Here is a 41,005-nt window from a genome sequence, read left to right as displayed (position 1 = left end):
CCGTCTTATATAGGAAGAGCAGCTGTTCAAAATCTGATGTTCTCTCCATAAATTGTATGAATTTAAGTCGAGGACAAAAGTAACAGATTTTAAGGCTTTAAGCAATACGTCATTTTTGGACGCTTACTGTAGAATGCAAGGAAAACTAAATCCATACAAGAAATATGAGGTATTATATATGCCGTTAAAACTAATTTTGTATCTTTGCGGGCAAATACACACAACATTTTGAAATAGGAGACATTATTATGGCAACAAAAGACACAGTATTGGAGACCATGAAGCAGGCTGGCACGCCGCTCAACGCAGGAAAGATAGCAGAACTCTCCGGCCTTGACCGCAAGGAAGTAGATAAAGCTATGAAAGAGCTTAAAGCAGAGGGAGCTATCGTTTCACCTGTCCGCTGCAAATGGGAACCTGCGCAGAAGTAAGCCTCCATTTGACACTAACAAGACCTCATTGAATACATCTCAACGATGTATAAATGAGGTTTTGTTGTTTTATTGTTTGAGCCTCGGCAACGTCATGCAGATTCTCTTAGTCTATATTATCCCCTTGATAACAGCACAAGAATAAAGAAATGAAAGAAAAATTCAAGCCACTCTTTGAGGCATACACATTTAATAACGGTACCACCGCCAAAAACCGTCTGGCCATAGCACCACTCACCCATTGGTCGGCAGATAGTGATGGGCATGCCACTTCGGCAGAACTCGCCTATCTGAAAGCCCGCGCCCACGGCTTTGGACTGTTCATCAGCGCTGCCATGGCAGTGAGCCGGGAGGGTATCGCCTTCACCGGGCAGCCTGCTGCCTACCGCGACGTAGACGAGGACAGTATGGCCAAACGAGCAGCAGTGATGAAGCGTGAGGGTGCGCTGGCCATTGCACAGCTACAACACGGTGGTGCAGCAGCACTTACCACGCTCAACGGTGGTGTTGCCTTTGCACCAAGCCTCCTCGACGACCAGGAGATAGATACCTTGGGTACGAAACTGAAAGTGAAGACAGAGGCTCTGACAGAAGAAGGCATACAGAAGGTTATCCACGACTTCGCCTATGCCACCGAGCTCGCTATCCGTGCCGGCTTCGACGGCATCGAGCTGCACGGCGCCAACGGCTATCTGCTCCAACAGTTCTTCTCTGCCAAGACCAACAGACGCACCGACGACTGGGGCGGGACCCTTGAGAAGCGGATGCGACTGCCACTGGCTGTCACTGACGCTGTCATGGAGGTGAGGAAACGGATGAACCGTCCCGATTTCATCATCGGTTACCGTCTCACACCGGAGGAGCCCGGCGAGAACGGACTGACCATGGACGACACCCTTACCCTCATCGATGCCTTGGCAGACAAAGGCGTACAATATATCCACATGTCGCTTCATGGTTTTTACAACAAGGCTCGCCGTGGTGCCGGTACCGGAGTGCCACGTCTGCAACTGGCGAAGGAGCGGCTCGAAGGCCGGGGTGTGGCACTGATAGGCGTTGGTGGACTACGTACCCCGGACATGGCGTTGGAGGCTTACAACAGTCACATGGCTGATTTCGTGGCTATAGGCCTGGGCGTGCTCGTCAATCCCAACTTCGTGACGTTGATAGAGACTGGGAAAGAAAACAAAGCGCGGAAGATACCTAATATCTTCCGCGATGCCGCTTACCATCAGTTGCCCGAACCGATGTGGGATCAGATGATGACCTTCGTACCCAAAGGAGCACTACGCTTCGCCACTATCGTAGGAAAACTGTTGGGGTGGAAATGAGCCGAGAAGAAACAGCCTTCGTACCTCAGGCTTGCATCACAGCAAGAAAAACCTTGAAAACAGACGCATTGGTTAGGAGAAGTTAGCGGTGATGGTATTGATTTCCCCACCGTAGGGACGGGGTTTATCCCCGTCCTAACCCCGCAAATGAAATCAAAAATCATTGATGTGCGGAAATCCAACGGATGACACAATAGGGCAGGGATAAACCCCGCCCCAACGATGGGAATCCGCTGAATAGTTACGCATAAGTCGTGGAATGTAAAATATATTTAAATGAATGAGAAGCATGATTCTTTTCTTGATATTATTCGTATCTTTGCGAACAATATGAAGAAGGTATTGATTCTCTGTACAGGAAACAGTTGCCGGAGCAAGATGGCGCAAGCTTGCCTGCAACATTTGGATGCCGAGCTCTGCGTAAGGTCGGCCGGCACTTATCCTGCCCCGCAAGTTCATCCTTTGGCCATTGAAGTGATGAAGGAGGCCGGCATGCCGATTACTGATTTGCAGCCGCACAATGTCAAGGACTATCTCAACGATACGTGGGATGCCGTCATCACAGTCTGTGACCATGCCCGCGAGGCGTGTCCTGTATTCACCGGAAAGGTAAAGCGGCAGATGCATATCAGTTTTCCCGATCCCTCGTTAGCAACAGGCTCCACCGAAGAGCAACTCTCTGTGTTCCGGAAAGTGAGAGACCGTATCATTGAGACTTTTACCAATTTCCATCATACTTATTTAGACGACCATGGATACCAAGAAAGATTATAGCCTCAAGGCTGAGCAGATAGCCCGCTTCGCCAAAGCGTTGGCTCACCCCGCCAGGATTCAGATCCTCACCTTCCTCGCCAGCAGGCAGGAGTGCTATTTCGGTGACATTCACGATGAGCTGCCCATCGCCAAGGCAACCGTGAGCCAGCATCTGAAGGAGCTCAAAGATGCCGGACTCATACAAGGCACCATTGAAGCCCCAAAGGTGAGATATTGCATCAACCGCGACAACTGGCAGTATGCACATGAACTGTTCTGCAATTTCTTCTCAAAAGAAATCAAGAGCGGCCACTGCGGTTGTGAAGCTACCAAGTAATCTTGTAGGGCGGACCATAGAATGTACGCCTTAATTAAAAGGTTATATGTTCGTAATAATACAAACTTTATTATTTACTACAAATAATCATGGAAGAAAGAAAAATAGGATTCTTTGACAAGTACCTAACTTTATGGGTACTGTTATGTATTGTTGCTGGCATTGTGGTGGGCAAGTTTCTGCCCGTCATCCCACAGATGCTCTCGCGGTTTGAGTATGCCCACGTGAGTATTCCCGTGGCGATCCTTATCTGGGTGATGATCTACCCGATGATGATGAAGGTCGACTTCCAAAGTGTGAAGAACGTAGCCAAGCACCCGAAAGGCCTGCTTGTGACGTGTGTGGTCAACTGGCTCATCAAGCCGTTCACGATGTTTGCCATCGCGTGGTTCTTCCTTTTTATTGTATTCCAGAAGTGGATTCCCACTGGTTTGGCATACCAATATCTGGCTGGTGCGGTGCTCTTAGGTGCTGCTCCCTGCACGGCGATGGTGTTCATCTGGAGCTACCTCTCCGGCGGCAACCCCGCCTACACGCTCGTACAGGTGGCGGTCAACGACCTCATCATTCTCGTAGCCTTTGCACCCATCGTAGCACTTCTTTTAGGAGTGAGCGGTGTGCAGATCCCCTACGACACATTGCTGCTGAGCGTCGTGCTCTTTGTGGTCCTTCCGCTTATTGCAGGTATCATTACGCGCACGACCGTTGTCAAGCGGAAAGGGAAAGCGTATTTCGAGCAGGTGTTCGTACATAAGTTCGACCGCTATACCACTGCCGGCCTGCTGCTCACGCTCGTCATACTCTTTTCGTTCCAGGGTGAGACCATCCTCCGTAATCCGCTCCATATCGTACTCATTGCCGTGCCACTCATCCTCCAGACCTACTTCATCTTTGCCATCGCCTATGGTTGGGGCAAGGCGTGGCATCTGCCTTACGACATTGCCGCGCCGGCAGGAATGATAGGAGCGTCCAACTTCTTCGAACTTGCCGTGGCAGTAGCTATCAGTCTCTTTGGCCTTCAGAGCGGTGCGGCCCTCGCCACCACCGTCGGTGTGCTTACTGAAGTTCCCATCATGCTCTCGCTGGTAAGGATAGCCAAGGCGACCAGAGGAAGATTCTCATAATCAAGTCTCAGGCAAACACGGTCTGCACCAGAATCATATAGATGATGGTTCCGCCGGCTATCGACAGCATCATCTGACGACGCCAGACGTGCAGCAGTACTGTGGCAGTAATGGCTATCAGTTCCGGAAGGCCGTGATTGCCTGATGTGACATCGACGTTCTTCAAGCAATACACCACCAACAGTCCGAACACGGCCGCTGGAAGAACGGTCCCAAGATATTGTATCACCTTTGGAGTCTTACGGCCTTGAAACAATGCGAAGGGCAGGAAACGGGTCGTCATCACGGCAAGCGCCATGCAGACAACGGTGATGATTTGTTGTGTCAGTGTCATGCCTGGTCCTCCTTCCTCTCTGATAAATGTGTTTTTGAATCTCTGTGATCCGACATAACATCAGATTCTTTGTCGGCCGCCTTCGCCAACCTGGGGCGTAGCGTAAGGAGGACTAATAGCATGAGCATCATGGCAGGAATGACAAAGTGGTCGGAACCGAACAACAGCAGACTTATCACGGACAAGACGATACCAAGGATGGCACTCACATGACTACTGTCCTTCAGCCATTGCTCCACAAAGATAACGACAAACATGGCGGTCATGACGAAGTCGAGACCTTTTGTTGAGAACGTGATCAAGTTTCCGAATATTCCCCCTAACGTAGCACCGGTCAACCAATAGAGGAAGTCGAGCAGCGTGATCCAAAGCATGAACCACCCCTCGTCAACGTCTTTCGGGATCTTCGCTGTGTAGTTGACGGAGAACGTCTCATCACTCATGAAATAGATGAGCAGCGGTTTCTTCCAACCTTTGTGCTTGAACCGGTCGAGCATGGTGATGCCGTAGAACAGATGGCGGGCTCCTATCATAAACGCCATGACGAAAGCCTGCAGCGGATGAAAGGAAGAGAGAAGTACTTTCACTGCCACAAATTCTACGCTGCCGCTGTAGATGACTGCTGCCATGACCATGGGCCAGACAAACGAAAATCCCGATACGTTCATCAGTATGCCGTAGGTGAGGCCGAGAAACCAGTAACCTGCGAAGATGGGAATCGTATAGGGGAAAGCAGCTCTCAATGACGCCCCCCATTTGCTTGTATTTTGTTTTTCTTTCAATGAATATCTCTCCTTGAATTGATATTTTTCAATATTATTGTTAATTTCTTATCCCCACGTCGAATCCCGTGCCTTTGAACAGGTCGGCAACTTTCTGAATGTCAGCATCTGAGTAATGATACGGGAACAAAGCCTTTGGTTTGATGATAATACTCTACCACGATGCCGAATTCTCCAAAGTTGAGTCAAACGATGTTTTCCAATATCATGTTTTCTATTTTGGTTTCAAGTGATGAATATTTTTGTCTATAAAAGTTTGCTGCAAAGGTAATGAAAATCATTGAAAGCGAAAAATAGACAATCTAAATTTGCCAGTCTTTTTTGCCTTGATGTTATATTACCGTACCAACCAACATTCCCATGGCGATACCATAGGCGAGAATAATCTTCCTTTCCTTATTCTTTGAGGTATCGCTACCATTTTCTGCATGATGAAGTCTTGCTACCATAACGCTATTTCTTGTCTCGTTTACACAAAGATACGAAGAATTTGGTACCAGATAGCATAAGCCAACCAATTTTAGCTGTATTGTAATATACCATCGGCATGAACAGCCCTGCCGCGATTTCCGTGTTATCGGGTAAATAGTCTCGCGTGATCGATCGTACACCAACCCGGCAAGCACATACTACTAAGGAAATCACTGCGAAATTGAGAGAATATATCGATATAACTGCACAATCCATAAAAAAGCGGTGAATACAGACTTTCAAATATGCCTGCAAATCTTGAATGTAGACTTCTCGTCTGCCCTATGAGTTAACACAATACACTGATTATTTTCACTATCTTATCCCACCACTCCTTGTCAATATACCAGACCCTAATATTTTTTATCATAAAAAAGTTTAAAGCAAGGATATAATGAGCAATAATTGCGTAGCTTTGCAATAAGAAAATAATTTTAAAGGCATAAAGATTATGGATATTAACGCAAAAATGCAAAAGGCTTTCAGCGATCAGATTACCGCTGAACTCTACTCTTCCAATCTCTATCTTGAGATGGCATTCTGGTTCCGCAAAGAAGGTTGGAAAGGCTTCGCCAACTGGATGTTTAAGCAAAGCGACGAAGAGAAGCAGCATGCCATGGATATGGCCAATTTCGTGCTCAACCGTGGCGGTGCTGTCAAGATTGGTACGATAGAGGCTGTGCCCAACGATTATAAGGAGCCGCGCGAAGTCTTCGAGAAGACAATGGAACACGAGAAGCATGTCTCAGAGCTCATACATGCGCTCGCCGAGCTTGCCGAAGATGAGCATGACCGCGCCTCTGTAAACTTTGCTGATAAGTATATCGACGAGCAGGTTCAGGAAGAGACTTCTGTCCGCGACATACTCAATCTGTTCCGTCACCGCGATGGTCACACCGTGGCTACGATTGATGACATCGTAGGGCAAAGAGAGGCATAAAGATTTCTGCTTCCAATATAAGGAGGGCGCACCGTAGCGGTACGCCCTCCTTTTCTTAATTTATGAAAGTATACATCGTATCGATGACGGTTATAGAAAGATACAATACCGATACTATCTATTATTGTTTGATCATCTTCTTACCATTGCGGATGATGATACCATGAGCTTGGCCTGGGCGACAAAGTCGCTTTTGTGTCAATACATGAATGCCAATACGCTTACGATGATAACTAGAATTCAAATTTCTACTAAAGATGCCATTTATATCTCCGCTTAGCACGCTCCGGTACCGTAGAGACCCCCGAAGAGAAGCCTCCTTTGGCCACACCACGGTATTGATTCCATCTTTCACGGATGCGGCGGACATAATTGACAGTCTCTGATCCACGCATATATCCATGTTTCACAATCGGAAGCGTATAGTAAGCCGGTGAACTCAGTTTCAGGATATAGGGTTCTACGTCTCCCCAACGGCGCGGATCACGACCATCACGATGTGCCAGAGCCATGGCATCCCTCACATGGAAATGTCCGCCATTGTAGCTGGCCAGCACAAAATAGATTCGCTCTGACGCTGGCACCTCATTGAAGAATCCGCTGAGTTCCTGAATGTATTTAGCTGCACAGGCGATGTTAGCTTCGGGATCATAGAGGTTTTCACGCGGTAGCCCTACATGATCAGCCGTAGACGGCATAATCTGCATTAGTCCACAGGCACCTGCCCACGAATGCGCCTTTGGGTCAAAGGTTGATTCCTGATAGCACTGGGCTGCTAACAAACGCCAGTCCCATCTTGCCAAAGGTGCATATTGTTGGAATAGATGATCATATCGGGAAATGACGCCACCTGCACGATTGAGCATCGGCGCATAGACATGACGAGTGATGCTGGCTGTTGACAATAAGAACTGCTCCTCGCGTTTGATTTTTTCGATCATGCCGGGATGATACCAGTTATTGAGAGCCTGCGCCAAATCTTTTCCGTCCTTTCTGACAATCCACGAAGTATGAGACTTCGGGTCAGCTGTCCCCGCATACAACAGATTTTTCCACTTCTTGGGCAACAAGACGGCTGCAAGGTCACCCTCTCCTTTTTGCATTCGATGAACAAGTTCTGTAGTGTCTTGGCAAATCTCCACTCGCAAGGAAACACCTAACTTGTCAGCAAACTTCTGACAAAGGAGGTATTGAGCACCCATACCATGACCATGATAGTCATAGTAAGTTTCCGGTCCTGAGATCGTGAGCATGATCAACTCACCATTCGTCTGTATATCATCCAAGCTAAGAGAATTCTCTTTTGGCAAAGAATCTTCTCCTATCGTAGTGCCCCAAGGCGTCATCTCTGGTTTCTTGGATTGTTGCTGACAAGCAGACAGAAAAGCGAGCAGGCAACACGCATATATATAAATGTTTCTTACCGTCGTCATAAATTTCATCACAAAAGTAGTATTTTTATTGCACATTTGCTTGGAAATTGCTAAATTTGCACAATATTTTTAGGAAAATTAGAATTATTACATTCGAAATAGTAGAAACAGCATGTTAAGAATAGCAGTACAGTCAAAAGGTCGCCTCTATGAGGACACTATGAATTTGCTGAAAGAAGCCGATATCAAAGTCAGCGAAAGTAAACGGACACTTCTCGTTCAGAGCACCAATTTCCCCTTGGAGGTTCTTTTCCTTCGTGATGACGACATTCCACAGAGTGTAGCAAGTGGTGTGGCTGATATAGGTGTTGTAGGAGAGAATGAGTTTGAAGAGCGTCAGGAAGATGCCCATATCATTCGTCCGTTGGGCTTCTCCAAGTGCAGATTGTCGCTGGCTATTCCCAAGACCATTGACTATACAGGCATTTCTTGGTTCAACGGAAAGAAGATTGCCACCTCTTACCCAGGCATTCTTCGCCGATTCATGAATAAAAACAATATCCAGGCTGACATCCATGTTATCACCGGCTCTGTAGAAATCAGCCCGGGCATCGGTTTGGCAGACGCTATCTTTGATATTGTCAGTTCAGGCTCCACACTCATTCACAACAATCTGAAAGAAGTAGAAGTGGTCATGAAGAGCGAGGCTGTGCTTATCGGCAACTGGAAAATGGACGACGAAAAGCGCAAAATATTAAATGAGTTGCTTTTCCGATTTGAAGCTGTACAGATTGCCCGCGACAAGAAATATGTGATGATGAACGCACCGAAAGACAAGGTGGCTGACATTATCAAGGTACTCCCCGGTATCAAGAGCCCTACTATCATTCCTCTGTCCGATCCCGAGTGGTGTGCTATCCATACAGTATTGGATGAAGCTCGCTTTTGGGAAATCATCGGAAAGTTGAAAGAATTGGGTGCCCAGGGCATTCTGGTTTCTCCTATTGAGAAAATGATTCTATAGGTTCTGATTCTACAGAGCGAATCTGATCATGCAGAACAAAGTCTGATAATTCTGTAATATTAGAAAGGTCGAGACATGAATGTTATTAAATATCCTTCAAAAGTGACGTGGCCAGAACTGGTGAAGCGGCCCCACTTAGACGTATCACAGTTGAATGCCACAGTGCAGAGCGTACTCGATGATGTGAGACAACGAGGCGATGAGGCTGTAAAGAGCTATGAGGAAAAGTTTGACCATGCGGTTTTGAACTCGTTGGCAGTCAGCGAAGAAGAGATTGAAGAAGCTCAAACATTGGTGTCACCCGAATTGCTTGACTCCTTGAAACTTGCTCACGACAACATCTTTAAGTTTCATCATGCTCAACAATTTGAGGGTGTCTCGCTTGAGACCTCCAAAGGCGTGAAATGCTGGCAGAAGAGTGTCGCTATCCAAAAAGTGGGATTATACATTCCGGGCGGCACCGCGCCCTTATTCTCTACCGTGTTGATGTTGGCTACACCAGCTAAGATTGCAGGGTGTAAGGAAATCGTACTCTGCACTCCCCCCAACAAAGAAGGAAAAGTGAATCCTGCTATATTGGCGGCAGCCAAAATAGCAGGTGTCAGCCGTATATACAAAGCCGGTGGCGTACAAGCTATTGGAGCCATGGCATATGGCACAGAGAGTGTGCCCAAAGTATATAAAATTTTTGGTCCCGGCAACCAATATGTGATGGCCGCCAAACAACAAGTGAGTCTTCACGAAGTGGCTATTGACATGCCAGCAGGTCCAAGTGAAGTGTGTGTCATAGCCGACAAAGAAAGCAATCCGGTGTTTGTCGCCGCCGACCTGCTGTCTCAGGCCGAACATGGCATTGACTCCCAGGTTTTTCTCATCACCGATTCTGAGCTGATGCTCAACGAGGTGAAAAAGCAGGTTACCATTCAGCTAGAGCGACTTCCGAGAAAAGAAATCGCAGCCAAGTCCTTGGATAATTCCAAGTTGGTGCTTGTCCACGATCTTGATGAAGCCATGGAGCTCAGCAATGCATATGCACCTGAGCATCTGATCCTTGCCACAACCAACAGCGATACCTTGGCAGCAAAGGTCATCAACGCTGGTAGCGTCTTCCTTGGCAAATGGGCTTGTGAAAGCGCTGGAGACTACGCCAGCGGTACCAACCACACACTTCCCACCCATCAATATGCTTTGGCGTACAACGGTGTGAATCTCGACAGCTACATGCGCAAGATTACATTCCAGCACCTCACCAAGGAGGGTATCGACAGCATTGGCAAAGCCGTCGTCTGCATGGCTGAAAACGAGCAACTCGAAGCTCACGCCAATGCAATGAGGCTGAGAATGCAATGTCAAGAGTAAAATCAGAAAAAAATTTGAATTGAAATCACTCTAAACAGATAAGTTTGAAGAGAACGTTCATTCCATGAATTCCATTAATAAAGTAGAACTTTAAAGTTGAGACATTTTCAATTCAATTGCAAATTATTATTAAACCGGATTTATGTTGAACAGAAGATCTCTAAAAGACTTGGTGAGACCCAATATAGCCAAGTTGGCTCCATACAGTTCTGCACGTAATGAGTATTCAGGCCACGAGGCTCACGTTTTCCTCGATGCCAACGAGAACCCGTACAACAGCCCCTACAATCGCTATCCAGATCCTCTTCAGCAGGAGGTAAAGGGCGAGCTCTCTAAAATCAAAAAGGTACCAGCCTGCAACATCTTTCTCGGCAACGGCTCTGATGAGGCGATAGATCTTGTCTACCGTGTGTTTTGCCGTCCGCAAGTCGACAATGTCGTGGCTATTGAACCTACCTACGGCATGTACAAGGTCTGCGCCGACATCAATGATATTGAGTATCGTCCCGTGTTGCTCGACGAACATTACCAAATGAGTGCAGACGCATTGCTGGCTGCATGCGACGACCGCACAAAAGTGATCTGGATCTGCTCACCCAACAATCCTACGGGCAACAACATGTCGACACAGGAGATCACAGCAGTCTTGGAACGATTTGATGGCATAGTCGTCATTGATGAAGCTTATTCCGACTTCTCTTCTGCCCCACTCTTTCGCCACGGTGTGACAAAATATCCCCATTTGATCGTACTCAACACTATGAGTAAAGCATGGGGATGTGCTGCCATACGTTTGGGAATGGCATTTGCCAACGAAGAAATAATCACGCTTTTCAACAAAGTCAAATATCCCTACAACGTTAACTTACTCACACAGCAACATGCATTAGAAGCACTGAAGAATCGCACAGAGGTGGAGAAATGGGTCAAATTGCTGCTTGAAGAGCGTCCAAAACTGATGGCAGCCTTCCGTGAATTACCCATCTGTTTGACCGTCTACCCTACCGATGCCAACTTCTTTCTGGCCAAGATGACTGATGCCCAGTCCATCTATGACTATCTCGTAGAGCGAGGCATCATAGTCAGGAACCGTACTCGTATCAAGCTCTGCAAAGACTGTCTGCGCGTAACCATTGGCACGAAGAAAGAAAACGCGGAGCTCCTTTCTGCCCTAAGACAATTCAAAGATAAGTGAAAATTATCACTCCTCTATGCGTAATGCCACCTTGCCCAAGCAATCGTGGCATTGCGCTCTTACGCATGTAGGAAACTATGGATTGATTATTTTTTCGCTGCTGACTTTTCCAGTTCTACAATTCCCTTAGAAGTGCAAAGTCCGCGCATAAATACCATGGTGATATTGCTGAACACATCTTTAAGATCGTATTGCAGGTAGAGTTGCTGAGTCATCACTTCCCGAATAGTAAGGTCGGCGATTCTTTCTATCAATTCATAATTCACTTCCGGCCGGAAATAGCCTTGGTTGATGCCTTTTCTGAAGAACGAAGCAGAATTGACGGCTCTTTTCTTTCTTCTTTCTTCAAAATGCTTGAGCACTTGGGGATATTTGTCCAATTCTACTAAATAGACAGGATTGGTACTTGTCATTTTGCTCATTTTTATCTCATAAAAGTGCAGCATAATGTCGATGACATTGTGCCCCGGCATATGGGCAAAGGTTTCCATCTCTGCATCCGTGTTGTCCATATCGTGCTTCACACATTCAAGAAGAAGATCCTCTTTATTTCCAAAAATCTCATATACCGTTCGCTTTGACACAGACAATAAACAGGCTATGTCATCCATCTTGACGGATTTGATCCCTTTACTCTCAAACTCATGAGTGGCGGCTTCAATGATGTGTTGCCGCAACTGCTGACGGTATTCTGTTGGACTGACAGTTTTATTCATATAAGGAAATACAAGTCATTTACGCTGCAAAGATACAAAAAAAAAGAAAAACTTCTTTGAATTCAACAGTTTTTGTTATCTTTGCACAGAAATAAAAAGAGATAGAAAGTTTTTAAATCAATAAAATAACATTTTTATGGTTAAGATTACAGAGGAAGCAGCCCTCGCCTACCATGCCAATGGACGACCGGGCAAAATCGAAGTGAAGCCAACTAAGCCTTACCGCACACAAACCGATTTGAGCTTAGCCTATTCTCCGGGCGTCGCCTATCCGTGCCTTCAGATACAGAAAAATCCTGATGATGTCTATAAATATACAGACAAGGGCAACCTTGTAGCCGTCATCTCCAACGGCACCGCCGTCCTTGGATTGGGAGACATCGGAGCCATGAGTGGAAAACCAGTGATGGAGGGAAAGGGATTGCTCTTCAAGATCTATGGCGGTATCGATGTCTTCGACATAGAGGTCAACGAAAAAGACCCTGAGAAATTCTGCGAGACCGTAGAGCGTATCGCTCCTACCTTCGGTGGTATCAACCTCGAAGATATCAAGGCACCTGAGTGCTTCTACATCGAGGAACGTTTGAAGAAAAATCTTGATATTCCAGTGATGCATGATGACCAGCATGGAACTGCCATCATTTCCGCCGCTGGACTGAAAAATGCACTGGAGGTAGCCGGAAAGGACATCACCAAGGTGCGTCTCGTGGTCAACGGTGCCGGTGCTGCCGCTATCAGCTGTACCAAGCTCTACGTGGCTTTGGGCGTGAAGAAAGAAAACATCATCATGCTCGACTCTAAGGGTGTCATCACTTCTGACCGTCCTAATCTGACCCCTCAGAAAAAGCTCTTTGCTACCGACCGTCGCGATGTCCACAATCTTGAGGAAGCCATCAAGGGAGCCGACGTCTTTGTCGGATTGTCCAAAGGCAATATTCTTACCAAGGACATGATCCGCTCGATGGCCGAGAAGCCTATCGTATTCGCCTTAGCTAACCCAGTGCCAGAGATCAGTTACGAAGATGCTATGGCAAGCCGCCCCGACGTGCTGATGTCCACCGGACGCTCTGACTACCCCAACCAAATCAATAATGTCATCGGGTTCCCCTATATCTTCCGCGGTGCTCTTGATGTACACGCCAAGGCTATCAATGAAGAGATGAAAATGGCCGCAGTCAACGCAATTGCCGATTTGGCCAAGCAGCCGATCCCTGATATCGTCAACGAGGTCTATCATGTCAATGATCTAAGCTTTGGACCCAAGTATTTCATTCCCAAGCCTGTGGATCCCCGTCTGATCACAGAGGTCAGTGCCGCCGTGGCAAAGGCTGCCGTGGAGAGCGGTGTTGCCCGCACGCCTATCAAGGACTGGTCGTCATATAAAGATCATCTGCGTCAGCTATTGGGTCAGGAGACCAAGCTCACGCGCACCCTCCACGCCACAGCAGCCATGCATCCTCAGCGTGTAGTCTTTGCAGAAGGTGGTCATCCGACGATGATGAAAGCTGCTGTACAAGCCCAGCAGGAGGGCATCTGCCATCCGATTCTTCTTGGAAATCCCGACCGCTTGGCCCGCATTGCCAACCGATTGAAACTCGATCTCTCAGGTGTGGAAATCATCGATATGCGCGCCGACAAGGAGCAGGGGCGCCGCGCTACCTATGCCAAGCATCTCGCAGAGAAACGCGCAAGACAAGGATACACCTTTGAGGAGGCCTACGACAAAATGTATGAGCGCAACTATTTCGGTATGTCTATGGTAGAGCAAGGCGATGCAGATGCATTCATCACCGGCCTCTATACCAAATACAGTAACACTATCAAGGTGGCTAAAGAAGTGGTAGGTGTGCGCAAAAACTACAACACCTTCGCAACGATGCACATTCTCAACACCAAGAAGGGAGTTTATTATCTCGCCGATACGCTCATCAACCGTCATCCCGATCAAAATGTACTCTATGATGTAGCCCGTCTGTCGGCTCACACTGTCCGCTTCTTCAACGATGAGCCCGTGATGGCCATGATCAGTTACTCCAACTTCGGTACCGACGAAATCGGTTCACCACAGAAGGTGCATCAGACCGTGGAAATGATGCAGCACGACTATCCTGACCTTGCCATCGATGGAGAGATGCAGGTCAACTTCGCTTTGGACAAAGAGCTCCGCGATGCCAAGTATCCTTTCACCCGTCTCAAGGGTAAAGATGTCAACACACTTGTATTCCCCAACATGAGCTCCGCCAACAGTAGCTACAAACTCATGCAGTCGCTTGATCCCGACGTGGAGATCATCGGCCCTATCCAGATGGGTCTGAATAAACCTATCCACTTCACCGACTTCGAAGCCAGTGTGCGCGATGTTGTCAACGTCACTGCCGTAGCTGTCATCGATGCTTATGTCGACAAAGTGAAGAAAGAGAAGAAGTAAGACCCTCCTACAGGAAATTACATGCACTACGGATTGTAAAGAAGCTCTATTCTTTACAATCCGTTTTATTTTCTACCTTACTCTTGCCACATTTTAATATCGTGACAGTCCTATGATAACTATTTTTTTATTTTAACTATCTTTAGTGGCTATTTTCTTGGAGTGTATTGTTTAAACAATTATTTTTGCAACAAATATACCTTGTTACATAAATGTCTATGAATAAGAGAACATGTCTCTATGAGCGGCACTGCCAGGCAGGTGCCCTCATTCAACCCTTTGGTGGCTTTGATATGCCCATCCAGTACACATCTATTATAGATGAGCACAATGCTGTACGTCAGCATTGCGGTGTCTTTGATGTCTCACACATGGGTGAGGTCATCGTCAAAGGCCCTGACGCAGAGAAATATGTCAACCACATCTTCACCAACGACGTCACCGATGCACCGATCCACAAGATCTACTATGGCATGATGCTCTATCCCGACGGCGGAACTGTCGACGACCTGCTTGTCTACAAGATGGCTCCCAACCATTTCTTTATTGTTATCAATGCCGCTAATATCGCCAAAGACGACGCATGGATGCGCGAGCAGGCCAAAGACTTTGATGTCACCGTCGACAACAAGTCGGACTACTATGGACAGCTCGCCATACAAGGTCCGGAGTCATCGGCCGTCATGGAGGAAGTGCTGCAGATACCTTGCAGCGAGTTTGTGTTCTACACCTGCAAAACACTGGAAATAGACGGCGAGGAAATCATCGTCAGCCGCACCGGCTACACCGGCGAGGACGGTTTTGAAATCTACGGCTCCACGGACTTCATCGTCAAGCAGTGGGATCGTCTCATGGCGAGCCACCGTTGTGTGCCCTGTGGACTAGGATGCCGTGACACGCTTCGCTTCGAAGTGGGTCTGCCGCTCTACGGCGACGAGCTATCGAAGGACATCTCACCCGTCATGGCTGGGTTAAGCATGTTCTGCAAGATGGATAAGCCTGAATTTATCGGCAAAGAAGCACTCGTTGATCAGAAGACCAACGGCGTGGCCCAGCGGCTGCGCGGCATTGAACTCGACGACAAGGCTGTGCCCCGCCACGGCTATACCGTGCTCAAGGACGGCAACCCCGTAGGAGTGGTCACCACCGGCTACCGTCTCATTTCCGTGGACAAGAGTTGCGCAGTGGCACTCGTCGATTCCTCACTTAAATTGGGTGACCGGGTGGAGATTCAGATCCGGCGCAAAACATTCCCGGGAACCATCGTCAAGAAGAAATTCTATGACAAGCATTATCACAAATAACATACACATAAACCATTTAATTCACACCTATTATGACTTATTTCAGTGAATCACACGAATATGTAAGAGTAGAGGGAGAGTTCGGCTATATTGGCATCACTGACTACGCTCAGAAGCAGTTGGGCAATATCGTCTATGTCGATATGCCGGAAGTTGACGACGAGATCACCGCCGGCGAGGTCTTTGGTGCAGTAGAGAGCGTCAAAGCTGCCAGCGACTTGATTGCTCCCATCAGCGGTACTGTCGTGGAAGTCAACGAAGCACTGGAGGATCACCCCGAGCTCATCAATCAGAATGCCACCGACAATTGGATTATCAAAGTGAGCATAGCAGACACTGATGAGCTTCAAAAGCTCATGACAGAAGAAGACTACAACAAGAAAAACCAATAACCTTGCATTCGGAAACAGAATGGCAATCCGCTATAATTGCCGTCACATCCTTCAAGAATAAGGGGGAGACAAGTCATAACGGGGCTGGGCATTCTGTTTCCGATATTTCAGTAAATCTAAGCTATGTTTAAATATTTCCCACAAACGCCTGAGGACATCCACGAAATGTTGCAGGCCATAGGAGTCAGCTCCATTGACGACCTCTATGCTGATGTCCCTGACCCTGTCCGGCTCAAAGGCGACTATGATATACCGGAAGCAAAGAGCGAAGTGGAGGTGCGTCGGTATTTCAGTCGTCTCGCCAATGACAACCGCGAGCTCACGTGCTTCGCTGGTGCCGGTGTCTATGACCATTACATCCCCTCCGTCATCCCACAGATCGTCAGCCGCTCTGAATACCTCACCAGTTACACGCCCTACCAGGCTGAGATCTCTCAAGGTACTCTACACTATATCTTTGAGTATCAGACAATGATGGCGCGACTCACCAGCATGGAGGTGAGCAACGCTTCGATGTATGACGGAGCCACAGCCACGGCAGAAGCAGCAATGATGGCGTGTGCCATCGGTCACCACGCACAAACCATCCTTGTGTCGGCAACCATCGACCCGAAGATAAGAAAAGTGCTGGACACCTACGCCCATTTCCATGGCATAGACATCAAAGAAATTCCTCAAAAAGAAGGTGTCACCGATTTCAGCCACATGGAAGAGGCTCTCAAGCAGGGCGGTGTGGCCGGTGTGATCGTGCAGCAACCCAATTATTATGGTATCGTCGAAGATCTGAGCGGAGTGGCCGATACTTGCCACGCGCACAAGTCACTGCTGATCATCAACAGCATAGCAGCCGACCTGGCTCTGCTAAAGTCCCCCGGAGAATGGGGAGCTGACATCGCCGTAGGAGAGGCACAGAGTCTGGGCTTGCCCATGGCCTGGGGCGGTCCCTATCTCGGCTATATGTGCACCACAGAAAAATATATGCGCAAGATGCCGGGTAGAATCGTCGGTCAAACGGTCGACGGCAACGGGCAGCGCGTCTTCGTTCTCACCCTGCAAGCCCGAGAGCAGCATATCCGTCGTCAGAGAGCTACCTCAAACATCTGCTCCAACGAAAGCCTTATGGCACTGTGGGTGACCGTGTACATGGCACTCATGGGCAAGCATGGACTCAGAGAGGCCGCCCAAAGCGGTTGCGATGGTGCCCACTATCTACACGACAAACTGTTGCAGACCGGACATTTCACCGACGCATTCAAGGATAAAGAATATCTCAATGAGTTCTGTGTCACATACGATGGTGACCTCAACGCGTTGCAGTCCAAATGGCTGGAAGCCGGATTTCTCGGCGGCATCAAGATCGATGACCACACGCTGATGTTAGCTGTCACCGAGCAAAGAAGCAAGGAAGAGATTGACACCCTGGCAGCACTGGTAAATTCTTAAACGAGAAGATTATGAACAACAAGTTATATGATCATTTGATTTTCGAGCTGAGCCATCCCGGACGCATTGGCTACAGCCTACCCCACAATGCCATTCCTCATCACGCCCTGCCCTCAGATGTATGCCGCGACAAGCCTGCCGAGCTCCCCGAGTGCGACGAGATGACCGTTGTGCGGCATTATACCAATCATAGCGGCAACAACTTCGGCGTCGACAACGGATTCTATCCCCTGGGATCCTGCACGATGAAATACAATCCGAAAATCAACGAAGAGATCGCCTCCCTACCCTCTTTCACTCATATCCATCCTTTGCAGCCCAAGCAGACTGTCAAAGGATGTGAAGAGGTGACCACCGCTCTGCGCCATCTGCTCTCCTCACTCACGGGCATGTACGATTTCACACTCAAGCCCTGCGCCGGTGCCCATGGTGAACTCACGGGACTGATGATCATCCGGGCTTATCACGAGAGCCGCGGCGATATGAAGCGTGTCAAAGTCATCGTACCCGACTCCGCGCACGGCACCAATCCTGCTTCTGCAGCCGTCTGCGGACTGCAGGTCGTAGAAGTAAAGAGTCTCGCCGACGGCACCGTAGACATCGACGACCTACGCTCAAAACTCGATGACACAGTGGCAGCCATGATGATGACCAATCCCAATACACTCGGACTCTTTGAACACAACATCGTGGAGATCGTCAAACTCGTACATGATTGCGGCGGACTGATGTACTACGACGGTGCCAACCTCAATCCTCTGTTAGGCATCTGCCGCCCGGGAGACATGGGATTCGACGTGATGCACATCAACCTCCACAAGACTTTCTCCACCCCTCACGGTGGCGGAGGACCCGGGAGTGGCCCTGTCGGCGTGCGCAAGGGACTGGAGCCTTTCTTCCCCATGGTCAACCCCTTCCACGGCAACTTCCTCGTGGAGGTGCGCGCCCTGACCTACATTCTCTCGCTGGGCAAGGAAAACATCAAGCATGTAGGACCGCTCTCCACACTCAATGCGACCTATATCCGCCATCAGCTGAAAGACGCTTACGAGTTGCCAATTCAGAGCCTGTCCAAACATGAGTTTGTATTCAACGGCCTCAAGGACAAGTCTACGGGGGTCACCACACTCGATGTTGCCAAACGTCTGCTTGATTTCGGCTTCCATGCTCCCACCATCTATTTCCCGCTGCTTTTCCATGAAGCCATGATGATAGAGCCTACAGAAAATGAGAGCAAGGAAACACTCGACCACTTCATTGACGTAATGCATCAGATAGCACGCGAGGCCAAGGAGACACCCGACGTGGTGAAGACCGCACCGCACAACACCCCCATCTCGCGTGTCGACGACGTGCTGGCAGCGCGCCATCCCGTGCTCACATTCAAAGGCGAAAACTAAAATATTTCCGGAAATATATGATAGAAACAGATATCATGATCATCGGTGGCGGCCCCGGGGGCTACGAGACTGCCCTCTATGCCGCAGGTAAAGGCTTGAAAGTGGTCATTGCCGAGGAGAGGGAGGTCGGCGGGACATGTCTCAACCGCGGTTGCATCCCAACCAAATCGCTTCTCCACGATGCCGCTCACGCCTCCCTCTGCAATGCAGAACCACAAGCAGAAGCATTCAAACGCGCCATGGAGAGAAAACAACAAGTAGTGGCGGGGCTCCGTCAGGGTATAGCCACACTGCTCTCCAACCCCGCCATCACGCTGCTACAGGGGCATGCAGCCTTCGTTGATCCCAAGACTGTCAGCATCGGTGAGGAGACGGTAAAAGCCCGGCACGTGATCATCGCCACCGGATCCAAGGTCAAGATGCCACCGCTTCCGGGAATCAAAGAGCCCCGCAGCTCCTATGTTTTCACATCCGACGACCTGCTCTGCGCTCCGACACTCCCCCCAACGGTGTGTGTCATCGGAGCTGGAGTCATCGGCTTAGAGATGGCTACGATGTTCCGAGACTTTGGCTGTAAAGTTGATGTCTTGGAGTTCTTGAGTGAGTGTTTACCCACCGTCGACGGTGAGATCGCCCGACGGCTTCGCAAGACGTTGGAGAAGTCCGGCATCAAAATCCATCTCTCATGCCAAGTCCGTGAAGTCAACGGCAACGAAGTTCTATACTTCAACACAAGGAAGAAGACAGAGGAGCGTATAGCATCCGACTGCATCCTGGTGGCTACCGGACGTGCACCACAATTAGACGGACTACAACTTGCAGCCGCCGGCATCCGTTATGATGGTCATGGCATCCTGGTCAACGACGATTTCGCCACCGACGTGCCAGAGATCTACGCCATCGGCGACGTCAACGGCCGTCAGATGCTGGCTCACGCGGCGACGGCGCAAGGGCGCCATGCTGTCAACCGCATCGTAGGTATCGACGACCGCATCCGCTTCGACATCATGCCCGCTGCTGTCTTCACCCGTCCCGAGGTGGCTTCCGTGGGACTGACCGAGGACTGCGCCAATGCCCAATACCCCGACTATACCGTCCACAAAGGCTTCTACCGCAGCAACGGAAAGGCACAAGCCATAGAGGCTACCGAAGGTCTTGTGAAGCTCATCTGTGACAGCAAGCAGCCCAATGCCAAAATTGTCGGGTGCCATGTCATGGGAGCCAATGCCGCTGCTATCGTGCAGGAAGTTGCGGCACTGATGAATTTCGACGTCACTTTGGAACAGTTGATGGACATCATTCACATTCACCCTACTCTCAACGAAATATTGCTTCAAGCCGCCAGTGTCTGACGCCTTTATGTGGTCAGCAGACAGAAACGTTTCCATCAATGTCCGAGTTACCCAGTTACGCTTATACCCCGAATATCGTGACGAGTAACGAGTAACAAAAGTAACACATTAGCAACCTCATTTTCCCCCTCCAAGGGAAGAAAGAAGTAAAATGCTTTGCGGGTGATAACTATATCCGAGCAATAGTTATCACCTATTGAAGTATACACTTCTTCCCCACAGGAGAGGGGAAAGGGAGCTATTACGTTAAAATGTAACGTTTCTCATCGTTTCTATCTGTTTTTTTTTGTAACTTTGCAATATAATTGTAGCCATTCATTTATATTATGAGCATCAGAAATAAGTTCTTTGCCTCAATCATGTCTCTCCTCATCGTACTGCCATTGAAGGCACAGATGCGGTGGAACCAGGCTTATCAACAATATTTCGACCAATACAAGGATTTGGCCATCGAAGAGATGCTCCGCTACGGCATTCCAGCGAGCATCACGCTGGCACAGGGAGCCTTTGAAAGCCGGGCAGGACTCAGTCTGCTCGCCACGCAGGGTAACAACCACTTTGGCATTAAATGCCACGGGTGGACGGGACGCACAATGAGCCAGGACGACGACGACATCGGTGAGTGTTTCCGTGCCTACGACAACGCCAAACAAAGCTATGAGGATCACAGCCGCTTCCTCACGGGCAACCAACGCTATGCCCAGCTCTTCCGGCTCGACCGTACCGACTACCGGGGATGGGCCCGGGGACTGAAATCGTGCGGCTACGCCACCAATCCCGCCTATGCTCAAAAACTCATTGACATCATCGAGCTTTATAAACTCAACCAATACGACCACGCACGCCACTACGATAAATTCATGGCTGAGCGGGGAGCACGCGACCACGCCGTGATAGCCGGACAACACCTCCACCCCATCCGTATCTACAACAAAAACTATTATCTTGTGGCTCGCGAGGGCGACACCTTCAAGTCCATCGGCAAGGAGACTGACCTGCCGTGGCGCAAGCTGGCTAAATATAATGAGCGCGACAAGCACGATGTGCTCCATGCCGGAGACATCATCTACTTGAAGAAAAAGCAGAAGAAAGCCATCAAAGCCTACAAGCACCGCCCACACGTGGTGAAGCCTGGCGAGAGCATGTACTCCATTGCACAGTACTATGGCATACGCTTAAAAAGTCTCTATAAGAAAAACCACCTGACACCTGATTATCAGATACATGTCGGAGACGAGCTAAAGGTTTACTAAAAGTATCGAAAGAGAGATCAACACACATAAATCATTAATCTTGAATAGTTAATAGGATGAAGAACAAACACTACATTTTGCTGGCTGTGGCCGCCATGATGAGCATGAGCGCTGCTGCCCAGCGTTTCGAAGATTATTTTCAGGACAAGACCCTGCGCATCGACTACATCTTCTCCGGCACTGCCACCACCCAGCACATCGCCTTAGAGCAGATGTATGTGGAACCACGATGGTTTGGCAAGCGTCAGCGACTCGCTGAAGTTCCCGTGGAGGGTAACGGACAGATCACGGTGCGTGATCATAAAACCCAACGCGTCATCTACCGCAATTCCTTCTCTACCCTCTTTCAAGAATGGCAGGAAGAACCAGAGGCTCAGCACCTTGAGAAATCGTTTGAAAACGTATATCTCGTTCCCATGCCCAAAGATACTGTCGATATCACAGTGGATCTTCGCAACAACCGGAGACAGATTAGCAGTCACCTCACCCATACCGTAGCACCCAGCGACATACTCATCGCACATCTTGGTAAGAAACATGTCACACCATATGTTGTCTTGCAACAGGCTCAGGACACCACCCATTGCATTCATCTAGCCTACCTCGCCGAAGGTTACCGCACCGAGGAGATGAAGACCTTTGTCGATGACGCACGCATGTCAATGGAGACGCTCTTCTCTTATGAGCCTTTCAAGAGTAACCGCCAGTTCTTCAACGTCGTCGCCGTGGAGTCACCCTCACAAGAGAGCGGAGCCAGTGAGCCAGGAAAAGGCATTTGGAAAAACACGGCACTCCACTCGCATTGGGATACTAACTACAGCGAGCGATACCTCACCACAGGGCACCTCAAAGACATGCACGACTGGCTTGCCGGAACTCCCTATGAGCACATCATTGCACTGGTCAACTCAACACGCTATGGTGGTGGCGGATTCTACAACGGGTATCTGCTCGCATCCATCCACAACCAATACGCTAAGCCCGTCGTCGTACATGAGTTCGGGCACAGTTTCGCCGGACTTGCCGACGAATATGCCTATGACGACGAGACTGTAGACATCTATCCTCTCGACGTGGAGCCTTGGGAAAAGAATATCACCACCAAGGTGGACTTCCGTGGAAAATGGGAAAACCTCATCGGCAAGGATAAGAAAGCCGGATTCTACGAGGGAGCCGGTTACAAGCCTAAGGGCGTCTACCGCGCCTACTACGACTGCCGTATGCGCACCAATCAGAATCCTGACTTCTGCCCCGCATGCCGACAGGCTATACAGCAGCTCATCGACTTCTACGTGAAGTAAGTAACAATAACAGAGGAAAATAAATAATTGCAGATGAAGACCTATTACTTTATATTCAGCAAGACCGACCTGCTTCTGCAACGCTTGCCCGACGGAAAATATACGATTCCCTGCACAGAGGAAACACCGGTGAAGACGCATGCCTGGACTCATATCATGGAGGTCAGCCCCATGGAAAACGGAACGCTCGTGAAAACTATGATGCTCGAAGATCCGCAACATGTAGAGATCATCGATCCCGAGCTGAGCGCTTCAGGCTTCGACTTTATTGGGCTCCGGGCTTCGTTTTATCATCTCTCCACCGAGCTTTACCTCAAGGCTGGCAAATGCCAGGAGCTTCTCTACTGGGACCACAACACCCAGTTCTGTGGCGTCTGCGGTGCTCCTATGAAAATGCACACAATCATCTCGAAGCGATGCACACAATGCGGCAAGGAAGTGTGGCCTCAGCTGGCCACGGCAATCATCGTGCTCATCCATCGAGGTGACGAGGTACTACTTGTTCATGCCAAGAACTTCAAGGGCGACTTCTACGGCCTCGTGGCAGGCTTCGTCGAGACCGGCGAGACCCTTGAGCAGGCTGTGCACCGCGAGGTGATGGAGGAAACAGGACTAACAATCAACAACCTCCGCTACTTCGGCTCGCAGCCATGGCCCTACCCGTGCGGACTGATGGTGGGCTTCAATGCCGATTATGTCGAGGGTGAGGTCCATCTCCAGCGGTCGGAGCTCTCGCGTGGCAGTTGGTTCCGCTACGATGCCCTCCCCCGTATCCCACAGCGGTTGTCCATCGCCCGCATGATCCTCGACGATTGGCTCAAGGGCTATGGCATCGTCTCGGAGCAGGAGTAAACGCATCGCTCTGCCATCTCCGCCTTCCTCACATCTGCATCTTTGGAAATGAAAGAGAACAGAAAAGTACCCCAAAAAGGCAGATGAATGGCGGAAAAGGCAGTAAAATAGGAATTGCACTTTACTATTTCTTAGTTTTTCTGTCTTTTCTTTTGCGCTTTGCATAAATTATCGTACTTTTGCAAAGAAATTGTAAAAATCATATATGGACTGGTTTATCAATCTATTCACAACTCAAGACAGCGTTGCACATATAGCGCTGCTCTATTCCTTGGTAATCGCCGTGGGCGTATTGCTGGGAAAAATCAAGATTGGCGGCATCTCCTTGGGTGTCACCTTCGTTTTGTTCGCCGGTATCGTCGCCGGTCATGTCGGCTTCACGGCTCCAATCCCTATCCTTACCTTTCTTCAGGATTTCGGACTGATCCTTTTCGTGTTCTGTATTGGTCTGCAAGTAGGTCCAGGCTTCTTCGAAAGTTTTAAGAAAGGTGGCGTGACGCTCAATCTGCTGGCCACTGCCACAGTAGTACTCAACGTGTTGGTGATGTTTGCTTGTTACTACATCTTTTTTGACACGAGCAATCGTATCAACCTGCCTATGATGGTGGGTACTCTTTATGGTGCCGTTACCAACACACCGGGACTCGGTGCAGCCAACGAAGCTCTTAACTCGGTGTTTGGAACAGGTAAAGCCCCGCAGATTGCCAATGGCTATGCCTGCGCTTATCCCCTCGGTGTGTTAGGCATCATTGGTGCCACCATATCCATCCGCTATATCACACGCACCAATCTCAAGGAAGAGGAAGAAAAGCTCAACGAGGCTGAGGAGGAAAACCCACATGCCAAACCTCATGCTATGACACTGAAGGTGACCAATGCCTACATAGCAGGACGCACTCTACAGGAAATCTCAGACTTTCTCAACCGAGATATGGTTTGCACCCACCTCTTCCACAATGGTGAGTTGACCACACCTCTTAAGGATACAGTCTTCGAGATGGGAGACGAGGCTCACATTGTCTGCGCCGAGGCCGATGCCGAGGCCATCAAGGCTTTTATTGGTCCTGAAGTGGAAGCCAGTTGGAATGAGACTGACGAAAAGAGCAAATCACCGTTGGTGTCGAAACGTATCATTGTCACCAATCCTAAGATGAATGGTAAGACGCTGGGCAAGATGCACTTCTCGAGTGTCTATGGTGTGAATGTTACCCGCATCTCGCGCCAGGGCATGGATCTCTTTGCAAGCCGCGATCACCACTTCCACATTGGCGACCGCATTCTCGTCGTCGGCCCAGAAGACAATGTCAACCGAGTGGCTGATCTTATGGGAAACTCTGTAAAGAGCCTCAACGCACCAAATATCGCTACCATCTTCATCGGCATCATCATAGGTATCCTCTTCGGTAGCATTCCTTTGGCTATACCCGGTATGCCCGTGCCGTTGAAGCTCGGTATCGCTGGTGGCCCGCTGATCATTGCTATTCTCATCGGACGCTTCGGCTATCGTTTCAAGCTTGTAACCTATACTACCACCTCGGCTAACATGATGTTGCGAGAAATCGGACTCGTGCTCTTCCTTGCCAGCGTTGGCATCAAAGCTGGTGCGGGATTCTGGGAGACGGTTGTGGCTGGAGACGGACTTAAATATGTCTATACTGGATTTATTATCACCGTGGTACCTATCCTCATCATCGGCACCATCGCACGACTGAAATATAAATTCAACTATTTCACCATTATGGGAATGATCGCTGGTACCTACACCGACCCACCAGCATTGGCTTATGCCAACGCCTCTTGCTCTAAAGAAGCACCAGCTGTGGGTTACTCCACAGTATACCCACTGAGCATGTTCCTCAGAATCTTCGCTGCTCAGATTATTGTACTGTTCTTTTGTAGTTAGCAATAGGCCGTTTTGAGCTCATCCCTACGACAACAGAATGCTTTCAGCAACAGCTTTAGCTGACAGTCGCGTTCTCCATACTGCCCGCACTGCACATAAGAGGCAGAGCGGACAGTAGCTTAGAAAATTAAGTTTTGGTATTGCCTTTTTGTATGAGGGATGCCAATTCATTCTATAAACATTATATATTATGAAAGTATTAAAATTCGGCGGAACATCGGTAGGTTCCGTGAAAAGTATTCTTAGTCTGAAGCGCATCGTAGAAAACGAAGCCCGCCGGCAACCCATTGTCGTTGTCGTCAGCGCTCTTGGGGGCATCACCGATCAACTTATTGCCACATCACGACTCGCCGTCAGCGGCAAGGATGAGTGGCGCACAAGCTTCGAGCAGATGGTGGACCGTCATCATAAGATGATCGACACTATCATCACCGATCCCAATGACAGAGAAACACTTTTCAACACCGTCGATGCACTCTTCGAGCAACTCCATTCCATCTACTTCGGTGTGTTCCTCATCCGTGATCTGAGCAAGAAAACACAAGATGCCATCGTCAGCTACGGTGAAAGACTCAGTTCCAACATCGTCGCTACACTCGTCAGAGGCTCTAAATGGATGGACTCCCGATCGTTTATCAAGACCTATGACATTGCCGGGAAAAACACGCTCGACAGCGCACTGACCAACCAGCTCGTCGTGGAAGCTTTCAAAGACATGCCACGGGTGACTCTTGTCCCCGGCTTCATCTCCACCGACCGCGACACAGGTGAAATCACCAACCTCGGACGAGGCGGCTCGGACTACACCGCAGCCATCATCGCTGCAGCCCTCGATGCTGAGGTGCTCGAGATTTGGACTGATGTCGACGGCTTCATGACGGCTGACCCACGAGTCATCAAGTCGGCCTACACCATCGACCAGCTCTCCTATGTCGAGGCCATGGAGCTTTGCAACTTCGGTGCAAAGGTCATCTACCCGCCAACCATTTACCCTGTTTGTGTGAAAAATATTCCCATCAGGGTAAAAAATACTTTCAACCCTTCGGCTCCCGGAACTATTATCAAGGATAAGATTGCCAACGACGCTAAGCCCATCAAGGGCATCTCCAGCATCAACGGCACTTCGCTCATCACCGTCTCAGGTCTGTCTATGGTCGGTGTCATCGGTGTCAACCGACGCATCTTCACGGCATTGGCCGACAACGGCATTAGCGTGTTCCTCGTTTCACAGGCCTCCTCCGAGAACTCCACGTCTATCGGTGTCCGTAACGAGGATGCAGAGGAAGCTGTGGAGGTGCTTAACCATGAGTTTGCATCAGAAATCGCCAACGGTGCCATGTTCCCCATGCATCTCGAAAGCAACTTGGCAACCATCGCCATCGTCGGTGAAAACATGAAACATACACCGGGCATCGCCGGAAAACTCTTTGGCACGCTCGGACGCAGCGGTATTTCGGTCATTGCCTGCGCACAAGGTGGCTCCGAGACCAACATCTCTTTTGTCGTAGACTCTCGCTCTCTGCGTAAGTCACTCAACGTCCTACACGACTCCTTCTTCCTCTCTGAATACAAGGTTCTCAATCTCTTTGTATGTGGCGTGGGTACTGTAGGAGGAAAGCTTCTTGAGCAGATCCGTAACCAATACGATGAACTCAAGGAACATTCACGACTGAAACTCAACGTCGTTGGCATCGCCAGCTCTAAAAACGCCATCTTCGACCGCGACGGCATCGATCTGAACAACTATCGCGAGCAGCTCCACAACTCTGAGCCCAGCACACCACAGTCGCTCTGCGAGAATATTCTGAAGATGAACATCTTCAACTCAGTGTTTGTAGACTGCACAGCGTCGGCCGATATCGCTGCCCTCTACCCCACGCTGCTCAACCACAATATCAACGTGGTGGCAGCCAACAAGATTGCCGCCAGCTCATCCTATGATAACTATCGGCTACTCAAGGACACTGCATTACTCCGTGGCGTGAAGTTTCTCTTCGAGACCAACGTAGGAGCCGGACTACCCATCATCGGTACCATCAACGACCTGCGTAACTCGGGTGACCGCATTCTGCGCATAGAAGCTGTACTCAGTGGCACACTCAACTTTATCTTCAACGAAATCGCTGCCGACGTACCCTTCTCCGAAACTGTCAGACGTGCCAAAGAACAGGGCTATTCCGAGCCCGACCCGCGTATCGACCTTAGTGGCACCGATGTTATCCGTAAACTCGTGATCCTCACGCGTGAGGCAGGATACCGTATTGAACAAGACGATGTGGAGAAACATCTTTTCGTCCCCGACGAGTATTTCAAGGGTTCTGTGGATGACTTCTGGAAAAACCTGCCAAAGCTCGACGCTGATTTTGAACGGAAACGCGAACAACTCGACAAGGAAGGAAAACGGTGGCGCTTTGTGGCCACAATGGATCAGGGAAAAGCTAGCGTAGCACTCAAGGCGGTAGGCAAGGATCATCCCTTCTACAGCCTCGAAGGCAGCAACAATATTGTGTTGCTCACTACAGAGCGCTATAAAGAGTATCCCATGCTTATCCAAGGCTACGGTGCCGGTGCCAGCGTTACTGCTGCTGGGGTCTTTGCCAACATCATGAGTATAGCCAACATTTAAACAAAAGATTGTTAATTCGGAATAACCATGAAACACATCATCATCTTGGGCGACGGCATGGCTGACCACGCCGTAGCACGGTTAGGGGGCAAGACCCTACTGCAATACGCCGACACTCCATATATGAACCGACTGGCTCGCGAGGGACGCACAGGCAGACTGATGACCATCCCCGACGGCTTTTTGCCAGGCTCTGAGGTCGCCAATACTGCTATCCTCGGCTATGACCTCAACAAGGTCTATGAGGGCCGAGGACCACTTGAAGCTGCCAGCATTGGCTACGACATGCAGCCCGACGACCTTGCCTTACGATGCAACATCATAGAGCTCGAGAATGGACGCATCAAAAACCACCACGGCGGACATCTCAAGACTGAGGAGGGCGACGTGCTCATCAAATATCTCAATGATAAACTCGGCAATGACCGCATACGCTTCATCACCGGTATACAATATCGTCATCTGCTTATCATCAAAGGCGGCAACAAGCACATCGTCTGCGCTCCACCGCACGATCACCCCAACGAGGAGTGGCGTCCATTGCTCGTCAAGCCTGAGGAGGGTTGGACCGATCGACACGATGGCGACCGAATGACGGCGCAAGAAACCGCTGATCTGGTCAATGACCTTATTCTCCACTCTCAGCAGTTGCTCATGGAGCATCCCTTCAACCAGAGCAGAGCAGAGAAAGCCAACAGCATCTGGCCGTGGAGCGGTGGATACCGCCCTTCGATGAAGACACTACAAGAACTCTTCCCACAGATCCACTCCGGTTCCTGCATCTCTGCTGTCGACCTCATCCGAGGCATCGGACACTATGCCGGACTCGACGTGGTGAAAGTGCCGGGAGCCACCGGACTCTCCGATACGAACTATGAAGGTAAGGCTCAGGCTGCTATCGACGCGCTGCGTCATCAGGACTTCGTTTTTCTACATCTCGAAGCCAGTGATGAGGCTGGGCATGATGGTGATCTGGAACTGAAACTGCGCACCATCGACTATCTCGACCGACGCATCGTGAAACCCATCTTCGAAGAGGTGAGCACATGGAATGAACCCGTGTGCATTGCGGTGCTCCCCGACCATCCAACGCCCGTTGAGATCCGTACTCACGTCAAGGAGCCAGTACCTTTCCTCATTTGGTATCGTGGTATTGAGCCCGACAATGTACAAACCTACGATGAGGTGTCGTGTGTGGAAGGTGACTACGGCATGCTCCACCTCAACGAGTTCATGGAAAAATTTATGAGTATCGAATAAAATATAGATAAACATTTGAAATCAATCAAATTATGAAATACTATTCAACCAATCATAAAGCTCCCATGGCCACACTCCGTGAGGCTGTGGAGCACGGACTGGCTCCCGACCGCGGACTGTATATGCCCGAGACCATCAAGCGCTTGCCCGAGTCGTTTTTTGAGAACATAGACAAGCTCTCGTTTCAAGAGATTGCCTTGGAGGTAGCCCGCTGCTTCTTTGGTGACGACGTAGACGAAGACTCGCTGCGACAGATTGTCTTCGACACCTTGGCCTTCGATACTCCAGTGCATCAGGTCAAAGACGACATCTACAGCCTTGAGCTCTTCCACGGCCCCACTTTGGCTTTTAAGGATGTAGGTGCCCGCTTCATGGCCCGCCTGTTACAATATTTTATCAAGAAAGACGAGAAGGCTACGGGCGTTCATCATGAGGTCAACGTGCTCGTGGCTACCTCTGGCGATACAGGATCGGCAGTGGCCAACGGCTTCCTCGGCATCGACGGCATCCACGTCTATGTTCTCTATCCCAAGGGAAAAGTCAGCAAAATCCAAGAGAGCCAGTTCACTACCCTCGGACGCAACATCACCGCACTGGAGGTCGACGGTGTCTTCGACGATTGCCAGGCGCTGGTAAAGAATGCGTTCATGGACAAGGAACTCAACGATCACATGAAGCTGACTTCTGCCAACTCCATCAATGTGGCGCGCTTCCTGCCCCAGGCTTTCTATTACTTCAATGCCTATGCTCAGCTCAAGCGTATGGGACTTGTTGGACCAGGAAAAAATGACATGGTCGTCTGTGTCCCCAGCGGTAACTTCGGCAACATCACCGCAGGACTTTTCGGTGCCCGCATGGGACTGCCCGTGAAGCACTTCATCGCCGCCAACAACGCCAACGACATCTTCTACAACTATCTGCAGACGGGTGTCTACTCACCGCAGCCGAGCAAGCAGACGCTTGCCAATGCAATGGACGTCGGTGATCCAAGCAACTTTGCACGTATTCTCGATCTCTACAACAACGACTGGAAAGCTATCCGCAATGACATTTCGGGTGCTACCTATAGCGACGACGCCATTCGCAAAACTATGAAGCAGTGCTACGACGGAACTGGTTATGTTCTTGATCCTCACGGTGCCTGTGGCTATCAAGCTATATCCGAGCAGTTGAAGCCCGGACAGGTGGGTGTCTTCCTTGAGACTGCTCATCCTGCCAAATTCAAGGAAAAGGTTGATGCGATCGACAATGCCGACATTGCTATCCCAGAGAGACTTCAAGCTTTCATGCGCGGAAAGAAACAAAGCGTGGAGATGCCAAACGACTTCGAAGCATTTAAGAAATATCTTATGCAGATTTAAATTAGCAGATCAGAATATTCTGGCCTGATTAGTCAGGCTTGAATATTACTGACTTCATTAATTAATAAAAAGCTTATATCATGTTAAGTCAAAAAATGCAGGACGCGCTCAATGCGCAAATCAATGCTGAGTTCTGGTCAGCTTATCTCTATCTGTCCATGTCGGCTTATGCCAATGCCCAAGGCTACCCTGGCATGGCTCACTGGTTCGAGGTACAGTATCAGGAGGAGTTGGATCACGTAAAGATCTTCTTCGACTATATCTTGCAACGTGATGGTCGTGTGATGCTTGACCCAATCCAAGGTGTTCCCACAGAGTGGGCTAATCCACTCGATCTCTTCCAAAACACTCTCAAGCATGAGCAGACGGTGACTGGCCTCATCAATAAACTCTATGCTACTTCGCTCGAGGACAACGACTTCGCTACCCAGAGCATGCTCAAATGGTTCATCGACGAGCAGGTCGAAGAAGAGGAAAATGCCAAAAACATCATAGACAGCCTGAAGATGATCGGTGACAATGGCTACGGCATTTATACGCTCGATAAGGATCTTGCCACGCGCGTTTACACTCAGGCCGCTCCGCTTGCTGCCAAAAATGCATAAAACACTACGGGAGGATATATTTGATCCCCAACGGTGGACAAATAACAAATATTGAAGAATAGGGAAAAGAACACACATCCAAAGACTCTTCAATTCAAATTGTCTTATCACGAAGAAGCGGAGGCAAAAGTCCCCGCTTTTTTCATTTTCTCGTTTTCATGTCCTTCACATTATCTATACTTGATCGCCGCATCCTGCAACTCGCCTTGCCTTCGGTTATCAACAACATCACCATCCCACTCCTTGGTCTGTGCGACCTTGCTGTTGTTGGACACATCGGCTCAGGCATCTATCTCGCTGCTATGTCAGTGGCTACCACTTTCTTTAATGTGACCTACTGGCTGTTCGGCTTTCTGCGGATGGGATCGAGCGGACTTACGGCTCAAGCGCATGGTGCTGGCGACCTCAAGGCGATCTACATGTCGTTGCTTCGGGCTCTCGGTGTAGCAGTCTGCGTAGCTGTCATCATTCTGCTGCTACAATATCCTTTATGGCGGCTTGCACTTTGGCTCATTTCTCCATCGGCTGGTGTTGAAGCTATTGCTACTGTTTATTTCCGAATCGTCATTTGGGGGGCACCCCCTACTCTGGCATTGATGTGCCTCAATGGGTGGTTTATTGGCATGCAGGACACGCGAACGCCAATGTATGTAGCAATCTTTCAGAATGTGATAAACGTCATCGTCTCGCTGTCGTTAGCTATAGGACTTGGCATGAAAATGCAGGGTGTAGCATTAGGAACCCTCATTGCCCAATGGTCAGGACTCTTAGCCGCTGTCTGCATGCTTCGCCGTCATGTGGCCCGCTGGGGTAGCATACATATCACGTGTAAAGAACTGTCACAGCGTACAGAACTGGCTCATTTCTTTTCGCTCAATCGCGACATTTTTCTTAGAACGGTCTGCTTGGTGGCAGTCAACTTTGGCTTCACAGCTTTCGGTGCCCGTCAAGGCGACACCATGCTGGCGGCTAACACCTTGCTGATGACCTTCTTTACGTTGTTCAGTTATGTTATGGATGGATTTGCCTTTGCCGGTGAAGCACTCTCAGGACATGCTTGGGGTGCCAATGATCAAAGGGGACTGCAAGCGGTCATCCAACGGCTGATCCAATGGGGCATGGGATTGGCCTTCACCGCCACTCTGTTCTATGCATTCGGTGGCAAACTGTTGATAGGCTTGCTGAGCAGCGATCCAACGGTGGTATCGATGGCTGATCACTTTCTGCCTTGGGCTTGTATGATACCACTCGCTGGAACATTGGCATTTGTCTTAGACGGTATTTGCATTGGACTGACACGCACGCGTTCGATGCTCTTGGCCAGCTTTGTTGCTTCCCTACTGTTTTTTGTTGTGGCGTGGCTAACGTTTTCCTTCACCCTTCCCACTCAGGAATGTACTAACCACCTACTGTGGATGGCCTTCATCCTCTATCTGTTGATACGGGGTGTAGTGCTAAAAATCTGCTGTTAAACAATGGTGGAACGTTAATTCTAATATTCCTCAATTCCGCAACCCTTCTAAAAGTCTCTGAACGTTGTGGTCAAAACTACCAAAAATGTGATTTATCTTGTTCGGACTGGCTTTTTGCTATGTGCTGACAGAAATGCGCGCATTATGCCCCCTTACCTCCATCTGGGGTTATAAACAACTGTCCCTCCCAAACATATGACCCGAAGGCGGATCCCCATATGGATGAAATCTACGAATATATCATGCTCCAACAGCAATAAGAAGAAGGCGAAGCTTTCTGGGAGAAACACAAATAATAGCTTCGATATTACCCTTTCTTTAGTGGACTATTGACAAGCCAAAAATTAAGGAAGCTTTGTTCTTGGTGAATCGAAGCTATGTTCTGATGGAATTGAAGTTATGTTCTGATGGGATCGAAGTTATGTTCTGATGGGATTGAAGCTATGTTCTGATGGGATTGAAGCTTTGTTCTGATGGACTCGAAGCTATGTTTCCTATATGGTAACGCTATAGAAAAAGGTCTTTCGCTAAGCAGGGAATGATTGAAACCTACGTTGCGAAAGACCTTTTGTTAGCAAGTAAGTCAACGTGCCACTTGTTTCATGTCGTTTGTATTGTGCGATGAAAATGGAACTGCGAGTTGTGACTATAAAAGTTAGCCGTTGTCAGCACGGCAAACAAAGAAAAGTCCTTGGCAGTATAGTCTTGAAGTCTTTCAAGGCATACCGCCAAGGATTTTTCTTACCGTGCCATAGTCGGGGAAAGTTAGTCTGAGGAACGATGACTGTCTTTCTGCGACGACGACTGAGTCTTATAGTGGATATTCTTAAGGAGAGAAAAGCAAACGAATAAAAATACGTATTTCCTGAATTTAATTCAATAATGTTGCTTATGTAGCAATTATTTCAGACATAAACAATGCTATCGAGAAAGAAGTTTTATCATATGACCTTCTACTCTCTTTTTGGTAAAGTCTTGTGGACTTTATTTCCTATGAACACATGCGGAAAGTCAATGCCCGTTTCTATGTCTTTAAAACTTACCGTTAAATAGGTTTGCGGTAGCGTGTTTATGCTTGACATGTTTGACAGAAGGTATGCAACTTTATCGTTTTTTAACTTAAAGGTATGTTCGAAGGTGCAATTTTCTCCTTTTAAGTCGAAAGACAACATGGTTCCTTTTTGAGATATATGGTATGTTCCTTTCATAATTGGTATATCATTATATTTAAACTGCATGTTATTATAGCTAAAAGCGTAACATATGCTATCCTCACTTGCAACCAATACGAATAAGCTATTTGACCTTATATTGAGATAGTTTCCTTCCTCCTTTTCAAAGTTCAACGTAAGAAATGGGAGAATCACATTTACCTCAATGCTACATGACTCATTCGTGATTTTATCTCGTACGAAGATGTTAGTAGTACCTATTTCCTTGCCGATAAGAGTGATTTTATGTTTGTCATTCTGAGCTGTAGCAATGTCCACTTTGTCGTTTCCTTCAACAATAATGTTTCCACTGCCACCAGTTATTATGAGATTTGCCGTATCACCCAAGGATACCTCTGCATAATTTTCTATAGTCAGAGGCTGATACTCATTTTCTTTATTGCTCTTACATGCAAAGAAGCATAGCGTAACTAAGATAACACTTAAAATGCTATATATTTTCATAATTTTATAATATTATATGATAAAGAGGGAGCGGAATCTCAAAGCCACTTGCCCCATTGTATTCGAGACTCTTGTTTGGGGATTAACAATTTCTCCATGACTTACCCTAACAGTAGATACTGCTGGTAAGGATTTTGCTGTCTTGAAAGGCAGTTGTTCATCGCTTTCACATGCTGCCAGCATAATGACAAACAGCAAGACCATAAAAATTTTGTCTATCATAAATTTTTTTTTGTCTTTTACACCTTAAGACTTCAAAAGCACGTAATTACTTACTCACTTTTCTTTTTTAATATTTCTTTTTTATATCTTTGCAATCAAGTTTAGTAAGTGATTTTGAGAAAGATCAGTCATTAGAAGAAACGCGTATGTCTATATCAGATAAAATAGAAGACCTTTTCAAGGACAACTATGATGCCTTGTGTATGTTCTCTATGCACTATGTTGGAGATATTTACACAGCAGAAGATGTTGTCATGGATAGTTTTCTCAAGCTTTCTGAAAAGATAAAGGACGGGGAAGAAATCATTGCCAAGAAGCATTACCTGTATCAAATCGTGAGGAATGAAAGTATTGATGTGGCACACTATAAGAGCATTAAAACAGAGATTGATGATTCTGCCATCCATTCGGAAGATATCGACGACTGGTCCGAGCTAAGTGAGCGGGAGGCAAAACTGTGGAAAGCAATCGACTCTCTTCCGCAAGTCCGCCGTGAAGTATTGCTCATGAGTAAACGTGATGGCATGAAGAATGTCGAGATAGCCAGTAGTCTTAACATTTCCGTAAGGACCGTGGAGTCTCATCTCTACAAGGCTTATCGTGCTCTTAGGGGAAAGGCGCATGAGATATATGTTATGATATTCTTTTAATAACGATAAACACGAAGACATGAAAAAGAATAAGGAAGACGAACTGCAATTTGTAGTCGACCACTATAAGACTGGGCATAAGAATGTTGATAATGCCTGGAAAGAGTTTAAAGGCATGTCTGGCATCACACAGCCAGGCTCACGCAAGCGTCTTCTCGTGGCTGCATCCATTGCCTTTGCGGCTGTCATGGCAGTAGCTGCCACCATGTTTGTCGTAAGAAGCTTTGACAACGGTTCTCCGAAATCATCACCAAACACCGAGAGAGCATTACCTGATACCGTGTCAAAGGCAAAGACCGACACTGTCAAAACCAAGAAAGGACCCGTTGTATTCCATTTTGACCATACACCTGTCAATGCGGCAATCAGAAAAGTGTCTGACTATTACGGAGTCGGTCTGACAGCGAGCGATACCACGAAGATGGTGACTGGAGAGATAGAGGCACATGATGTTAATGAGGCAATAGACATGCTGGAGGCCACACTTGGCATAGAAATAACTAAAAGATGAGGGGTGTCGTACTTTATATCCTCCTGCTTTTCTGCTGTCTGAAATTATCGGCGCAGAAAAGCACCGTCTACAGCGAAATGCTTCGGCTGCAAAACATCCATCATGTACATTTCCTCTACAAATCAGACCTTAACCTTAGTATCAATTACAACGGACGTGACATTAAAACATTAACTCTCCATCAAGCTCTCGATGAAGTATTCAGAAAGAGTGGCATCAGCTATAGTATCCACGGCTCGAATATCCTGCTGACACAAGGACAAAAAACGGTTACGGCTAAGCCTTTGATAGAGAGGCACGTCCTGAAAGGTATTGTGCGGGACTCTCTTGGTGAGCCGTTGGTCAATGTGTCGATTTATGACAAAGTATCACATACCGGAACATTGAGCAATGAACAGGGCGTTTATACGCTGATACTAATAAAAGGCGTGCACGTTTTAGAAGTGTCGTGGTTCGGACAGAGACAGAAAAGTTTCAGTATAAATATCAAGAAAGACACGAGGCATGACCTCGTCATCAAAGGCTCAATGGAACTCGGTGAGGTCGTAGTAAGCAGAGATCTTAACTCACCACTGAATACTACTCAAACAGGAAAGTTGACCCTACGGCCAGAGGACATCAATACAGAGTTCTCCCTACTTAGCTCGCCTGATCTTGTGAAAACCTTGCAGCGTACCTCTGGGGTAGCACAAGGTACGGAACTCTCTGGTGGACTTCTCGTACATGGCGGAAGTCCAGATGAGAATCTGTTCCTGCTCGACGGCACGCCTGTTTATCAGACCAACCACTCGTTTGGCCTTTTTTCCGCTTTCAACTCAGACATAATCAAGAACATTGATTTCTATAAGTCAGGTTTCCCTGCAAGATACAGTGGACGAATTTCGTCCATAACCGATGTTAGGACTAGAGACGGCAGCATGACAGAGCATCATGGGTCTTTCTCTTTAGGACTCATAGACGGAAGACTCCAGTTTGAGGGCCCAATCATAAAAGGCAGAACATCTTATAACATAGCGCTGAGGAGGAGTTGGATAGACCTCTTGCTGTTGCCGACATTCGCAATAATCAACCACTCAAAGAACGGTGGAAGTAAATTCAGATTTACTTATGCGTTCCACGATTTCAATGCTAAAGTAACACACCTGCTTAGCCGTAACAACAAACTGTGGCTCAGTTTGTATTCCGGTATGGACAACTATGGCATAAAGGATGAGGATGCTTGGTATGACTATCAGACTACGACGGAGAACAAGTTTCGCTGGGGCAATCTTAACGCAACCTCGGCAGGCGATTTCCAACTTTCTAACCGGCTATCAAACAATACGTCATTCATAGCTTCTTACAGTTACACCAACCAGAGCATGAATGAGGATGATATTTATCATCCCGAGCCAGACATTCGATTTCGTAAAAGTCTTGACATTAGCCACAACAAGACCAAGATGCTTGACCTCGGAATAAAGACCGACTTCACTTTCTTTCCCCACCCTAAGCATACCCTTCGCTTTGGCGGCGCGTTCACGGTGCACTGGTTTAATCCTCAGACCGTGATACAATCGTTCTATTTCGGAGACCCAAACGAGCATGTTGATACGACTGACGTGTCGGGACACACGAGGCTGTCCTCCGTTGAAGCTCAGTTGTACACCGAGGATGACATTGTGCTAAACCGCTGGATTAACGCCAACGTGGGTACGAGCTTCACATTCTATCACGTGTCAGACAAGACATTCCATTCTTTTGACCCGAGGCTGTCGATACGCTGGCACCCGGTGACTCCCTTGACATTCAAGATATCTTATACCCACATGTCGCAGAGCATTCACCGTATTGCGAGTACATTCCTCGATATACCATCTGACTTCTGGGTGCCGTCCATTGCCGTCATTCCACCTGTCAGATCACATCAGGTAGCCGCTGGGATATATACGCAGGTTAGTCCAGAGTTCATTTTTTCCCTTGAGGGTTATCTCAAATCTACTGACAACTTTCTGCAATACCGCCACTGGATGGGCTTGCAGCCTCCTGCCGCCTTCTGGGAACAGAATGTGACGCAAGGACGCGGTAAGGCTTATGGCATAGAGATGGAGGCACGGTATCGAACACGACGGCTGACCGCACAGATGGCTTACACCCTATCGTGGAGCAAGCGCAAGTTTCCGGAACTTTACGATGGTTGGTTTTACGATCAGTTCGACAACCGTCACAGGCTGAATACGACAATACGATACACAATGACAAAGAAGATCTCGGTGTATGCCGCCTTGACATTGAAGAGCGGTAATCGTGTGTCGTTTCCTACGGCTTCTGCCGTTAACCCACGGATGCCTGAAGATGACGACAATCATGAACTGACTTACATTTACGGTAAGCCCAATAATCTGTCGCTGCCTCTCTACCACAGGCTGGACTTAGGTTTCAACTTCAAGCATACCACGAGGAAGGGTCATGAAGCTATCTGGAATGTCAACGTATATAATGCCTACTGTCATCTGAACACCATATATGCCAAAGTAAGACAGGCCAACGACGGAAGCATAGCGGCAAAAGCAAAGGGCTACATCCCTATCATCCCATCGGTAAGTTATACTATAAAGTTCTGAACGAAATGACGAAACAAGTACTATTCTTCATACTTATCACGCTCTGCATACTGACGTCTTGCGGTGACAACATCGACATCCGTCAAGGGGAGACTCCCAAGTTTGTCATCTACGCCTTTCCAAGCGCAAGCGACACCATTCCAATAACGATTTCTGTTACTAAACCGGCTGGTCATAAAACACCAGTCCTCTCACATGCAACGATAGGTGTCACGTGCCTAATCAACGGCAAGGTAGATGAGATAAAGTTTGCCGACTCGTCTAATGTCTCCGGCCTGCCCGTGCTTACCTATTATGCCATTGGTAAGCACAAGACAGGTGACAGGGTTAGAGTGTCTGTTGAACCAGCAAGTCATCAAGATGGCTTAGACTTGACAAAGGCGTGGGGGGAGACACAAATACCAGAGTCACCATCCATTGACAGCATTTCCATGGATACCATATTCCATAAAGAAGATGACTATACAAGACTTAAGATATCGTTCAACAAAACGCATGACGTGCAATATTACGCAGCAAGGGTTAAGGGGATGGAGTATTTCGAGTCGGTCGACTCTGTAAGCTGTGTGTCTGAGGAAATAGAGACAAGTCTTGAGCCTTTGCTTAACGGACTGACAGACACAGAGCTTAACTTTGGCACAAAGAACGACTTCTATCATTTGATGTATGTCTTTGATTCGTCCCAAGTGGCATCACGAACGGTGACACTGCGCTTGTGTGTCCTGGAGCAGTCATACACTTCGGCTTATCGTGTCGAACTATTCTCACTATCACCGGAGTTTTATCATATGCTGAAGTCAATCAATGACATAAATAATAATGATATAGGAGCTCATGGTCTTGCTTTCATACAACCAACATATACTGATATCTATGGTGGTTATGGATGCGTGGCTGGATATGGATGCGTTAAATCCCAATGGCTGAAATGAAAAGCCTCATTTGCCTCATTTTCAAGCGAGCGTTTTGAATCTGTAAAAAGAAAAAAAATCGAAATATTTCTCAAATGTTTCCCAAGAGGGAATGAAAAATCCCGTAAGCTCTTTATGTAAAAGGACTTACGGAATTTATATTGTACCAGGACTCGGAGATATGCTCAGCCTACTTCTGTAAGGACGGCACGCCGCGCGACTTCGCCGACTGTGCGGGTCGTGAGGCAATGACGGCAAGCGTCTTGAATAATACCGATGTTCTTCTGACCGCCATCAACGACTTTACCGCCTTCAAGGACGAGCTTCTGAAGAGCATTCCTGAGAAGGTCGAGGCAAACCTGTCGCAGAAGCATGAGGCACTGCTCGAAAAGTTCTACAAGTAGCGCATCTATTATATCCTCTCGCTTGTATTCTCCATTGCTTTCGGCACATGCTTTACTGTTCTCTTCTGGTTCCGCAATTCGCAGCTCGGCGACAAAGTGAAGGAAGTGGAGCAGCAAAAGAAAGACTATCTGGAGTTCGTGAACTGGGGCCACTACATGAAAGAGAAGAATCCCAATTCATGGAAGAAGTGGGAGAGCGGTGAGATCAACTACACTCCAGCTCCAGATAAGCAGCCGTAGAAAGTATTAAGCCCCACAGACGTGCAGTTGAAATACTGTCTCGTCTGTGGGGTTCTTCCTCTTATTAAAACATGTGTGATAGCCTATGAAATGCTTTCCTGATTGTTTTCCCACCCAATTTAGTGTGAAGAAAAGAGAAATATCATAGGCTCATCAACATCCTTTTTGTTGTTTTTCCAAACTTGAAGTTCACTTTGTCAACTTTATACGTATATATGTCTAACAACCAAGAATAGGGATAGACTCCCACCTCCTTAGATGTCAGATTATAGACGTTCGCAAATTTCTTATTCATTTCTTTATGCACAGTTAATTACATGAGTAAACAAATGAAGACAAGTCTAAATTGAGAATGTGTTAGCCCAGAGAAACTGATATTGTAAATCAATTTTTCTAGACTAATACCCAATTGTCAGTTAAATATCATTGCTTATCCTTCCATTTGCATGTGAAGTCAGTTTGCCGTAGTTTAATCTTGACCAATAGATATGATGAAGGATTATTTTAACCTATAATGAAGTTCTACAGGAGTGGTGCCACCTGTTTTCCTATTTTGCGCCACCCAAGACCGATTTTATGGTCAGTTAGATACAGTTCTCTCAAGACGCGTTATTTTTTAGCGTCATTTTGCAACACAATGTCGTATAATTCCTTTTGTTTGCTGTC

At 48.1% G+C, this 41,005-nt stretch carries 36 protein-coding genes; 30 read left to right on the top strand and 6 right to left on the bottom strand.

The annotated features are described in order from the left end of the window. Positions 1 to 248: 248 nt before the first annotated feature. The 5 genes from FYJ73_RS12440 to arsB all read left to right on the top strand — a co-directional run bounded on the left by FYJ73_RS12440 (position 249) and on the right by arsB (position 3,976). Complete coding sequence (locus tag FYJ73_RS12440) at positions 249 to 431, top strand: transcriptional regulator (protein WP_154535048.1); 183 nt, start codon at positions 249 to 251, stop codon at positions 429 to 431. Between the two features lie 149 nt (positions 432 to 580). Then, positions 581 to 1,762, top strand: coding sequence for an NADH-dependent flavin oxidoreductase (locus FYJ73_RS12435; protein WP_154535047.1), 1,182 nt, complete (start codon positions 581 to 583; stop codon positions 1,760 to 1,762). A gap of 330 nt (positions 1,763 to 2,092) precedes the next feature. Then, positions 2,093 to 2,536, top strand: coding sequence for an arsenate reductase ArsC (locus FYJ73_RS12430; protein WP_154535046.1), 444 nt, complete (start codon positions 2,093 to 2,095; stop codon positions 2,534 to 2,536). Further along, positions 2,514 to 2,852 (top strand): ArsR/SmtB family transcription factor, encoded by a 339-nt coding sequence (locus tag FYJ73_RS12425; RefSeq protein ID WP_154535045.1) that lies wholly within the window; start codon positions 2,514 to 2,516, stop codon positions 2,850 to 2,852. The genes FYJ73_RS12430 and FYJ73_RS12425 overlap by 23 nt, the downstream gene beginning before the upstream one ends. Before the next feature lie 89 nt (positions 2,853 to 2,941). Then, the gene (gene arsB, locus FYJ73_RS12420) at positions 2,942 to 3,976 is read left to right on the top strand and encodes an ACR3 family arsenite efflux transporter (protein WP_154535044.1); all 1,035 of its coding nucleotides are present in this window, start codon (positions 2,942 to 2,944) and stop codon (positions 3,974 to 3,976) included. A 7-nt stretch (positions 3,977 to 3,983) separates the two neighbouring features. Here the strand turns inward: arsB and FYJ73_RS12415 are convergent, their stop codons facing one another. Together FYJ73_RS12415 and FYJ73_RS12410 are read right to left on the bottom strand one after the other, a co-directional pair. Next, entirely contained in the window at positions 3,984 to 4,310 is a 327-nt protein-coding gene (locus FYJ73_RS12415) for a branched-chain amino acid transporter permease (RefSeq protein WP_154535043.1), read from the bottom strand. Further along, on the bottom strand, positions 4,307 to 5,092 hold the full coding sequence (locus tag FYJ73_RS12410; protein WP_154535042.1) for an AzlC family ABC transporter permease: 786 nt from the start codon (positions 5,090 to 5,092) through the stop codon (positions 4,307 to 4,309). Before FYJ73_RS12410 ends, FYJ73_RS12415 begins: the two co-directional genes overlap by 4 nt. Before the next feature lie 922 nt (positions 5,093 to 6,014). On the opposite strand from FYJ73_RS12410, the gene FYJ73_RS12405 reads away from it, so the two are divergent. Continuing rightward, positions 6,015 to 6,503: a ferritin gene (locus tag FYJ73_RS12405; RefSeq protein WP_154535041.1), complete on the top strand. Its 489-nt coding sequence runs from the start codon at positions 6,015 to 6,017 to the stop codon at positions 6,501 to 6,503. 251 nt (positions 6,504 to 6,754) lie between these two features. Here FYJ73_RS12405 and FYJ73_RS12400 read toward each other — a convergent pair whose 3' ends face one another. Further along, positions 6,755 to 7,936: an MltF family protein gene (locus FYJ73_RS12400; protein ID WP_419471152.1), complete on the bottom strand. Its 1,182-nt coding sequence runs from the start codon at positions 7,934 to 7,936 to the stop codon at positions 6,755 to 6,757. 112 nt (positions 7,937 to 8,048) lie between these two features. On the opposite strand from FYJ73_RS12400, the gene hisG reads away from it, so the two are divergent. The 3 genes from hisG (at position 8,049) to hisC (ending at position 11,454) form a co-directional block, all read left to right on the top strand. After that, positions 8,049 to 8,900: an ATP phosphoribosyltransferase gene (hisG, locus tag FYJ73_RS12395; protein WP_154535040.1), complete on the top strand. Its 852-nt coding sequence runs from the start codon at positions 8,049 to 8,051 to the stop codon at positions 8,898 to 8,900. A gap of 75 nt (positions 8,901 to 8,975) precedes the next feature. Further along, complete coding sequence (hisD, locus tag FYJ73_RS12390) at positions 8,976 to 10,259, top strand: histidinol dehydrogenase (protein ID WP_154535039.1); 1,284 nt, start codon at positions 8,976 to 8,978, stop codon at positions 10,257 to 10,259. Between the two features lie 142 nt (positions 10,260 to 10,401). Then, positions 10,402 to 11,454: a histidinol-phosphate transaminase gene (gene hisC, locus FYJ73_RS12385; protein ID WP_154535038.1), complete on the top strand. Its 1,053-nt coding sequence runs from the start codon at positions 10,402 to 10,404 to the stop codon at positions 11,452 to 11,454. Positions 11,455 to 11,540: 86 nt separating this feature from the next. Here hisC and FYJ73_RS12380 read toward each other — a convergent pair whose 3' ends face one another. Beyond that, positions 11,541 to 12,170: a TetR/AcrR family transcriptional regulator gene (locus FYJ73_RS12380; RefSeq protein WP_154535037.1), complete on the bottom strand. Its 630-nt coding sequence runs from the start codon at positions 12,168 to 12,170 to the stop codon at positions 11,541 to 11,543. 136 nt (positions 12,171 to 12,306) lie between these two features. Here FYJ73_RS12380 and FYJ73_RS12375 point away from each other — a divergent pair, with 136 nt between their 5' ends. The 15 genes from FYJ73_RS12375 (at position 12,307) to FYJ73_RS12305 (ending at position 33,122) form a co-directional block, all read left to right on the top strand. Then, entirely contained in the window at positions 12,307 to 14,598 is a 2,292-nt protein-coding gene (locus FYJ73_RS12375; protein ID WP_154535036.1) for an NADP-dependent malic enzyme, read from the top strand. Positions 14,599 to 14,816: 218 nt separating this feature from the next. Continuing rightward, complete coding sequence (gcvT, locus tag FYJ73_RS12370; protein ID WP_154535035.1) at positions 14,817 to 15,902, top strand: glycine cleavage system aminomethyltransferase GcvT; 1,086 nt, start codon at positions 14,817 to 14,819, stop codon at positions 15,900 to 15,902. Between the two features lie 32 nt (positions 15,903 to 15,934). Next, positions 15,935 to 16,294 (top strand): glycine cleavage system protein GcvH, encoded by a 360-nt coding sequence (gcvH, locus tag FYJ73_RS12365; RefSeq protein WP_154535034.1) that lies wholly within the window; start codon positions 15,935 to 15,937, stop codon positions 16,292 to 16,294. Between the two features lie 123 nt (positions 16,295 to 16,417). Then, positions 16,418 to 17,737 (top strand): aminomethyl-transferring glycine dehydrogenase subunit GcvPA, encoded by a 1,320-nt coding sequence (gene gcvPA, locus FYJ73_RS12360; protein WP_154535033.1) that lies wholly within the window; start codon positions 16,418 to 16,420, stop codon positions 17,735 to 17,737. A gap of 11 nt (positions 17,738 to 17,748) precedes the next feature. Further along, positions 17,749 to 19,137: an aminomethyl-transferring glycine dehydrogenase subunit GcvPB gene (gene gcvPB, locus FYJ73_RS12355; RefSeq protein WP_154535032.1), complete on the top strand. Its 1,389-nt coding sequence runs from the start codon at positions 17,749 to 17,751 to the stop codon at positions 19,135 to 19,137. 17 nt (positions 19,138 to 19,154) lie between these two features. Further along, a complete protein-coding gene (lpdA, locus tag FYJ73_RS12350; protein ID WP_154535031.1) occupies positions 19,155 to 20,489 on the top strand; it encodes a dihydrolipoyl dehydrogenase in 1,335 nt (444 codons plus the stop codon). Between the two features lie 326 nt (positions 20,490 to 20,815). Next, positions 20,816 to 21,742, top strand: coding sequence for a glucosaminidase domain-containing protein (locus tag FYJ73_RS12345; protein WP_154535030.1), 927 nt, complete (start codon positions 20,816 to 20,818; stop codon positions 21,740 to 21,742). A 56-nt stretch (positions 21,743 to 21,798) separates the two neighbouring features. Beyond that, entirely contained in the window at positions 21,799 to 23,043 is a 1,245-nt protein-coding gene (locus FYJ73_RS12340; protein WP_154535029.1) for a M64 family metallopeptidase, read from the top strand. Between the two features lie 33 nt (positions 23,044 to 23,076). Next, positions 23,077 to 23,895, top strand: a complete 819-nt coding sequence (gene nudC, locus FYJ73_RS12335) for an NAD(+) diphosphatase (protein WP_154535028.1) — start codon at positions 23,077 to 23,079, stop codon at positions 23,893 to 23,895. 205 nt (positions 23,896 to 24,100) lie between these two features. Further along, the gene (locus tag FYJ73_RS12330; RefSeq protein ID WP_154535027.1) at positions 24,101 to 25,798 is read left to right on the top strand and encodes a putative transporter; all 1,698 of its coding nucleotides are present in this window, start codon (positions 24,101 to 24,103) and stop codon (positions 25,796 to 25,798) included. Between the two features lie 190 nt (positions 25,799 to 25,988). Then, positions 25,989 to 28,424 (top strand): bifunctional aspartate kinase/homoserine dehydrogenase I, encoded by a 2,436-nt coding sequence (gene thrA / locus FYJ73_RS12325; protein WP_154535026.1) that lies wholly within the window; start codon positions 25,989 to 25,991, stop codon positions 28,422 to 28,424. A gap of 27 nt (positions 28,425 to 28,451) precedes the next feature. After that, the gene (locus FYJ73_RS12320; RefSeq protein WP_154535025.1) at positions 28,452 to 29,684 is read left to right on the top strand and encodes a cofactor-independent phosphoglycerate mutase; all 1,233 of its coding nucleotides are present in this window, start codon (positions 28,452 to 28,454) and stop codon (positions 29,682 to 29,684) included. A 32-nt stretch (positions 29,685 to 29,716) separates the two neighbouring features. Next, a complete protein-coding gene (thrC, locus tag FYJ73_RS12315; RefSeq protein ID WP_154535024.1) occupies positions 29,717 to 31,045 on the top strand; it encodes a threonine synthase in 1,329 nt (442 codons plus the stop codon). Positions 31,046 to 31,125: 80 nt separating this feature from the next. After that, positions 31,126 to 31,650, top strand: coding sequence for a ferritin (locus FYJ73_RS12310; protein ID WP_154535023.1), 525 nt, complete (start codon positions 31,126 to 31,128; stop codon positions 31,648 to 31,650). A gap of 158 nt (positions 31,651 to 31,808) precedes the next feature. After that, entirely contained in the window at positions 31,809 to 33,122 is a 1,314-nt protein-coding gene (locus FYJ73_RS12305; RefSeq protein ID WP_154535022.1) for an MATE family efflux transporter, read from the top strand. 953 nt (positions 33,123 to 34,075) lie between these two features. On the opposite strand, the gene FYJ73_RS12300 is transcribed toward FYJ73_RS12305, so the two are convergent. Next, positions 34,076 to 34,798 (bottom strand): Ig-like domain-containing protein, encoded by a 723-nt coding sequence (locus FYJ73_RS12300; RefSeq protein ID WP_154535021.1) that lies wholly within the window; start codon positions 34,796 to 34,798, stop codon positions 34,076 to 34,078. Between the two features lie 12 nt (positions 34,799 to 34,810). Further along, positions 34,811 to 35,020 (bottom strand): hypothetical protein, encoded by a 210-nt coding sequence (locus tag FYJ73_RS12295; protein ID WP_154535020.1) that lies wholly within the window; start codon positions 35,018 to 35,020, stop codon positions 34,811 to 34,813. Between the two features lie 146 nt (positions 35,021 to 35,166). On the opposite strand from FYJ73_RS12295, the gene FYJ73_RS12290 reads away from it, so the two are divergent. From FYJ73_RS12290 to FYJ73_RS12265, 6 genes are all read left to right on the top strand, one after another. Continuing rightward, positions 35,167 to 35,670, top strand: coding sequence for a sigma-70 family RNA polymerase sigma factor (locus FYJ73_RS12290; protein WP_154535019.1), 504 nt, complete (start codon positions 35,167 to 35,169; stop codon positions 35,668 to 35,670). A gap of 19 nt (positions 35,671 to 35,689) precedes the next feature. Next, positions 35,690 to 36,181, top strand: a complete 492-nt coding sequence (locus FYJ73_RS12285; protein WP_154535018.1) for a hypothetical protein — start codon at positions 35,690 to 35,692, stop codon at positions 36,179 to 36,181. Next, positions 36,178 to 38,784 (top strand): TonB-dependent receptor, encoded by a 2,607-nt coding sequence (locus FYJ73_RS12280; protein ID WP_154535017.1) that lies wholly within the window; start codon positions 36,178 to 36,180, stop codon positions 38,782 to 38,784. Before FYJ73_RS12285 ends, FYJ73_RS12280 begins: the two co-directional genes overlap by 4 nt. A 5-nt stretch (positions 38,785 to 38,789) precedes the next feature. Continuing rightward, on the top strand, positions 38,790 to 39,716 hold the full coding sequence (locus tag FYJ73_RS12275) for a DUF4249 domain-containing protein (protein ID WP_154535016.1): 927 nt from the start codon (positions 38,790 to 38,792) through the stop codon (positions 39,714 to 39,716). Between the two features lie 140 nt (positions 39,717 to 39,856). Further along, positions 39,857 to 40,099, top strand: a complete 243-nt coding sequence (locus tag FYJ73_RS12270) for a hypothetical protein (RefSeq protein ID WP_154535015.1) — start codon at positions 39,857 to 39,859, stop codon at positions 40,097 to 40,099. 96 nt (positions 40,100 to 40,195) lie between these two features. Then, entirely contained in the window at positions 40,196 to 40,339 is a 144-nt protein-coding gene (locus FYJ73_RS12265; RefSeq protein WP_154535014.1) for a hypothetical protein, read from the top strand. The last annotated feature ends 666 nt before the right edge of the window (positions 40,340 to 41,005 follow it).

Source organism: Hallella mizrahii, from assembly GCF_009695775.1.
Taxonomy (GTDB): Bacteria; Bacteroidota; Bacteroidia; order Bacteroidales; family Bacteroidaceae; genus Prevotella; species Prevotella mizrahii.
The sequence above is the reverse complement of the archived record's forward strand: the minus strand, read 5'-3'. Positions and strand labels throughout refer to the sequence as shown.

Coding starts and splice junctions, on each gene's coding strand:
- FYJ73_RS12440 (WP_154535048.1), top strand. CDS start 249: ATGGCAACAAAAGACACAGTATTGGAGACCATGAAGCAGGCTGGCACG.
- FYJ73_RS12435 (WP_154535047.1), top strand. CDS start 581: ATGAAAGAAAAATTCAAGCCACTCTTTGAGGCATACACATTTAATAAC.
- FYJ73_RS12430 (WP_154535046.1), top strand. CDS start 2,093: ATGAAGAAGGTATTGATTCTCTGTACAGGAAACAGTTGCCGGAGCAAG.
- FYJ73_RS12425 (WP_154535045.1), top strand. CDS start 2,514: ATGGATACCAAGAAAGATTATAGCCTCAAGGCTGAGCAGATAGCCCGC.
- arsB (WP_154535044.1), top strand. CDS start 2,942: ATGGAAGAAAGAAAAATAGGATTCTTTGACAAGTACCTAACTTTATGG.
- FYJ73_RS12415 (WP_154535043.1), bottom strand. CDS start 4,310: ATGACACTGACACAACAAATCATCACCGTTGTCTGCATGGCGCTTGCC.
- FYJ73_RS12405 (WP_154535041.1), top strand. CDS start 6,015: ATGGATATTAACGCAAAAATGCAAAAGGCTTTCAGCGATCAGATTACC.
- FYJ73_RS12400 (WP_419471152.1), bottom strand. CDS start 7,936: ATGACGACGGTAAGAAACATTTATATATATGCGTGTTGCCTGCTCGCT.
- hisG (WP_154535040.1), top strand. CDS start 8,049: ATGTTAAGAATAGCAGTACAGTCAAAAGGTCGCCTCTATGAGGACACT.
- hisD (WP_154535039.1), top strand. CDS start 8,976: ATGAATGTTATTAAATATCCTTCAAAAGTGACGTGGCCAGAACTGGTG.
- hisC (WP_154535038.1), top strand. CDS start 10,402: ATGTTGAACAGAAGATCTCTAAAAGACTTGGTGAGACCCAATATAGCC.
- FYJ73_RS12380 (WP_154535037.1), bottom strand. CDS start 12,170: ATGAATAAAACTGTCAGTCCAACAGAATACCGTCAGCAGTTGCGGCAA.
- FYJ73_RS12375 (WP_154535036.1), top strand. CDS start 12,307: ATGGTTAAGATTACAGAGGAAGCAGCCCTCGCCTACCATGCCAATGGA.
- gcvT (WP_154535035.1), top strand. CDS start 14,817: ATGAATAAGAGAACATGTCTCTATGAGCGGCACTGCCAGGCAGGTGCC.
- gcvH (WP_154535034.1), top strand. CDS start 15,935: ATGACTTATTTCAGTGAATCACACGAATATGTAAGAGTAGAGGGAGAG.
- gcvPA (WP_154535033.1), top strand. CDS start 16,418: ATGTTTAAATATTTCCCACAAACGCCTGAGGACATCCACGAAATGTTG.
- gcvPB (WP_154535032.1), top strand. CDS start 17,749: ATGAACAACAAGTTATATGATCATTTGATTTTCGAGCTGAGCCATCCC.
- lpdA (WP_154535031.1), top strand. CDS start 19,155: ATGATAGAAACAGATATCATGATCATCGGTGGCGGCCCCGGGGGCTAC.
- FYJ73_RS12345 (WP_154535030.1), top strand. CDS start 20,816: ATGAGCATCAGAAATAAGTTCTTTGCCTCAATCATGTCTCTCCTCATC.
- FYJ73_RS12340 (WP_154535029.1), top strand. CDS start 21,799: ATGAAGAACAAACACTACATTTTGCTGGCTGTGGCCGCCATGATGAGC.
- nudC (WP_154535028.1), top strand. CDS start 23,077: ATGAAGACCTATTACTTTATATTCAGCAAGACCGACCTGCTTCTGCAA.
- FYJ73_RS12330 (WP_154535027.1), top strand. CDS start 24,101: ATGGACTGGTTTATCAATCTATTCACAACTCAAGACAGCGTTGCACAT.
- thrA (WP_154535026.1), top strand. CDS start 25,989: ATGAAAGTATTAAAATTCGGCGGAACATCGGTAGGTTCCGTGAAAAGT.
- FYJ73_RS12320 (WP_154535025.1), top strand. CDS start 28,452: ATGAAACACATCATCATCTTGGGCGACGGCATGGCTGACCACGCCGTA.
- thrC (WP_154535024.1), top strand. CDS start 29,717: ATGAAATACTATTCAACCAATCATAAAGCTCCCATGGCCACACTCCGT.
- FYJ73_RS12310 (WP_154535023.1), top strand. CDS start 31,126: ATGTTAAGTCAAAAAATGCAGGACGCGCTCAATGCGCAAATCAATGCT.
- FYJ73_RS12305 (WP_154535022.1), top strand. CDS start 31,809: ATGTCCTTCACATTATCTATACTTGATCGCCGCATCCTGCAACTCGCC.
- FYJ73_RS12300 (WP_154535021.1), bottom strand. CDS start 34,798: ATGAAAATATATAGCATTTTAAGTGTTATCTTAGTTACGCTATGCTTC.
- FYJ73_RS12295 (WP_154535020.1), bottom strand. CDS start 35,020: ATGATAGACAAAATTTTTATGGTCTTGCTGTTTGTCATTATGCTGGCA.
- FYJ73_RS12290 (WP_154535019.1), top strand. CDS start 35,167: ATGTCTATATCAGATAAAATAGAAGACCTTTTCAAGGACAACTATGAT.
- FYJ73_RS12285 (WP_154535018.1), top strand. CDS start 35,690: ATGAAAAAGAATAAGGAAGACGAACTGCAATTTGTAGTCGACCACTAT.
- FYJ73_RS12280 (WP_154535017.1), top strand. CDS start 36,178: ATGAGGGGTGTCGTACTTTATATCCTCCTGCTTTTCTGCTGTCTGAAA.
- FYJ73_RS12275 (WP_154535016.1), top strand. CDS start 38,790: ATGACGAAACAAGTACTATTCTTCATACTTATCACGCTCTGCATACTG.